This is a genomic window from Spirosoma pollinicola, from assembly GCF_002831565.1.
Classification (GTDB): Bacteria; Bacteroidota; Bacteroidia; order Cytophagales; family Spirosomataceae; genus Spirosoma; species Spirosoma pollinicola.
On record NZ_CP025096.1, the window covers coordinates 4,353,873 to 4,411,543 of the forward strand.

General features: G+C 50.4%; 36 protein-coding genes (2 of these 36 cut by a window edge). 20 read left to right on the forward strand and 16 right to left on the reverse strand.

Going from position 1 to position 57,671, the window contains the following annotated elements; genetic code table 11:
• Positions 1-809, forward strand: partial view of an AraC family transcriptional regulator gene (locus CWM47_RS18335; RefSeq protein ID WP_100989679.1) — the 3' portion only. It extends 88 nt beyond the left edge of the window; 809 of the gene's 897 nt are visible here — the last part of the coding sequence; the start codon falls outside the window, past its left edge; the stop codon is at positions 807-809.
• Between the two features lie 15 nt (positions 810-824).
• Here CWM47_RS18335 and CWM47_RS18340 read toward each other — a convergent pair whose 3' ends face one another.
• The gene (locus CWM47_RS18340) at positions 825-3,185 is read right to left on the reverse strand and encodes a tetratricopeptide repeat-containing sensor histidine kinase (RefSeq protein WP_100989680.1); all 2,361 of its coding nucleotides are present in this window, start codon (positions 3,183-3,185) and stop codon (positions 825-827) included.
• Complete coding sequence (locus CWM47_RS18345) at positions 3,178-5,244, reverse strand: sigma 54-interacting transcriptional regulator (RefSeq protein ID WP_206170664.1); 2,067 nt, start codon at positions 5,242-5,244, stop codon at positions 3,178-3,180. The genes CWM47_RS18340 and CWM47_RS18345 overlap by 8 nt, the downstream gene beginning before the upstream one ends.
• 440 nt (positions 5,245-5,684) lie before the next feature.
• Between CWM47_RS18345 and CWM47_RS18350 the strand changes: the two genes are divergently transcribed.
• From CWM47_RS18350 to CWM47_RS18365, 4 genes are all read left to right on the forward strand, one after another.
• Positions 5,685-6,158 (forward strand): nuclear transport factor 2 family protein, encoded by a 474-nt coding sequence (locus tag CWM47_RS18350; RefSeq protein WP_100989681.1) that lies wholly within the window; start codon positions 5,685-5,687, stop codon positions 6,156-6,158.
• Positions 6,159-6,182: 24 nt separating this feature from the next.
• Entirely contained in the window at positions 6,183-7,763 is a 1,581-nt protein-coding gene (locus CWM47_RS18355) for a Na+/H+ antiporter (protein WP_100989682.1), read from the forward strand.
• 210 nt (positions 7,764-7,973) lie between these two features.
• The gene (locus CWM47_RS18360) at positions 7,974-8,795 is read left to right on the forward strand and encodes an alpha/beta fold hydrolase (RefSeq protein WP_100989683.1); all 822 of its coding nucleotides are present in this window, start codon (positions 7,974-7,976) and stop codon (positions 8,793-8,795) included.
• Between the two features lie 308 nt (positions 8,796-9,103).
• Positions 9,104-10,090, forward strand: a complete 987-nt coding sequence (locus tag CWM47_RS18365; RefSeq protein WP_100989684.1) for an FAD:protein FMN transferase — start codon at positions 9,104-9,106, stop codon at positions 10,088-10,090.
• Between the two features lie 72 nt (positions 10,091-10,162).
• Here CWM47_RS18365 and CWM47_RS18370 read toward each other — a convergent pair whose 3' ends face one another.
• The 4 genes from CWM47_RS18370 to CWM47_RS18385 all read right to left on the reverse strand — a co-directional run bounded on the left by CWM47_RS18370 (position 10,163) and on the right by CWM47_RS18385 (position 17,121).
• Positions 10,163-12,355, reverse strand: a complete 2,193-nt coding sequence (locus tag CWM47_RS18370; RefSeq protein WP_100989685.1) for a PepSY domain-containing protein — start codon at positions 12,353-12,355, stop codon at positions 10,163-10,165.
• A gap of 63 nt (positions 12,356-12,418) precedes the next feature.
• The gene (locus CWM47_RS18375; protein ID WP_100989686.1) at positions 12,419-12,919 is read right to left on the reverse strand and encodes a DUF2271 domain-containing protein; all 501 of its coding nucleotides are present in this window, start codon (positions 12,917-12,919) and stop codon (positions 12,419-12,421) included.
• A gap of 1 nt (position 12,920) precedes the next feature.
• Positions 12,921-14,456: an ankyrin repeat domain-containing protein gene (locus CWM47_RS18380; protein ID WP_100993936.1), complete on the reverse strand. Its 1,536-nt coding sequence runs from the start codon at positions 14,454-14,456 to the stop codon at positions 12,921-12,923.
• Positions 14,457-14,691: 235 nt separating this feature from the next.
• A complete protein-coding gene (locus CWM47_RS18385) occupies positions 14,692-17,121 on the reverse strand; it encodes a TonB-dependent receptor (protein WP_100989687.1) in 2,430 nt (809 codons plus the stop codon).
• 96 nt (positions 17,122-17,217) lie between these two features.
• Here CWM47_RS18385 and CWM47_RS18390 point away from each other — a divergent pair, with 96 nt between their 5' ends.
• Positions 17,218-18,216, forward strand: a complete 999-nt coding sequence (locus tag CWM47_RS18390) for a helix-turn-helix transcriptional regulator (RefSeq protein WP_100989688.1) — start codon at positions 17,218-17,220, stop codon at positions 18,214-18,216.
• A 54-nt stretch (positions 18,217-18,270) separates the two neighbouring features.
• Here the strand turns inward: CWM47_RS18390 and CWM47_RS18395 are convergent, their stop codons facing one another.
• The 9 genes from CWM47_RS18395 to CWM47_RS18435 all read right to left on the reverse strand — a co-directional run bounded on the left by CWM47_RS18395 (position 18,271) and on the right by CWM47_RS18435 (position 32,959).
• Positions 18,271-19,212, reverse strand: a complete 942-nt coding sequence (locus CWM47_RS18395) for a helix-turn-helix domain-containing protein (protein WP_100989689.1) — start codon at positions 19,210-19,212, stop codon at positions 18,271-18,273.
• Between the two features lie 99 nt (positions 19,213-19,311).
• The gene (locus CWM47_RS18400; protein WP_100989690.1) at positions 19,312-20,304 is read right to left on the reverse strand and encodes an aldo/keto reductase; all 993 of its coding nucleotides are present in this window, start codon (positions 20,302-20,304) and stop codon (positions 19,312-19,314) included.
• Positions 20,305-20,524: 220 nt separating this feature from the next.
• A complete protein-coding gene (locus CWM47_RS18405; RefSeq protein ID WP_100989691.1) occupies positions 20,525-23,779 on the reverse strand; it encodes a WD40/YVTN/BNR-like repeat-containing protein in 3,255 nt (1,084 codons plus the stop codon).
• A gap of 44 nt (positions 23,780-23,823) precedes the next feature.
• Positions 23,824-24,603, reverse strand: a complete 780-nt coding sequence (locus CWM47_RS18410; RefSeq protein ID WP_100989692.1) for a heme ABC transporter ATP-binding protein — start codon at positions 24,601-24,603, stop codon at positions 23,824-23,826.
• The gene (locus tag CWM47_RS18415) at positions 24,596-25,663 is read right to left on the reverse strand and encodes a FecCD family ABC transporter permease (RefSeq protein ID WP_100989693.1); all 1,068 of its coding nucleotides are present in this window, start codon (positions 25,661-25,663) and stop codon (positions 24,596-24,598) included. The genes CWM47_RS18410 and CWM47_RS18415 overlap by 8 nt, the downstream gene beginning before the upstream one ends.
• 58 nt (positions 25,664-25,721) lie before the next feature.
• Positions 25,722-26,591: a heme/hemin ABC transporter substrate-binding protein gene (locus CWM47_RS18420; RefSeq protein ID WP_100989694.1), complete on the reverse strand. Its 870-nt coding sequence runs from the start codon at positions 26,589-26,591 to the stop codon at positions 25,722-25,724.
• Between the two features lie 70 nt (positions 26,592-26,661).
• Positions 26,662-29,004: a TonB-dependent receptor gene (locus tag CWM47_RS18425; RefSeq protein ID WP_100989695.1), complete on the reverse strand. Its 2,343-nt coding sequence runs from the start codon at positions 29,002-29,004 to the stop codon at positions 26,662-26,664.
• A gap of 126 nt (positions 29,005-29,130) precedes the next feature.
• A complete protein-coding gene (locus CWM47_RS18430) occupies positions 29,131-29,670 on the reverse strand; it encodes a hypothetical protein (RefSeq protein ID WP_100989696.1) in 540 nt (179 codons plus the stop codon).
• Between the two features lie 235 nt (positions 29,671-29,905).
• Positions 29,906-32,959 carry a VPS10 domain-containing protein gene (locus tag CWM47_RS18435; RefSeq protein ID WP_100989697.1) on the reverse strand — a complete coding sequence of 1,018 codons (3,054 nt, stop codon included), beginning with the start codon at positions 32,957-32,959 and terminating at the stop codon, positions 29,906-29,908.
• Between the two features lie 434 nt (positions 32,960-33,393).
• On the opposite strand from CWM47_RS18435, the gene CWM47_RS18440 reads away from it, so the two are divergent.
• The 4 genes from CWM47_RS18440 (at position 33,394) to CWM47_RS18455 (ending at position 43,265) form a co-directional block, all read left to right on the forward strand.
• A complete protein-coding gene (locus CWM47_RS18440) occupies positions 33,394-35,805 on the forward strand; it encodes a TonB-dependent receptor (protein ID WP_240625948.1) in 2,412 nt (803 codons plus the stop codon).
• Positions 35,806-35,888: 83 nt separating this feature from the next.
• Positions 35,889-39,125 carry a WD40/YVTN/BNR-like repeat-containing protein gene (locus tag CWM47_RS18445; RefSeq protein ID WP_100989698.1) on the forward strand — a complete coding sequence of 1,079 codons (3,237 nt, stop codon included), beginning with the start codon at positions 35,889-35,891 and terminating at the stop codon, positions 39,123-39,125.
• 50 nt (positions 39,126-39,175) lie between these two features.
• The gene (locus tag CWM47_RS18450; protein ID WP_100989699.1) at positions 39,176-40,234 is read left to right on the forward strand and encodes a PepSY-associated TM helix domain-containing protein; all 1,059 of its coding nucleotides are present in this window, start codon (positions 39,176-39,178) and stop codon (positions 40,232-40,234) included.
• Positions 40,235-40,268: 34 nt separating this feature from the next.
• A complete protein-coding gene (locus CWM47_RS18455) occupies positions 40,269-43,265 on the forward strand; it encodes a WD40/YVTN/BNR-like repeat-containing protein (protein ID WP_100989700.1) in 2,997 nt (998 codons plus the stop codon).
• 58 nt (positions 43,266-43,323) lie between these two features.
• On the opposite strand, the gene CWM47_RS18460 is transcribed toward CWM47_RS18455, so the two are convergent.
• Positions 43,324-43,749: a response regulator gene (locus CWM47_RS18460; RefSeq protein WP_100989701.1), complete on the reverse strand. Its 426-nt coding sequence runs from the start codon at positions 43,747-43,749 to the stop codon at positions 43,324-43,326.
• A gap of 256 nt (positions 43,750-44,005) precedes the next feature.
• Here CWM47_RS18460 and CWM47_RS18465 point away from each other — a divergent pair, with 256 nt between their 5' ends.
• The 10 genes from CWM47_RS18465 to CWM47_RS18510 all read left to right on the forward strand — a co-directional run.
• Positions 44,006-44,707, forward strand: a complete 702-nt coding sequence (locus CWM47_RS18465) for an NUDIX hydrolase (RefSeq protein ID WP_100989702.1) — start codon at positions 44,006-44,008, stop codon at positions 44,705-44,707.
• 277 nt (positions 44,708-44,984) lie between these two features.
• Positions 44,985-46,316 (forward strand): xylose isomerase, encoded by a 1,332-nt coding sequence (gene xylA, locus CWM47_RS18470; RefSeq protein ID WP_100989703.1) that lies wholly within the window; start codon positions 44,985-44,987, stop codon positions 46,314-46,316.
• A 274-nt stretch (positions 46,317-46,590) separates the two neighbouring features.
• A complete protein-coding gene (locus tag CWM47_RS18475; protein ID WP_100989704.1) occupies positions 46,591-49,065 on the forward strand; it encodes a glycoside hydrolase family 95 protein in 2,475 nt (824 codons plus the stop codon).
• 154 nt (positions 49,066-49,219) lie between these two features.
• Positions 49,220-49,522: a GIY-YIG nuclease family protein gene (locus CWM47_RS18480; protein ID WP_100989705.1), complete on the forward strand. Its 303-nt coding sequence runs from the start codon at positions 49,220-49,222 to the stop codon at positions 49,520-49,522.
• A gap of 190 nt (positions 49,523-49,712) precedes the next feature.
• Positions 49,713-51,389 (forward strand): glycoside hydrolase family 43 protein, encoded by a 1,677-nt coding sequence (locus CWM47_RS18485; RefSeq protein ID WP_240625333.1) that lies wholly within the window; start codon positions 49,713-49,715, stop codon positions 51,387-51,389.
• Positions 51,390-51,559: 170 nt separating this feature from the next.
• Positions 51,560-53,842: a glycoside hydrolase family 127 protein gene (locus tag CWM47_RS18490; protein ID WP_100989706.1), complete on the forward strand. Its 2,283-nt coding sequence runs from the start codon at positions 51,560-51,562 to the stop codon at positions 53,840-53,842.
• A gap of 30 nt (positions 53,843-53,872) precedes the next feature.
• Positions 53,873-54,394, forward strand: coding sequence for a VOC family protein (locus CWM47_RS18495; protein WP_100989707.1), 522 nt, complete (start codon positions 53,873-53,875; stop codon positions 54,392-54,394).
• 211 nt (positions 54,395-54,605) lie between these two features.
• A complete protein-coding gene (locus tag CWM47_RS18500) occupies positions 54,606-56,210 on the forward strand; it encodes a glycoside hydrolase family 43 protein (protein WP_100989708.1) in 1,605 nt (534 codons plus the stop codon).
• A gap of 39 nt (positions 56,211-56,249) precedes the next feature.
• A complete protein-coding gene (locus tag CWM47_RS18505) occupies positions 56,250-57,101 on the forward strand; it encodes a sialate O-acetylesterase (RefSeq protein WP_100989709.1) in 852 nt (283 codons plus the stop codon).
• Between the two features lie 263 nt (positions 57,102-57,364).
• Positions 57,365-57,671, forward strand: the 5' end (the start) of a protein-coding gene (locus tag CWM47_RS18510) for an alpha/beta hydrolase (protein ID WP_100993939.1). It continues 596 nt past the right edge of the window; 307 of the gene's 903 nt are visible here — the first part of the coding sequence; its start codon is at positions 57,365-57,367; its stop codon lies off the right edge, out of view.

A 57,671-nucleotide genomic window follows, 5' to 3' on the forward strand; every position in this document is an offset into this window, starting at 1 on the left:
TTGAATTAATCCTGATTCGTACCGGAAGCGGGCAGCATGTAATCAACGGCAACCGGTTTGCCTATCAGGCCGGTGATGTGTTTTTTCTGGGGCCGTTGGACAGTCATTCGTTTGTGATCGAAAAAATGACCTGCTTTTGCTGTCTCTCTTTCACCGAGCTTTATATGGCCGGGTTAGCCATGTCTGGCGCAACTTCCTGGTTACAGATTAAAGAGCACGGACTTATGGTCAACCACCAGCTCGTGGGGAGTATCGTGACCGATTCCATTGAGCAGCAAAATCTGAACGCACTTGTCGACATAATTTTAACGGAACAGCACAATCATCGGCAACTGATGGCGAATCAAGTCGTTGAGGCTTTGATGAAAACGATTTTGAGTCTGGTGGATCGTCAACTCATGCAGCGAGCGGTAGGAGCCAACCCGTCGACTGGTTGTTCGTCCTCGCTGATGCAGCGTATTGGTATGTACGTTAGTCATCATATAACCCGGCCGGATCATCTGCGCATGGAAAAAATGGCCGATGTATTCAACTATTCGCAAAGTCATCTGGGCGCTTTGTTTAAGCAACAGGCTGGCGAAACCATCAGTCAGTACATAATCCGCTATAAGCTGCAACTGGTAGAAACAAGGCTACGGCTGAGTACCATGACCATTTCGCAGATAGCTGACGAATTCGGGTTCACGGATATTTGCCACCTCAACAAGCTTTTCAAGCGCTATTACCAATCGACGCCCACCGATTACCGACGAAGTCTGCTTCGTCCTGCACGCCTGAATACGGCCTGTCTGCAACCATCATTCAGTTAGCCTGAATAATGAGGCTTATGCATTGGCGAGGTCTGCCTGACCTACTTTTTCCTCGGTGAATGTCAGGCTGATCTGCACGCCATCGGTCTGATGGATTTGCAGCTTTCCACCTATCTGCTTGCTGAGTCCCCGAATCAGACTCATGCCCAGCGTCCGGCTTCGGTTGGGGTTCAGATCGGGCGGAAAGCCAACGCCATTATCACTGATCGTGAGTCGATACGTCTTATCGGCAACGACAGAAAGGTCAATTTGGATGCACCCGTTCCGGTTGTCCGGGAAAGCATACTTCAGGGAATTGGTAACCACTTCGTTGAGAATAAGGCCCAGCGGTACCGCCAGAAGAACATCCAGATTGATTGGCGCAATGGTTATTTTTTTGGTGACAGAACGCTGTCGGGCAAACGTAACGAGTAGATAGTCAACGATTTCGTCAATATACTCGGTTATCGGAATTGTCGATAACTGGTCAGACTGGTAAAGTTTCTGGTGAATCAGTGCCATGATATGCACCCGGTTCTGGCTTTCCCGAATGGCAGAAAGAGCCGCTTTATCTTTCAGGTAAACACCCTGCGAGTGGAGCAGGCTGGTGATGATCTGCAAATTATTTTTTACCCGGTGGTGAATCTCTTTAAGCATCCACTCTTTTTCTTCCAGCAAGCCTTCTTTTTCATCGAGCAGGTTGTCTTTATCGAGAATGAGGAGTTCTTTCTCATCGACAATATGCTGTAGTGATTTATTCTGGCGATTGATTTCCAGTTGTTTAGCCTCCAGAAGTTTATTGCTTCGTTGTTTCAATCGGTATTGATTATAGCTCACACCCAGTAAACCCAGCAGGAGCGCACTCCCCGCCAGAATACCATTGCGCGTTGTTTTTTCTCTGGCGAGTTCACGCTGCTGACTCTGGATCTGCTGGACCCGTTTGGCGGTTGCATACCGGACCTCCAGCACGGCCAGTTGTCGACTTTTAACGACACTGAATATGCTGTCATTCAGTGCTTTATGCTGTCTGAAATGGTCAATAGCCGACAGGTAATTGCCTTCGGTAGAGTCTACTTTAAAGAGCATGAAATGAATATCTTTTATCGTGGAGAGGGCGTTCTTCTGAGGGTTATAGGCCAGCGCTTTTCGCAGGTAAAAACTGGCTTTTTTTAAGTCGTTTCGTTTCAGATAAAATCGTCCGGCATCCACCTTTACTTTCTGCGACATTTCAAAATCATTGCCGGAGCGATCATACCAGCTAATGGATTCCAGATAATACGTTTCTGCCTGTGAGTAATTCTTCAGATCGTCGTAACAATAGGCCAGCGTCTGGAAAATACACCCCTTCTGAATGTTCGTGACGGGTGAAATTTCCCGGACAAGGTTCGTAATCAGCCGCAGGCCCTCTTTCGTTTTGTGGTGCCCGATTAAATCCTGCACGATAAGACTTGCGGCATAATACAATGAATAATTAGGCAGCTTTTCCTGTCGCCATTGCTGAAGCGTTTTTTTGAACCAGTAAATGCTTTGATCCTGTTTGCCCAGCTCCATGTAGATCTCGGCAATAGTGCCGTAAAAACTAGCCGCCGACAAGGTGTCCTGGGTCCTGTTCATACTTTCCAGGCTTTTCAGTGCATATAAAAGACCCTTGTCAAAATTCCCTTTTAACCGACTTACACCCGCCAGCCAGGCATAGGTGTAATGAAGCCTGGTATACTTGATCGCTTTGTAGCGTTTCAGTACATCCAGCAGCTCGCTTTCGGCCAATTCCAGCTCGCCCAGGTCGGCATGAAGGCCGGCGATCTCTTCGTATAACTTGATTTCTCTTTCCGGCTTGTCAAGCGCCTTGTAAAGCGCGGCTGCCTGGCGATACCCGGATACGGCTTCGGGATAATTTCGGGTGATATACCGCTGAGCGACGGCGAATCGGTACCGGGCGTCGGCTTCTGTTTCTGCATCACCCGTCCGCTTGCAATCATCAACCAGTTTGACGAAAAGATACTGCGCAAGCTGGCGATCTCCCCGCTCCATATAAGCGATCACCAGCAAACTTTCAGCCCGGTGTTTTTCGGTCGACACATGCAGCTTGGTACTTAACGCTTCTGCCTGTTTCAAATAACCGATTGCGCTGTCCAGATCAACGGTAACCTCGCCCGCTTTATAGACATGAAACTTGCCTAATTCGATCAGGGCACCAAGCTGGGCGGTATCTGCCTGACCAGGCTGTACCTTGATCAACAACTGGTTGACCATTTTTCGGGTAATATTCTGACCCGCAGCAGGTAAGCTAATTAAAAACTGACAGGTAATTCCGAGTAGACATAGACAGATTACGCTTGATAGACGCCTGTCAGCCAGTGTATGCGTTCGCCGGAAAAGGGATACCCAATTAGTCATTTGACGAAGTTGGTGACTGCATGGAAAGTACCTTTCTGATACCCAGTTTTTCCATGCGATATTCGAGTGTTGTTGGTTTCAGGTTCAATAATTCAGCCGCCCCGCCAGTCCCCCGGATACGGCCATTTGTCTGTTTAAGGACCGCCAGGATATATTCCCGTTCGGTTTCCTGCTGAATCTGTTTAACATCCCCCATATCTCTGGGCTTTGCCGAAGCCGGTTGCCCGTACCGGTTAAAACCAGCATCTGGTTGACTCATGGGGCCGGGCGTTGTCATGGCAAAAAAGTTGTTCTCCAAGGGTCGACCCAGCCTGAGTGGCGATTGACCGTCGTTGATGATGACGGCCTGCTCAATGACGTTTTCCAGTTCCCGAATGTTACCCGGCCAGGTGTAATTGATCAGTTCACTGAGTACCGTTTCACTGATTCCCCGAAACGGTTTACCAAGTTTCCGGGCCGCTTTCCGGGCGAAAAACTGGGCCAGCAGCGGTATGTCGCCCGGTCGTTCCCGTAGGGAGGGTAGGAGGATGGGAAACGTAGCCAGTCGATAATACAGGTCCATCCGGAAGCGTCCCTCGGCGACTTCTTTTTCCAGATGCCGGTTGGTGGCAGCCATGATGCGCACGTCGGTTTTGATGGGCGTTTTGCCCCCAATTCGTTCGATCTCTTTCTCCTGTAGTACGCGCAGTAATTTAGCCTGTAATTCGAGCGGCATTTCCCCGATCTCATCCAAAAAAATGGTACCCCCATGTGCTAACTCAAACTTGCCGATCCGCTTTTCGAAGGCACCCGTGAACGACCCTTTTTCGTGTCCAAACAGTTCCGATTCAATGAGTGCAGCCGGTAGCGTGGCACAGTTGATCTTTACCAGAATTTTGCCTTTGCGTGCTGACAGGTTATGGACCGCCCGCGCGATGAGTTCTTTTCCGGTCCCGCTTTCGCCAAGTATAAGTACCGTCGTGTCGGTTGTAGCTACCTGAGTAACCTGCTCAAAAACCCGTAACAGGCGCGGACTTCGGCCAATGATTTCTTCGAAATTCGCTAATGTTTTTACCTCTTCCTGAAGGTAGTTATTCTCCCGTTTCAGCTGTTCGCTGAGCCGGGCAACCTCATCGAAGGCAAGTGCCCGCTCCAGCATCAATACAATGGGCTGTTCCAATCGCTCCAGTAAACTCAGGTGCCGGGAAAGGTACGAATCGCCTTTACGACTCAGGAAGGTAATGCAGAACGTATCAACGGGTCCTACGCCAAGAGGCATGACCAATGCCGACTCAAGCCGGAATGTTGTCGCGAGCATCTGAACAAACCGATTCTGTTTGCAGAACGTAGCAAAGGTATCTCCATCGTAGCGTTCAAGACCGGTTGGTATCGGACCGGGCTCCAGCTGAAGCAGTTGATCGACGGTTGTGCTGGTCATCTGCTGGATATCCACCAGACTAATGGTTTGATACTCCTCAAAGCCAACCCGATAGTAATTAAACCGATGAACGTCGTTGCCTTTTCGATGTTGAATCGACAGGAAATCGAAGGGCACATGCGCCTGAAGAACCATCGCTGCTTTCAGCAGTTTTTGTTCCCAGCTTCCCGAAGCCGACAGCGCATCCGTTAAGGCAATTTGAAGTGCCTTTTCTTCACGGAGCTTCATTTCAACACTGTGCGCATAGCGGTACCGGCTGATTTCCAGCACCGTAAGGAGATCTTGTTCCCGGAAAGGTTTGACAATGTACCCAATGGGCTGAGTCGCCTTTACGGCTTCCAATACGCTTCTGTTGTCGTTGGCAGATATATAAATAAAGGGAATACCCATACCTTCCAGCTGCTTGGCCAGATCAATGCCGGTTTCTTTGCCCTTCAGGTAAATATCGAGTAAAACGATATCCGGTTTTTGTTGATCCATAAGCATGAGCGCTTCGGTCATGGAGTCGGCAATACCAATAACCGGGTAGCCTGCTTCCTGCAGGATGAGTTCCAGGTCATTGGCGATAATGTATTCATCTTCAACAATTAAAATCTTACAGGATGATGTTGAGGAAAGAGGAGGATTGACTGGTGGTTGCATTGCCCGAACGAGTTAAAGGATGTCATGCATAAACCGCGTTTTTAGCTGTCCACAAGAATTGTTCCCATTAAGGCTCCTGTTGGTATAGAGATGTTAAAACCTCGGTGAATCAGCTTTTTAGGTGCGTATTGGAAGTGGATAAGTAATTAGTTACGCAAGAATCGAGTAAAATTTAGCAATAACTCCCCATTTCATCGATACGATTCCTGTATTTAACTACACGTTCCCTACAGAAAATACAGAGAGCTCCAGTTTTTTTGGAGAAGTCCAATTATATATAATCCACTGGTTGACTACTATAAATTTGATAGGGTTTACTAGCGCTTGAAAATGAGGAATTTGCCCGTAAAAATAAGTCCAGATGCTTATTTTATACCTACCCTGAAGGCTGGCATCCACATTGATATAGCGTATGGTCAGGTAGCTTATCTTTCACTAGTATGTCCACTTCCAGAAGTATCATCGATGTCGTTTATGGGGTATTTGCTGACAACAATATAAGCCGGATATTGCCCGTACTGGATGAGAAAATTGTATTTCGTATTTCTGCATACGGGCCTGCCGATGGAGAATATCATGGTAGAAGCGGCTTTCTGACGATGATGTCGAGTATATACAAACGCTGTGAGAACCTCAGCGTGAACTCCCTGGTCTATTTTATGCCGGATAGCGATCAGCCACAGGACGTCCTTATCACAACCGGAGTTTTTGCCGGTAAACTTCTTATCGACAACGAACCCGCCGTTTTTCCCTTCCTCCACTATTGGCAGGTGAAAAATGATAAAGTAGTTGAACTAAGAGCGTTCAACTGGGATTCTGCCAGCCTCTTCGACCGGTTGCAACAGAACAATAAAGAGCCTGATCACCTCGCTAACAGGCATCATTCCGGTAATGGAAACAGCCCTCAATCGTGAACCTAGCGTATACTGAAAACAAGCATGCATCCACTTGAAACGGTTCTTCTACTGCTGATATTCGTAATTGGGCTGGCGCTGCTGGCCCGACGGCTTAACCTGGTTTTCCCCATTTTACTAACGGTTGGGGGTTTGATTATTGGCTTTATTCCCGGCTTGCCAAACGTAACCCTGGATTCGTCGGTTGTGCTGCTGGTTTTTTTGCCACCTATCCTTTACAGCGCGGCCTGGTATACAAATTGGGGCAATTTTCTCCGAAATCTGGAGCCGATTCTTGTGCTCGCTCTTGGATTGGTGCTGGCCACCAGCCTTGGTATAGCCTATGTCGCTCACACATTTATTCCAGGTTTTACGCTGGCTACAGGCTTACTGCTGGGGGCTATCGTTTCGCCATCCGATGCCGTAGCCGCTACGGCGATCATGAAAACCTTGGCGGTACCCCGAAGACTTGTGGCTATTCTGGAAGGCGAAAGTCTGGTTAACGATGCCACTGCCCTGGTGATCTTTCAGCTTGCCCTGGCCACGATGAGTACGGGGAGCTTTTCCCTGACCGACTCCTTGTTGGATTTCATTCGGTTAGCCGGGGGCGGGATTGGGGTAGGGCTAGCCATTGGCTACAGTTCATTCTGGATGCATAAATATGGTAATCTGGAACCCGCTCTGGAAACGGTATTGACATTTGTGACGGCTTATTCGGCTTACATAGCGGCCGAACATCTTCATTTTAGCGGGGTACTCAGTGTAGTTGCGGCCGGATTATTATTAGGCCACAAGCAATCGAGGGTACACAGCCCGACCACCCGGATGCAGGCAATCGCTGTCTGGGATTTTGTGATTGTGCTGCTGAATGGGCTGATCTTTATTTTGATTGGGTTGCAGTTGCCGCATGTTGCGGCCTCGATCAACGGGCAGTCGCTGGAGCAGCTCGTTTGGTTTGGCCTACTCATTAGTTTGACGGCTGTGGCGATTCGCTTTCTGGGTATCTTTTTGGCCGACACGGTTTCTACGCAGGTGCGAAAGATGTTTCACCGTCCGCCCGTGTTTCCGTCCTACAAACACACAACGTTGTTAGCCTATATCAGCATGCGGGGCATTGTATCGCTGGCGGCTGCCTTATCGATTCCTGAACGGCTACCGAATGGCCTGCCATGTCCGGGCCGAAACCTGATCCTGTTCATTACGTTTTGTGTGATACTGTTTACGCTGGTAGGCCAGGGGAGTCTGCTTCCTGTTGTTATCAGGGCTTTACAGTTTGGGCAGCAACCCACCGATTTCCTGTCCCGTCGGGAAGTCTGGCAACGGCTTTCGCGTCGGGCCCTGGCGGGTGTCCACCGCGTGGTCGATAAGGAAGGTCTTACCGGCGACACGGTCCAGGGAATCATTGATCGGCATCAGGAACGTGTTGACGAGCTTGACCGGGGAAATCCGGAAAAAACGGAATGTCAACACCAACTCAGTCGCAAACTAACCCTATCCTCTATTCAGGCGCAACGGGCTGAATTGTTAACCTTACGCGACAGTCAATTAGTCGACGTCGAGTTGTTCCATGAATTGGAAAATGAGCTGGATCGAGAAGAAATCCAGCTGCAAAATGTTGATGTATAGAGGATTACAAGAACGGGTTCATCAATAGGCAATGCCGTCGATCTCGGCTTAGCGCTAGTGGAAATCCGCTCTTTTTACCGGAATCCCCGCTGTTTGTACCGCTCCGCTCAGCCCCGCAGCCTGTAAGTTTGTCTCCTTATTCAACTCAATATAGCGGTCGGTGAGGATCGCAAAATCAGTACTTTTTTATTAACCATAAATTCCAAAAACATGAGTCAGATCACAGTGAAAGACGGAACCCAGATTTACTATAAAGATTGGGGAACAGGCCAACCTATTGTGTTTCATCACGGCTGGCCCTTGTCAGGCGACGATTGGGATGGTCAAATGATGTTCTTCGTACAAAAGGGATTTCGGGTGATTGCCCATGATCGCCGGGGGCATGGCCGCTCGTCTCAAACGTCAGAAGGGCACGATATGGATACCTACGTTGCCGATGTGGCGGAGTTAACGGCTTTCCTTGATTTAAAAAATGCCATTCACATTGGCCATTCTACGGGCGGGGGTGAAGTAATACACTATGTCGCGAAACATGGTCAGGGGCGGGTTGCCAAAGGGGTGCTCATCAGTGCGGTTACACCACTCATGGTCCAGACAGAAACCAATCCGGATGGCGTGCCTATGTCGGTATTCGACGAAATACGGGAGGGTACAGCTACTCACCGCCCTCAGTATTTTCAGGATTTTACGATTCCTTTTTACGGCTACAATCGCGAAGGAGCAGCGGTGTCGCAGGGCATCCGGGATAACTGGTGGCGGCAGGCTATGATGGGTAGTATCAAAGCTCACCATGATGGTATCAAAGCGTTTTCAGAAACCGATTTTACGGAAGATCTGAAAGCGGTGGATATACCAGTTCTGGTGCTGCACGGCGAAGATGACCAGATCGTTCCCTTTCCTATTTCAGGAGCCAAAGCGGTGAAACTGTTGAAAAATGGGAAACTAATTTCGTATCCGGGCTTTCCCCACGGCATGCCCACCACCGAAGCGGCTACCATTAATGCAGACCTGCTGGCCTTTATAAATTCCTGATTTGTTAATAATCGAGGGTAAACGCACCGTATCAAAAAAAGCTGTCACTAGAACTAGTGACAGCTTTTTTTTTATCGAACCTGTTTAAACTTTTATTTCTCAGGTAGAATTAGGTGGATTTTGTCATGGCTCCGGCCACCCGGCCCGAGGAACGACAAAATCCACTTATTATCAACTCATTTATGAAAGTTTAAACAGCTTCATCGTTAACCTGATAAGCAACCACCAAGGTAGATAACCGCGAAATTCAGGCCGTAAATGTGCTCAGTTTGTGAAGAGCCTGACCTGTTTGGGCCTATTTTTACGGTATGAAACAAGTCTTATTTCTGATTCTACTTTTATCGGGATTCAGTGCGACGTCTCAGGTGCTGCGAAAGAGAGCTATCAAATTAATGGGGAGCCGGTTTGATATTACCATTGTAGCTACTGACTCCCTGTCAGCCGAACATAGTATTGATCTGGTCATTGCTGAAGTGGCAAGAATAGAGAATTTGATCTCCGACTGGAAAGCTGATTCACAAATATCCCAGGTTAACAAAAATGCCGGGATTGCACCGGTCCGGGTCGACCCCGAAGTAGTTGCCCTAACGGAACGGGCGCTCCATTTGTCCAGAATTACGAACGGCGCTTTCGACATCAGTTTTGCCGCAATGGACCGAATCTGGAAATTCGACGGCTCGATGACCGAAATGCCCAGCCCGGAAATGGTGAAGAAGTCGGTTGAGAAAGTAGGCTATCAACATATCGTTCTTGATCGGGCGAAATCCACTATTTTCCTGACGCGCAAAGGCATGAAAATTGGCTTTGGGGCGCTGGGGGAGGGGTATGCCACCGACCGCTGCCGCGATATGATGCTGGCCAGGGGAATTAAAGCGGGGATTGTCAATGGGTCCGGCGATATGAGCACGTGGGGCAAACAACCCGATGGGAGCAACTGGGCAATTGGCATTACCAACCCGCTGCAAAATGATACGGTTTTTGCGGTTTTGCCCATCCGACAGAGCGCCGTCGTGACCTCGGGGAGTTACGAAAAGTTTGTCGTGTTCAACGGTAAACGATATGCGCATATCATCAATCCCGGCACGGGTTATCCGGCAACGGGCGTGAGCAGCGTAACCGTCTTTGGTCCGAGTGCCGAGACCGCTAATGGATTCAGTACCTCGCTGATGGTATTGGGCAAAGAGGCCGGGTTGAAACTAATCAGGAAATATCCCAACTACAGCTATATCCTGATTACCGACGAGGGACAGATTTTTTCTTCCCGCAGTCTGGGGCTGAACAAGGATCACCTGTAACACTACTCGTTCATGATCACGGCAACAGGTGTTGTAGCCGGTGATAGTAGATTACGAGAAAAGCTAATGATCTCAATAACAATCCATTAGTATCTGGCCGTGCGATTGATAAACGCTTACGGGCTTGTTCAGTTTTGACTGGCAGATTGTTTCGAGCAGCTCAATAACATCCTTTTGCATAGCCAGCGAGCCACAAATCATGAGTACACCCTTCATCAGCAACGTATTCGCAATGAAGTCGGCGTGGCGGGCGAGCAGGTCGCTAACATAGTGTTTTTCACCCTCCCTCGAATAAGCTATATGCAGCTTCGTAAGCTTTTGAGCCGACTGGCTCTCGTCCAGAAAGTCTCTGTAGACTTCGAGCGATGCGCTTTGCCGAAAACCGCAGTATAAATGGCAAGGGACCTGCTGCTTATTCTGGCTGATCATGCCCAGAAATGGAGCGATACCGGTGCCATTGGCGATCATCACAACAACGGGCGCTTTGTCCGGAAAATGAAAATGATCGTTGTTGACAATCCGGGCGCGAATTGTTTCGCCGGGAGTCAGTTCATGTAAAAAGCCGGACCCAATTCCGCCCGGATGCAGCCGGACACTTAGCTGAATCTCTTTTTCCATGACGCCAATGGAATACAGCCGTTCGCGGTGGTCATTGGCAGGGTAAATGGCCAGCAAATCGCCCGACTTAACGCGTCGATGTCGGGCCCGCATCCGAATCAGGAACGTCCCGTCAGGCTGCGCGGTGCGCGTGTTATTGATCACGGTTAGCTTGTCCAGTCGGGTTTCCGGTACTACTAAAAGTTCAGATGAGACGGGCATTGGCCGGTTGGCCTGCTGTGCCCAGGCTTCGGCCCATAAGCCAAAGTCGGCTGGCGAGCGGTCATTGACCGTATGGATGTCGATCAGCGGAATGGCCCATGATTGCTGCGCCAGTACCTGATTGGTCTCAAACGCAAACTGGCAGAAATCGGGGTAGGCATGCGAACCAAAGCCAAGTACAGAATAGCGGACAGCCTGCGTTTGTGGGTATGTTTCTAGCAGTTTTACAAACCTGGTCGCATTGGTAGGAGCCTCACCAAGCCCATACGTAGCGGTCAGCACAATCAGGTGTTCGGCTTGGGGGAAAACGGTATAGTTATTACACTCGGTCAAAAAGGATTTCTCTCCCTGTTTGAGCAACTGTTGATGAATGATCTGCGCAAACCGAAACGTGCTGCCGTTCTCCGACCCAACCAGGATAATGAACCGGCTCTCGCTGGCTTTGTACTTGTTTTTTACACGGTTAGCCCGTCGTTTCCACGTAATGGCAAAACCGGAATAGATAAAAAAGAGGATGTTTCCTGAAGCTACCGCCAGGATGAGTGCCCAAAGAACGCTTGCCCGTCCGGTATGCAGATCAAGGCTTAAATTGGTGAGTAAGACAGCGGTTGGGTATTTGGTTTCGCTGAGAATGTCGCCCGTTAGCTGATTGACCGTCAATTCGCGGTCTTTGAGTTTCAGAATGTAGTACTCCTCGGGGTCTTCAGAAAAGGGGAATTCAATGCTTTGTACCGCTGCGAGCCGTGTATTTTGGAACACGGCAAAGTCGGCCAACGTCCGCTGTGGTTTTGACCGAATGGCGTCGAGGTCGATTTTTGGCGCAACATTCTCCTGACCAACCAGACCGAATCTGGCCAACGAAAGGTAGGTTCCCGACAATGCAATGACGAAGATAGGAATCAGCGACAGCCGCCCCAGCACGACATGGTAATACTGGGCAAAGTTGTCCCGAACGATCCGGGTAAAGAACCGCTTCACTCCCCGCTGACGCTGGATAATCAGCATGGTTCCGGAAACGGTGATCAGCAACAGCAAAAAGGCGGTCAGGCCAATGAAAAACCGGCCAGCTTCGTGCAGAAACAGCGAGCGATGCAACGCGGTGACCCACTGGAAAAATTCACTTTGCGGGCTGGGAATACCCAAAATCCTGCCTGTCTGCGGATCGACATAGGCGGTCAGATTTTTTCCGTCCGCATCACTCGCCTTGATTTGTACGAACTGGTTGGCGTCAACACTCAGCTCGCTGATTTCCGAGTAGCTTTTCTTGAGAACGGGCAGTGCCTGCGCCAGCGTAACCTGAGCAACGGCATCGGCTCGATAGGGCTTGATTTGCTGCAAAACGGGTTCGAAGGCCAGAATGATACCCGTAATCGAAGCCAGAGTTAATAAAAGAAAAGAAGATACAGCCAGGGCTAAGTGGCTGTATCTCCAGACAGAAATGGTCATAAATCCGGCCGCTGTTTATTGGAGCAACGTGGTTGGCTCAACGTGGTTGGCACAACGCTGTTGCTAGAGTTGGTTGGGGCTGAAACGTACGTAGCGAATGAAGCCCGTGCCCTCGTTTTTGGCAGAAAGTGCTTCTGTCGTCAGCGGAATTTCGATATCTTTTGTGTGATCTTCTTTATCCTCCACGGCACTCTCGAACCGAATTTTGTAGTCCTTGTTGAGTTTCGAATTATCGATTTCCAGCATGATAACGCTACGATCTCCGCCAGCCACCGATGCCCCGGAGATGGCGCTGATGTTGGCAGTTTTTTTGCCCAGTGCCTTGTACCATCCCTTCACATCCGGGTACCATTTTTTATCGGAGCCGAGCACATACAGCGTTTTTTCGTAAGCCCCTTTCCCGTTCATAAGCGAAACGGCGATATACGCTTTTTCGCCCATGTAGTTGGTCATCTGGATCATGCACTTGTATTGGGAAGTGCCGGCTTGTTGAGCAAACAACGCCGATGATCCGGCAAGCGTCAGGGCCAGGGCCAACACGCCAATTTTATGCAAACGAGACATACTATTTCAGAAAATTAACGGATATATTGTTTTTAGACAGCGATTCATTTTCACTGGCCAGATCAAAAGCGGTTTCTTTAAAATTGGTGGAAATGTCCTTCTTGGCACCAATCGACAACAGGTATTTCAGCAGCGTATCATCCTTCGATATCATGGCCGCTTTGTGCAAAGCCGTAATACCGTCCTTGTTGCGGGCGTTCACGTCGATCTGGAGCGGTTCCAGCCGTTTCAACAGCGACAGGTCGTTTTTGGCAACGGCCAGATGATAGAGCGTGTTGCCGTTCTTTTGTGGGGCTTTCATATCAATTCCTTTGCCCTGAAGCAGAGCCAGTTTCGCGGTAAAGTCGTCGGTTTTAGGGCCACTTTCAGGCCGTTGTCCACCTTCCGGACGAGGGCCGCCTTCCTGCTGAGGTCCGTTGCCTGATTTGACAGATTGGATCAGGTAAGCGGCCAGGTTGTCGCCGTCTTTATCTGTCACAGTAACGTCGGCTCCTTTGGCTATCAGAAAGTTCACTACGTCGGCCGAATTACCCCGGATGGCCATGGCCAGCGCTGTCGTGCCTTTCTGGTTGGCCTGATTGATATTTTTTACCTTCGGCATCAGCATTTCCAGCACCGCGACATCCCGGTTGGCTGCGGCTGCATTCATGAACACCGTATTGCCTTCTTCGTCGGCCTGATTGACATCAACACCTTTATCCAGAAAATGCTGGATAAGTTCAGCCTGTTTGGGTCTGCGGACGATGGCGTGCAGCACATTTTCACCAGCCTTGTTCGTTGCGGTGGGTTTGATATTGAGGCTTTCCAGATACTGGAACACCTCTATTGGGGCAGCACCCCGGCGGCCTCCCTGACTGGCCATGATCAGCGCATTGTCGTTGGCTGGAACTCCTCGTTGTTGCACTGCTTTCAGAATGTCGATATTACCCCCTCTGGCTGCATAACTGAATGCATTGTTACCGGCGGCATCCGTACTTTTCAGACTTAACCCTTTCGAGACAAAATAATCGGTCAGTTTGAGATCCTTATCGTTGGCAATGGCCACTAGCAGGGCATTTGCGCCGTCGTGATTCAGGTCTTTTTTCAGATCGGCACCGTGCGCCAGGCAGTGGTCATAAACGTTTGTGTTTGCCTGTCCGCCAGCTGCCGCAAAATTTAACGGCGTCATGCCGTGGCTGTCTTCAACACTGGCTTTCGCGCCTTTGGCAAACAGGGCTTTCATAATTTCCACATTGCCCCGGTTGGCCGCCCAGTGCAGATACGTGCGGCTATCGTGGGTCACCTTGTTCACATCATTGCCCGGCTGCGACAGCAGGTAGCTGATCGTTTCATTAGGTGCCTGCGCATTAATGGCCATAACGACGGGATCAAAACTCATCGGATTGAGCTGTGATGGGTTGTTCCCTTTCTCGACCTCTGCCTTAACCTGGCCTACATCTGGCTTGCTTTGCCAGAAAGACTGTTCCAGCAATACGTTTTTCTGGGCCTGGGCAGAGATCGAAATACCGACCAGGAGGGCAATGAGTAATGGTTTCATTCGGAGAATACTGAAGTTGAAAGGCTGAAACAAGGCGTTCAATCACGAAGGAGATTTAAACGGGCCGCAAGTTAATAAGATTCAGTCTAAATAATAATTGTGCATAGCCATTAAATTTGACAGCGCTTTATGTAAAAAGGGATAGACCGCAGATCCATATGATTCTTATGATTTCAACAATACGAATCATCGTTAATCATAGAAATCATACGGATCTGCGGTCTATCCCTTTTTATTAAAACCGATAGGATAAGGTCGTGACAAACTGCCGGGGTGGAATTGGCATGATGCTATACCGGTCGTGAATCAGGTAATTCAACGTGTTGGTGATATTCGATAATTTGGCCAAGATCGAAATCTTCCGGTACGTGTAGCCAGCCGACAAGTCGAAGGTTGTGAAGCCCGTCAACGGAATCAGGCGGCTAAAGGCTGGCGTTTGCGCATAGGTATTGTTGTTTCCACCGTAGCGGGCACCTGTGTAAAAGGCCGATGCCCCAAGTTTCAACCCGCGCAGTTGAGGCAGATCAAACGTATAGAAAATAGTCGCATTGGCCGTGTGAGCCGGATTGTTGGTCAATCGTTCGCCTTCAATGGGCGATCCTTTGACCAGCGATGTTTTCGTGTACCGCATGTAATTGTAGCCATAGCCGGTGATGAAGAAGAAATTCCTGGACAGATTTCCTGTCAAATCGACTTCCAGACCGTCACTGGTCGTCTGCCCCGTGAACTCCTTCACGTTGGCATCGGCGTTGGCTGTGCCATCGGCCTTAAGCGGTGCCATCTGGGCAAAATTGCTGTTCACAATGTGATATACACCAACGTTGGCCATAATTCGACCGTTAAACAATTCGTTTTTTACGCCCACTTCAAACTGATCGACAATGGATGGCTTTAAAATTTGCCCGTAAATATCGACACCTGTGTTGATGGTGAAGTTGTTCGAGTAACTACCGAAAAACGACGTGTTTTTCGTTGGTTGATACATCAACGCCACTTTAGGCGATAAAGCCGCGTCTGTTTTGGTCTCGGCCGCGCCCCGTGTTTCGACCTGGGTCCGCAAATTCAGAATGGTTGTCTGCACTGTTTTCTGCTGCGACCACCGGACACCCGCCAGAATTTTAATTTTATTCGAAAGGCTGATCAAATCCTGTGCGTAGAAACCCAGCCGTTTGGAAGGCGACATAGTCCGGGTGATTGCGTTGGCATCGGGAATGTCGGTACGGGCTTCGTAGAGGCTTGGGTTCAAGATGTTGATGATATCGTAGTTCGTTTTACCGGCTCCGTAATTGACTGTGAACGCTGTACTCTTGCTTACGATACCAACCAAATCACTGCCTACCAGAAGCTGATGCCCGATAGCGCCGGTGGTGAAGCGCCCATTAAGATTTACCTGTCCTGTGTAATCGGCCTCGCTGGTCATGGTCCGGCTAAGCGTCCGGGTCCAGTCGCCTGTGGCCGACACGGTATTATTGGGAACTCCGGAACCATAGGCACTTACGTCGGTTCCCTGCACTGAGGCAATGGCGGTTAGTTTCCAGTTGTTGTTAAACGCATGGTCAATGTTTGTCGATAATGACGTCTGTTTTACGTTATTATAAGCCCAGGGCGTGTTGATAAACCGCGACCGGGGAACATCGGGAATAATGGCATCCTGGTTTAGATTCAGCGAACCAATGCCGTTATCGGGGGTGAAATTTGATTTCAAATAATCGCCCTGAAGCAGAATGGTGGTTTTCTGACCCAATTTATAGAGCAGGGACGGATTGACGTAAACCCGGTTTGTTTTGACAACATCGCGGTAGCTATTCGCCTTCTCATAGGTACCGACAACCCGAAACGCCAGATTTTTTGCCAGTGGACCATATAAGTCAACAATGGGTTTAATGAGGCCGTAGCTGCCAACCCGCATCGACACTTCGCCCCCGCGTTCAAACTTTGGTTTCTTCGTAACCATGTTGATAATCAGACCACCCGACACGTTGCCATACAACAGGGCCGAACTGCCTTTCAGCACTTCAACCGACTCCAGCGTACTGGCTTCGGGAAAGCCCATTGTGTTGGAAACAACCCCGTTTTTGAAGATACTACCGCCTGCACCCGCAATGCCGATGCTGTAACCCCGCGCCGAAAACGTTTCGGCAACACCACCCCGTTGCTGGGTGAGTGACACACCACTTACGTTTTTGAGAACATCGCCCAGGCGGGAAGCCTGCTGATTTGTAATGATCACGCTGCTCACCACACCCGTCATTTGGGGGAGGTCTAGCGGAGCAATCGAAGCCTTGCCCAGAGTAACGGCTTTATTATTTCCGATTACCTCCACTTCATTGATCTGGGCCGTGCTTTCTGCAAGGGCAAAATCAGTTTGGGTCGTCTGACCGGCTTGCACCGTAATGGTCTTCTCCTGAGTCTGGAGACCCACAAACGTAACCTGGAGCGTGTAGGTGCCGGGGTTAATTCCTTTCAACAGGTAGGTCCCGTCTTCGGCTGTAACAGTTCCTTTCCGGACTTCCTTCAAATTGACATTAACGAATGAAGCGGAATTACCATCGCTGGTTTTTACAGTACCGCTAATCACACCCTGTGTTTGAGCCAGCGTCTTTCCACTGGTGAGCAACATAAAAAGGCTTAACCACCAGATAGAGATAAAATATATATCCTTCATTTTATTTAGATTAATTCTAATTTGATGCAAATTTGTGGCTTGAATGGCTAGGGTAGGTAGCGTAATCGGGAGCATTCCTATTGAAATCGGGCTTATATGGAAATATTTATAAAATTTAAAGATTCTGATATATTGTTGCGCCGGGAAGAATTGACTGGGAATGACAGGCAAACGGAATCCTTTCTGGAGCGGCAAGTCAGGATTCAGCATGACCTCATGGGTTGTATCACCGACACCCAGATTTCAACGGGTAATTTTCTTATATCCCACTGTAGTTTTCAGCTCACCCAACCCGTGCAGTTGATCAAGAAAGTAGAAGAAGACAGTATTCAGCTTGACTTTGCCTTGAAGGGTGATAGTCAGGTTCAGTTGGCCGGGAGGTTGACCCGCCAGCATTTTTCTACTGGTCAGCATAATATCAGTTACCTGCCCCCGTCGAAAAGCGTGTATGAGTATGGTATGTCTACGCAGCCATTGGATTATACTAAAATCCTGATTCCCAAATCCGTTTACTTTCGTTTGGTACCCATTGACAGTGACCTGCATTGTGGGCTTGTTACCAGGTTTGCCCAGCATAAAGCCGCCTACCTTAACGTCGAAAACCTCTGCATTACACCAGCTATGGACTGGCTGATACGGGATATGCGTGCCAGCCAGCGAACGGGCACGTTGAAACGTTTATTCCTCGAATCCAAACTGTTGGAACTCCTCATGCTCCAACTGGAGCAAATGCAGGGTACCAAACTCGTTGGCTTCTCGTCGAAAAAAGAGGATATCCGTAAAATACAGGAAGCGCGCGAAGTGCTGGACAGTAGCTATCCCGGCTCTCCAACGATTGTTGAGTTAGCCAAACTTGTTGGCCTGAATGAATTTAATTTAAAAAGAGGGTTCAAACAGCAGTTTGGAACGACCATTCTGGGCTATATAACTCAACGGCGGATGGAGGAAGCAAAGCGTTTTTTGCTGGAGGGGGAGAAAACCATCAGTGAGATTTCATATTGGGTAGGCTATAAAAATCCAGCTCACTTTACCGTGGCGTTCAAGCATTACTTCGGCATGCTTCCAAGTGCCATTCGTGCAGACCAATCTGGCTAGTGTATGGATTGGGTTGAAAGCTGCTCGGTCACCGAAGATGGCAATCTGCCTGATTCATGAATGTGCCGAAGAGCGAAACGCCACCGGTGTCTGGCCAGTCTTCTGTTTGAAGAGTCGGCTAAAGTATTGCGGGTACTCGAAGCCAAGCTGAAAAGCCGTTTCATTGATCGACAGGGAGGTTGTAAGCAGGAGCCGTTTCGCCTTTTCAATTAAGGCCTGGTGGATATGCTGCTGGGTGTTTTGACCCGTTAGTATCCGTAGCATATCGCTCAGGTAGGCCGGTGACACGTTAAGCGCATCGGCGAAAAATTGTACCGATGGTAAAGGGAGTTCCGCATCCTGTGCGAAGTAGCCCGTTAATTCAGTCTCGAACCGGCTCAACAACGAACTGTCGTCGCGGTCGTGTTCAACGGCACTCCGGGTAACAAACTGCCGGTTATAAAAGCGGTCGGCGTAGGTTAACAGCAGATCGATCTGCCCGGCAAATACGTCCTGGCTGAAGGCATCTATAGGCCGTTCACATTCTGCCCGCAGGTTATCGAGTAACCGGTCGAGTACCGTTTCCTCCATGTCCGACAGGTGGAGGGCTTCATGGACAGCATAGGCGAAAAAGCCGTAGTTGCCGATTTTTTTGCCCAACGGGTGTTTCCTCAGCAAGTCCGGGTGAAAGACCAGCATCCACCCTGTTACCTGGCTTGTATCCAGCGATTCATCGACGAAGAATACCTGGCCGGGGGTCGAAAATCCCATGACACCCTCACTGAAGTCGTAGGGCCGATGGCCGTAATAAAGCAATCCTTTCAGATTTCGCTTCAAAAAAACGGTATATAGCTGGGGCACAATCGGCTTGTTCACGAAATGCCCGGTATTCGCCAGGGCCTGGCGATTGGCCGCTCCCAGGTCAATAAGGGTAAGCAATGGGTGCGCTGGTGCGGGGAGACCGTAAAATCGGGTGTACTCCGTAACGGTGTGCAGCGTCTGAATGTCTTTCGGCATGCTTTTTTGACTACAGTAAACCGATGTATTAACACACAGGCCGGATTGTTGATTAACTCGTTCGAATTAAACTGACAGGCTGGCCCGTGTGTTACTTGGTTAGCTAAAAACCGGATAGGCATCTCCTGCTACGCTGCCCACGGGCAGAATCGAATCGAGAGCAGCAAGCTCCGAGGGGCTTAGCAGGATATTGGCGGCTGCCACGTTCGCGTCTAAATAGGTCCGGCGTTTTGTGCCGGGTATGGCAACTACGCCCTGCGCAAGTACCCAGGCCAAAGCCAGTTGCGAGGCCGTAACCCCTTTGGCTTCAGCCATCGTTTTGAGTTTTTGTACTAACTCCAGATTCTTGTAAAAATTGTCGCCCTGATAGCGGGGAAACATACGGCGCGAATCGGTAGGCTCAAAATCGTCTGGCGATTTGATGGCCCCCGACAGAAAGCCCCGACCTAAAGGCGAGTAGCCTACAAAGCCGATGCCCAGCTCCCGTGTCGTTTCCAGTACGCCCGTTATTTCCACCCCCCGATCGAAGAGCGAATACTCACTCTCGATGGCCGTAATGGGATGCACAGCGTGCGCCCGCCGAATGATATCGGGAGACACTTCCGACAAGCCCAGATACCGAACCTTGCCTTCTTTGACCAGGTCGGCCATAGCCCCAACCGTATCTTCGATGGGCGTATTCGGGTCTAACCGGTGTAGATAATAGAGATCGATGTAATCCGTTTTGAGGTTCGTCAACGATCGCTCAATTGATTTACGAACGTAAGCGGGCTGTCCGTTGTAGGCGAAGGTAATCGTGCCCGCATCGTTAATCTCGAACCCGAACTTGGACGCAATCGTAACCTGATCACGCATACCAGCAATCGCTTTGCCAACCATTTGCTCGTTGGTAAATGGCCCGTAAAGGTCGGCCGTATCGAGCATCGTCACACCGAGTTCGAGCGCCCGGTGAATGGTGGCAATGCTTTCTGTTTCGTCGGGTGTTCCGTAAACGGTGCCGCCGGGAAAATCGGTCATTCCCATACATCCCAATCCCTCAACCGATACATTCAACCCCTGGCTACCCAGTTCTACTTTTTTTAACCTGTCCATATTGTGCTGTTAGTTAGCCTGTTTTGCAAGACAAAGGTCAGGCTAAGGGGCTCCCCGGCCGCTAAACGAATCGGAGTTTCTGCAACACAAAACGAAGCGGCAGCCTGTCGATTAGTAACAGGCTGCGTTTGCTGCCCTTGAACAGAATCCTGCCTCGCTCAACGGATTTTGGTTATCTTCTAGTAACAGACTTTCGGCTGGTGCAATGGTTAATGAACCATCACTGCTTCGGCGTTGAAAGTCCGACATCGGGAAGCGTAATTTTATCGAGCTGTGCCTGACGACACTGGGTATTGAACCGGCTAATATCCGTTTGAATCAGCATGTTCATGTCTGTTTTCAGGGGTTGCCAGATCGCGTTCAATTCGGATAGACGCTCTTGCTGGCCATCTGTAACAGTTGGCGTGTTTACATCAAGTTCACCTTTCAGGAAGATGTAGTCGGCACTTAATTTGTTCTCGAAATTAATAACATCGTCGTTTGATTTAGACTTCGGCTGTATAACTTTTTCTTCCCAAAGCTTGATCTTTTTTGCCAGGGCGCGGCCCGAATCGGCTACGGCTTTGAGGTTGGGTTTGTCGTCGATAAGATCGACCAGATCGTTGATTTGTTTCTGCGCTTTACGCATCCGATTAACGCCCAGATGAATTTCCTTCACGCCCTCTTCAATACCCATGAGCGTTTTCTGCTGCTGCTCATATTCGGTCGCTGGCGTGTTGATTCGCGGATCGGGCAGAATATTGAATGCTACCTGTTTCTCCTGTTTTCCTGATTTTACCCTGGCCTGATATCGTCCGGGAGCGAGCTTGCGGCCACTGTAATTGCCCTCAATGAATACGTTTTCGATAGCAGGTAATGTCTCGGCCCGCATGTCCCACACAAACCGATTCAGGCCCGGTCGTACGGTTAGCGTTGGCTCTGGCGATGGCCCACCGGGAAACTGAACAAATTTCTTGTCTTTCTTGCTGCTGAATGTGCGAACGGTGGCTCCCTGATCCGTTTTGATTTCCATTGTCAGGGTAGCACTGGTATCAACTTTGGCCGGTAATTGATAGTACATGACGACGCCCGTAGACGGGTTGGTGCCCGCAAAGCCAGTGCGGCCGGGGCTGCTTCCTGCGTCTTCATCATCTTCTTCTTCAACAACTTTATCCAGCGCACTTCCCCCCGACACGCGGTAGGCATCTTCGGGTTTATAGACAAACAGGCTGTCTTTACTCAGTTTCTCGTTGTATTGCCGAACCGGGCCCAGATCGTCCAGAATCCAGAATGACCGACCCGCCGTTGCCGCAATTAAATCGCCCTGATGAACTTTCAGGTCGGTAACGGGACTGACGGGCAGGTTGAGTTGCCAGGGACGCCACGTTGCTCCGTCATTGTAGGATATATACATCCCGGTTTCTGTACCGGCATACAGCAATCCTTTGCGTTCGGGGTCTTCCCGAACTGTTCGCGTAAAGGCCCCGTAAGGAATGCCCTTGATTATTTTCGTCCAGGTTTTGCCATAGTCAGTCGTTTTGTAGATGGCAGGGGCGAAGTCGTTGACTTTATAACGGGTTGTAGCAATGTAGGCGGTTGCTTTATCATGGGGCGATACCTCGATGCAATTGATCAGAGTCTCTTCCAGACCAGCGGGCGTTACGTTAGTCCAGGTCTTGCCGCCATCGCGGGTGAGCTGAACCAGCCCGTCGTCGCTGCCGGTCCAGAGAGTGCCTTTTTCGGATGGTGATTCCAGCACGTAGGTAATGGTTGCGTAGTTTTCACCACCGGCACCTTCGTTGGTGTAGGGCGCACCACCCCACCCAAGTTTGGTGGAGTCGTGGCGTGTCAGATCGGGCGAAACCGTTGTCCAGCTTTTACCCAGATCGGTCGTCTTAAAGAGCTTATTCCCCGCATGGTAAAAGGCATTGGGTTCGTGTTTCGACCAGATAATAGGCGCATTCCAGTTAAAGCGGTATTTCATTGTTTTGGCCTGCAATGCCTGGTACTGAATGGGCGATACCATGATGGGTTTGCCTTCGTGGGTTTGCTGGTCGAGTACTTCGATAGTGCCCTGATAACTGCCGCCCAGTACGTAGCGTGGGTCGTCGGGATTGAACGCCAGAAACGCACTTTCGCCACCCGCCGATGCGAACCAGTCTTTGTCGGTTATGCCGCTACCAGCCGTGGTTCGACTGGCAATCATTACAGATGTGTTGTCCTGCTGGCCACCATAGACATTGTACGGGAATCGATTGTCGGCATTGACCCGGTAAAATTGTGCCGTGGGCTGGTTGTTCTCCGACGACCACGATTTGCCGCCATTGAACGAAACCGCACTTCCTCCGTCGTTACTGAGAAACAGGTTCTTGTTGTTTTTAGGATTGATCCACAGGTGGTGGTTGTCGCCATGAGAACCCGGTATTGTGCTGAAGGTCTTGCCCCCATCAATGGATTTAAGCACCGATGTGTTGAGAACATATACCGTATTTTCGTCGACCGGATCGGCAAAAATTTCGATGTAATACCATGCCCGTTGTATGGTGCGGTGATCTTTACTGACCCGATTCCAGCTTTTGCCCGCATCCTCGGATAAGAAAACGCCCCCTTTTTCAGCTTTTGTGTCCGACTCGATAACGGCATAGACCCGGTTCGGATTTGCTTTGGATACCGAAATGCCCATTTTACCCAGCTCTTTCGGTAATCCCTTTTCCAGCTTCGTCCAGGTTTCACCCGCGTCCGTCGATTTATAAAGGCCGCTGCCTTTACCGCCACTTTGCACCTGCCAGGGCAGCCGTCGGTAATCCCACATCGACGCATAGAGAATACGTGGATTGGTCATGTCCATACTCAGGTCATTGCAGCCCGTAGTTGAATCGACGAACAGCACCTTTTTCCAGGTTTTACCCCCGTCTAAAGTTTTGTAAATACCCCGTTCCGCCGATGATCCGTGCAAAGCCCCCTGCGCAGCCACGAATGCCACATCGGGATTTTGCGGATGGACCCGAACGGCAGCAATATGACGGGTGAGGTCGAGGCCAAGGTGCTGCCAGGTTTTACCCGCGTCGGTCGATTTATACACCCCATTTCCATAGGAGGTCATGACCCCACGGGGAGCGTGCTCGCCCATGCCGACATAAACAACAGCCGGATCAGACTCGCAAATGCCGATTGCCCCTACCGACGAGGTTTTCATCTGCCCATCAGAAACATTCTTCCAGGTCATGCCTGCATCCTCCGTTTTCCAGACGCCCCCACCAACAGTACCCATATAATAGAGTTGCGGATCGCTGGTCACGCCCGACCCGGCCACCGAACGGCCACCCCGGAAGGGCCCGATATTCCGCCACTTGACGGGCTTGAAATACGGGTCATTTGTGAGGCCGGAATCTGCTACAGCTACAGCAGTTGTGGCTTTCTTTGCTGCTTTCGGCTTTTGAGCCAGCAACGGGCTTGTGAATGTGATGGAAAGGAGGAAAAATAGAATCTTTTGCATGGCGGCTGATTGGCAGAATTATCGTCAACCAAGATAGGGCGAAATCAGCAGATCATCACCCGCCTACCCGTTTCAGGATGCGTTATGAACCAGGGCTTCATCTTGAACACCGCTTCGATGGCGGCTTCGGTAAGTACCTCCTCGGCAGTTCCGATACCGTAGATGCGTGCCCGGTCGATCAGGATTACTTTATCGGCGTATTGTAAGGCCAGATTGATGTCGTGTACAATAACGAACACGATCATATTCTGCGAAGCCAGCTTGCGCACCAGGCTCAGAATCTGGTGCTGGTAGTGAATGTCCAGCGCTGAAATGGGCTCATCAAGGAAAAGATATTTTAAGGAGGTATCGTCTGGCTGGCGATGAAGCTGAGCCAGTACCCGCGCCAGATGCACTTTCTGTTTTTCGCCACCCGAGAGCGACGCAAAGCCACGTGTTTTGAACGAGAACATACCCACCGCATCAAGACATTCGTCAGCAATCTGTTTATCTTGGCTAGTCGGGTTCAGGTCGAAATACGGGTAACGGCCCATCATGACCACCTCTTCAACACGCAGATCGAACGGCAACGACAGTAATTGGGAGAGGACTGCTTTCTGCCGGGCCTGCGTCGCTAATGGAATGGATGTCAGTAGGTTATTGCCATACCAGACCTGCCCCTGCTGGGGTGTTTCGGTGCCGGTCAGTAGTTTGAGCAGCGTACTTTTCCCGGCTCCATTCGGCCCTAACATCATCGTGAATTCGCCCGGAAGCAAAGTCAGCGACACATCATCGATCAGACGGTTACCTCCAATTTGAAACGACAGGTTTTCGGCTCTAAGCATAGAAACCTCCTTTCTGAAATGACCGGGCATTCCGAACCAGCAACCAGATGAATACGGGAGCACCAACAAATGCCGTAATTACACCAATAGGGAACTCGGCGGGCGCCACCAGCCGGCGGGCAATCGTGTCGGCCAACGTTAGTAACGAGCTGCCCAGTAGGGCCGAGGCAATAACCAGGAAGCGATTGTCCGAGGTTTTCAGTAGTCGAAGCAGGTGCGGCACCACCAGCCCAACGAATGAAATCACGCCCACCATCGCCGTGCCGACGGCTACCAGCAGCGTATTTAACAGGAGTACCTGGATCTTGAGTCGGTCGATGTTGTAGCCCAGATGCCGCACTTCATCTTCGCCTAAAATCAGGATATTCAGCGCTTTGGTAAAACGAAGGGCCAGCAGAATGCCGATCATCGTAACGGGAAAGACAATAGCGAACTGCGTCCAGTCGGCACCGGAAAACGTTCCCAGGTTCCAGAATGTGATGGAACGGGCCTGCGGGTCGCGGGCAATGTACGAGAGAAAGCCCGTTCCACCAGCCGCCAGCGCATTGATGGCGATACCCGCCAGAATCATCGTGGCTACGTTCACTTTACCACTTATAGACGCAATCCGGTAGACGAGCAAGGTAGCGGCAAAGGCAAAAATGAAGGCCACGCAGGGGAGCAGAAACAGGCCAAGTGCATCGGTAAATGCCCAGTTGATATTCTTGCCGAGGACAAAGACAAGTGCCGCGCCCAATGCCGCGCCGGAACTGGTACCTACCAGCCCCGGCTCAACAATGGGATTACGAAACAGCGCCTGCATCAACACCCCCGACACCGACAACCCAGCCCCGACCGTAGCACAAAGTAAGACGCGCGGCAACCTGATTTGCAGAAAAAGCCCCTGCGAAACCGGATCGACATTCGTATTGGACAGCCCTACGCCATTCATCAGAATGTGGGTGATGTCAGCGAATGTCAAGTCGACGGCACCAATCCGCAGGGCGGCAATGATGGTAACCAGCAGGAGCACGGCTAAAAGGCTATACCATTGGCCTGGGGATAGTGAAGGTGGCTTCATAGGGTCGGTGTATGGGTGTAGTGAGTGTAGTGAGTGTAGTGAGTGGATAGGGCGTGGTTTACTGATGAATCAGCTTCATGAGCAATTGCACGTTCTCGCCGGTTCGGGGGCCGAGGTAGATCAGGTCGTGCTCTTCAATGCGGTAAATTTTCTTGTTCTTGCCCGCAGGGGTCAGGGCGATGCCGGGGAGCGTGGCTAATTTCTCGGCACTACCCAGCCGGTCGTAGCCAAAATCGGTTACCAGAATAATATCCGGCTGGGCTTTGCTGATGATTTCCGGGCTGAGAGGTTTCATGCCTTTCAGCGTGTCCATTACGTTCCTGCCACCCGCCATTTCGAGCATGTAGGAGGCCGTTCCCGCTTTGCCGATCACCAGGTAATTATTGATGACCCGACCGAAATGGATGATGGCTACTTTAGGCGTGGTTTTGTATTGCTTCACACTTTCGGCCGCTTTTGCCAGATCGGCATCCAGCTTCGTTTTCAGACTATCGGCCTGTTTTTGAGCGCTAAACTGAGCGGCTACTGTATCAAACAGCGCCTTGACTTCGGGAAGGGTATGGGCGTCTTTGAATACTTTCATGGGAACGCCGACTTTTTCCAGTTGCTGCATAACCGCTTCCGGGGCCACATTGCCATCGTGAAATACAACGGTAGGCTTTAGCGCAATAATACCCTCCGCATTTAACAGCCGGTGATAACCGACTTTGGTGATTTTCTGGGCGGCTGGCGGATAGGTACTCGACAGATCAACGCCGACCAGCTGATCGCCTGCACCCAGCGCAAAAATCAGCTCGGTGAGTTGTTTGGCAACGCAGACGATTCGCTGTTTACCCGTGGCTTCCGTTTGGTCTTTTTGGGTAGACGTGCAGGCTAGCAGCCCTGCACTGAACAGCGTAATCAGTAAAAGAAATCGGAAAATTTTCATGAATGAAGTTGACTGCAACCCTGTAAGGTTTTCTGAAAACCTCACAGGGTCAGATTAGATGAATAGTAGCTTAAAAAATATACTTCAGCATAGCCCCCGAATAGACCGTAATCTTCGGCGAGGGATTGTAGGCCAGTGGGCGGTTGTTGGCCGGGTTAGCAAGGTTAAGGAAAACCAGCGATGAATACGTACTGCTCAACATATTGTCTGAACCCACATACACGTCCAGATTAACGTGATTCCCCAGCGCACTGCGATACCCCAGCTTTCCATTCACGAGCGTGTAGGCTGGCGCAAAGTGGTTGTTCGGTAGGTTGATGGGCATCTTGTCGACATACATCAGGGTGCTGTTCAGGTAAAAACCGGCCCGGACTTCAACATCCACACCGGCATTCAGCATGTTTGGTGCAATACCGGATTCTTTCCTGCCTGTGTAATCGACTGTTTTGCCATCACTGTTATTATCGCTTTTGTAATCCTTGTAATAGAAGTCGCTGTATGTGTAGGACGCAAACGGACGAATCAATGACACGACTCCGGCACCTGGGCGATAGGCGTATTGAAGGGCCAGTTCCAATCCGTTATGCTGAACTTTCCCGGCGTTGGTCGTTATCGAATAGGCGGGTATTGTCGGGGTGGCGGCAAAACCCTGCGGAACGAGCTTGTCCGTCACGGTCATGTTGAAATAGGCGATTTCGTAGGTGAGCGTTTTATTCAGGAAACTCCCTTTGCTGCCAACCTCATAACTCGTTCCTGACTCCGGTCGAAGGTTGTAGTTTACGACGCCCGTTTGCGCGACAACGACCTGGTTGGTCCCCGGTGTCGAATACCCCTCACTGACACTGGCGTAGAGCGAAACGTTGTCGGTAACCTGATAGGCCAGTGCTGCCCGTGGAGCTAGTATGGGCTTGAACCGTTTATAGCCAGTCAGGTTGACGTACAGGGGCGTTGTTGTAGCCGCCCGCATATCGGTAATGCCATATTCGACATAATTGAGTCCTGCCCCTGCCGACAGGGTCAGTTTTGGCGCCAGTTGCAAAGCGGCCTGGGCAAACACGCTGTATTGCATCGCCTGTACCTCCAGATCGGAGCGAAGTGCGCCAAGAACCCCACCCGAAAGGCCATAGCTTTTTGTGTAGTTAAAGTTCTTTAAAAACTCGCCCCCAAGGCTGAATGTTGGTCGGAGAGGACTGGCATCATTGCTATAGGTAAATACGGATCGCCCGCCAAATTTTAACTTGTTGGCCTTATTTACCCCGGCCGCAAAGGGCTGATCAATGACCTGTCCACCCACGAAAATAGTGGTTTTATTGGCGAACCGGTCTGTGAACTGATAACTGTGGCTGATTCCCGCCCGGGCGCTTTCTGTCTTGATGCTGGCATTGTTGCTAACGTAGGCAGGGTCAGAACTTTCGGGTTGTTCCCGTATCGCTACGCTGTCTATTTCCCCCGCCAGCAGATCATACGAATTCGTGTAGCCAACAAAGATCGACATCGACCGTTTCGCACTCATATAGGTATCGCTGGTGATACTCAGGAAATCTTTTGTTGACCCGCCATGCACCCGGAAACCATCGTATTTCTGGTGGCCATAGTTGATGTTCAGGCTGGTGTTGTCTGAACCGGTCTTGATCGATGTATTCGTTCGGAACAGGCCATACGATCCGGCCAAAACCTGCTGGCTGATGCTCGTTTTACCAATAGGAGCCCGTTCGGTATACAGATTAACCACGCCACCAATGGCGTTGCCGTAGGCGCTGGATGCTGGCCCTTTTAGCACCTCAACCCGGCTGAGGGTTGTAAAATCAATATCATCCAGAAAGGTAGTTCCGTCGCCATCCGTAAGGGGAATATCATTCAGGTAAGCCTTGTAGCCGACGCCATTGAAGTTCGTCTGATTGCCATATCCGCGAATAACGATCCGGTTTCCGGCGGCTATCGTTCGCATTTCGACCTTCACACCGGGAATCAGGTTAACGTAATTCTGAAGGTGAAGCCCGTTGGTTCGCTGAATATCGCGACTGGTAATCAGGCCAACGGCTCCCGCTGTCCGCTGAATCGTCTGGGGCGTTGAATAGCCCGATACGATCACTTCGTTCAGGTCCGTATTGGAGGGGTCCAGTTCAACCGTCAGGCTGCGCGTCGTTGCTTTAACGCCAACAGTCAGGGTTTGATAGCCAATTGCCGAAAATAGAAGTTGATCGCCTTCATTGGCCGGTAGACTGAATTCACCTTTATCATTGGCTGTTGTACCCCGCTGCGTGCCATTGATTAGTACCGAAGCTCCGGCAATGGGTTGAGCATTCGTTGGATCGACAACGCGGCCGGTTATCGCCAGTTGTGCATATAGGCTGATACTCAAAAAACTAAGCATCAGCAGGAGGCTGATCGTTCGTATATAAGTTGCTTTCATGAAGCAGGTTGTTGATTTGTAAAATGAAGGACATACCACCTGAGGAGACGCATATTTGCGTCTCCTCAGATAAATGGTTTTGCTACTGAAACTTGCTGATGTGATAGCAGACGCAGCCAGGCGTCTCTACAGATTGGGCGGTGGCGACGGAATGTCCAGTTGCGGGAGCTGGATTCGGGGCGACGTATACGAAAAGAAAGGCACCGCTGCGGGCAAAACAGGTCGAACCAACGGGTCCATACCTGCCGAACCGGGAAGAATAAACGGGCAAAACCATTTTACCCGTTTTGCTGCGGTATCAGAAAAGGGGTCATTCCGGGCCGGGCGTTTATAGAGCCATGCGGCTTCATGCCTTAGCGTTGTTTCGGCTTCGTCGCGGAAGCCATACACGTAGACCGAATCAGATCGAATTTCACGGTGCAGCACATCGACCATGTCTCCCTGCCACTCATATTCGCCCTCGTTGAGCAGGTAAGCGTTTTCGGTAGTCAGGTCAGCTTTGGCAACGGTGATCAAAACGAGTTCATCGGCAGAAAAATAGGACTGGTGCGCAAATGCCCATTTGGCCATCCATTCACGGGCGTAGTAATAGCCATACAGGCTAAACAACGCCAGAGTTACTGTCGCCAGAAGGATACGGGCACTATAAATACGACTAAAGCGCATGGAACTGATGGGGCAATTTAAAACCTGTTCAAACTTTTATTTCTTAGATAGCATTAGGTGATTTTTGTCATCCCGAGGAACGAGGGATCTTCGGTAGCATCAAAAAAGCCTACTACCGAAGATCCCTCGTTCCTCGGGATGACAAAAATCACTTATTACCAAATCACTTATGAAAGTTTAAACAGCTTCTTAGAGTAACGGGCCAACCTCAACCGTTTGGCCGTTGACGATAAAATCACATTCCAACGGCCTTGTTTGATTTGATGACTTTGTCCAACGCTGTGAGTTGTTTGGTTAGCTCGCCCGATAACTCTTCATATACCTTGTAAGAGCCGCTTGTTGGTTTATTATCACCGCTTTCTATACTGCGCCACAGGGCGGCCAGCCGGTTGTTCAGCTTGATCGGGAAGTTAAGCGGGTCCTGTCCACTCTGGTTGCGGATCTGGTACAGATTCTCCTCGATAATGCTCAACTGCTCTTTCAGTTTCTGATTGGCCGAACTGTCGGGTTGTTTCGTTAGTTTTTCCTTCAGTGTCCGAATCTGAACGACGGCGTCGTTGGCTTTGCTGGTCTCGTCCCGCAGTTTCATCGCCATGTTGAACTGCTCCTGCACATCGGCAGCAGTTACGCCTTTCAGGCGTGGGTCAAGTCTGATCTCAAAGGGTTGGGTAAACGATTCAGCACCAACCGTAAGCCGTACCTGATACTGGCCGGGCAAGGCCAGCGGTCCCGATGTTGGCCGCGCTCCCCACATAATCATGCCTTTGAAATAGGTCGCCCCCGGGTAGCGAAGATCCCATTCATACCGATTCAGCCCGGCCGCTGTTGTGGGTAGCTTTACCTTAGGCTTGCCTGGTTCATCATCGTCGTCATCCTCACCCATTTTGGGATTTGTTGGCTTGTTGCCGGTGAACGACTGGATAACCGTTCCGGCCGCGTCCAGAATTTCGACCTTGACACTATCGGCCTTTTTCGCCAGATAGTATTGAAAAACAGCGGGCTGCACCCGCCGAACGGCATAGTACGGCTTGAATAAATGCACCGGTTTTTTTGCCAGATCGGGCGTGAACTCCCGAATGGGCGCAATATCGTCCAGCACGTAAATCGACCGGCCGTGTGTGCCAATCACAACATCTTTCTCCGTAACCTGGATGTCCGAAATTTGCGTATTAGGCAGTTTTAATTGCAGCGGCTGCCAGGTTCCACCATCATTGAACGATACCCAGACACCGTGCTCCATACCGGCGTAGAGCAGGCCGGGCCGCGTAATGTCTTCCCGAATCGAGTGGGCAAAATCATCGGCGTGCAAGCCGGTAATGATCTTTTTCCAGGTTTTTCCGTAGTCATCTGTTTTCCAGAGATAAGGTGTTCTGTCGTCCATCTGATACCGTTTCGCGGCTACATAGGCGGTACCTGGCTTGTGCCGTGAGGCCTCGATGAGACTCACCCGCGTGTTCTTTGGCATATCGGGCGGAGTAATTTTCTGCCAGCTTTTGCCGTGATCGCGGGTGATGTGGATCAAGCCATCGTCAGAACCCGCCCAGATTGTGTTAACGTCATGGAAGGAGGGGGCCAGGGCAAACACGGTCGCGTAGATTTCGGGGCCGTTCATGTCCATCGTGATGACCCCGCCACTTTTTCCAAGCGTTGCTGTGTCGGCATAAGTCAGGTCCGGGCTAATTTTTTCCCAGCTCTGGCCTTCATTACTGGATACCCAGACGTGTTGCGAACAGGCATACAGCCGGTTTGGGTCTTTTGGCGAGAATACGATCGGATAGGTCCACTGCCAGCGTTCCGGAAGGGCACTGGCGGGTTCGCCGGAGAAGAAACGCGGGTATATCTGTACATCGCGGGTTTGGCCTGTCGACCGGTCGTAGCGTGTTAACAGGGCACCCTGACTACCGGCGTAAAAGATGTCGGGATTCTTTGGGTCCTGAGCAATGTAGCCACTTTCGCCACCACCCACATCGTAGCCCCATTCACCTTTTTTGATACTATTACCTTTCACTAACTTATTTGTCCATCCTTCACTGGCCACGGCCACGGTCGAATTGTCCTGCTGGGCACCGGCAATGTGATAGGGAAAATCATTCGTTGCCGTAATATGATAGAGCTGCGCGGTCGGGAAGTTTTCATCCGTCCAGGTTTTGCCACTGTTGACCGATACCGCACCACCACCATCGTTGGCCGTGATCATGCGGGTCGAGTCGGCCGGGTCAATCCACAGGTCGTGATTATCACCGTGAGGAACGGTGATCGTTTTATCGAATTTTACTCCGCCATCCGACGATTTGTAAAAGCCGACGTTCAGGCAATAGACCCCATTTTTGTCGAGCGGATCAGCGTAAATACGGGAGTAGTAAAAAGCCCGCTGCCGTAGCTTCCGTTCATCATTAACCTGTTTCCAGGTCATACCGGCATCATCGGAGCGATAAACGCCCCCATCTTCCGCTTCGACAATGGCCCATACCCGATTGTTGTCTACGGGCGAAACCGTTACACCAATTTTACCAACAGTGCCCTTGGGCATTCCCGGCTTACGGGTCAGCTCGGTCCAGGTATCGCCCCCGTCGGTCGATTTAAACAAGCCGGAAGCACCTCCACCACCCCACATTTTCCAGGGCGTCCGGTATACCTGCCAGATGGATGCATACAGTACGTTTGGGTTCTTACGGTCTATGATAATGTCGACCCCACCGGCTTTATCCCCTTTATACAGTACTTTTTTCCAACTCTTCCCCCCATCCGTCGTTCGGAAAATACCGCGTTCCTCATTTGGACCATAAGGGTGACCAAGGGCGGCCACATAGACAATATCCGGGTTTGTGGGGTGGACACGAACCCGGGCAATAGCCTGCGTATTTTTCAGGCCAATGTTTGTCCAGGTTTTTCCGGCATTGGTCGTTTTGTAGACGCCATCACCCTGCATAATATTACCTCGAAGCTGCGTTTCTCCGGTTCCAATGTACACGATATCGGGGTTGGTTTCCGCAACCGCAACGGCGCCAACAGACGAACTGTTCAACTGCCCGTCTGTAACCGGCGACCAGCTTTGACCCCCATCCGTCGTTTTCCAGAGCCCTCCGCCTACAGCCCCAAAGTAATACTCCAGTTTACGGCTAGGCGATCCGGCGGCTCCCAGTGACCGACCTCCCCGAGTTGGGCCGATATTTCGCCAGGCCATCCCTTTAAAAACGGGATTGATCGCTGTATCGGCTTGCGCCAAAAGTTGATTGTTGACGATTGTACTGCAAACGACTGCAAAGCATATAAAGACAAAACACTTCATCAGGAGAGAGTTTTTATGAAAATCCGTTGATTTGCTGGTATGTTAAGGAGAACCAAACCATACACATCGGGCGGGTTTGGGGCAACCGATTGTGAATCAGACAAACTTAGGAAAGTCCTATTCTAATTCACAATAAAGACGCTAAGAATATATTCTGCATTTCGAAATCAGGGCAAATTTTAAGGTAAACGAATTTCTGGTTATTGCCTGTTTATTTTCTTTTGAGACTTCGCGGCAAAATAAATACTAAATCAGCACAAGTTTTTGGAGCGATTGTGAAACGCGTTTTTAGCTTTGTGATATTAAAAAATTATTAAAATTCTACTTGTTAATAAGTAAATTCTTTCACGCAGATAGGTTGCAAAAATTGTCTGTTAGCGCTGGAAGTGCCTACAGACTGTACAAATTGGCCGCCTTTTTTCTATTCAGTTCGCATGAAACAACTTCTCTGCTCGCTTCTTTGTCTAACCTCTTTTCTTGCTTCGGCTCAATCCATCACTGTTCGGGATAAAGGATCCTTGCAACCGATTGAAAATGTAGAAATCAGGTCATCTTCCGATGCCGCTTCGACTCATTTTACAGATCGTGCGGGCAAGTCGAATTCGTCAACGTCGTCTGATACTGACCGGCTGGTGTTCCGGCGAGTCGGTTACCAAACGGTTGAGTACACTGTGGCCCAATTGCGTTCGCTGAACTTCATGGTACTGCTGGCGGAGAAACAACTGGAACTGAATGAGGTGGTGGTAGCTGCCAACCGTACAGCCGAACCCGTATCGCGTCTGGCTCAATCCATCCGGGTGATTACGCGAAATGAACTGCGGTTTCTCAATCAGCCGACTATGGCCGAGGTATTACAGCAAAGTGGTCAGGTACTGGTTCAGAAAAGCCAGCTCGGTGGTGGAAGCCCCATTCTTCGGGGGTTTGAAGCCAATAAAGTGCTGATCGTGGTCGATGGTGTCCGGATGAACAATGCCATATTTCGAGGGGGACATTTGCAGAATATCCTGACCGTCGACAATGCTGCTTTAGAACGGGTTGAAGTAGCCCTGGGGCCGGGTTCTGTAGTCTATGGCAGCGATGCGTTGGGTGGTGTCATCTATGTTCAGACACTGGCACCCAGGCTGAGTGGGTCGGCCAAAACGGCGGTGAATGCAAATGGATTTGTTCGCTACAGCAGTGCGATGCAGGAAAAAACGGCTCATGCCGACTGGAATGTTGGTTTCCAAAAATGGGCCTTTACGACCAGCCTGACCGCATCTGACTTCGGCGATTTGCGGCAGGGCAAACAGCGGAGCGTCGACATGGGGCAGTTGGGACTACGCCCTTTTTATGCTGGACATGAGAACAACGTCGACGTCAAACTCGTCAATACCGACCCTTCGATTCAAGTATCCTCTGGCTATAAGCAAATCGACTTGTTGCAAAAGGTATTGTTTCAGCCAACCGACCGCACCCGGCATCTGCTGAATGTTCAGTTTTCAACCAGCAGCGATATTCCCCGGTATGACCGGCTCACCGAAGTTGACGCCAAAGGGAATCTCAGCCATGCTCAATGGTATTACGGCCCTCAGCAACGGTTGCTGGCTTCCTATGGTCTGACAAAGCAGTTTACGTCGGGCATAGCGGATGAATTGACATTCATTGCCGCTTACCAATCCATTGAAGAAAGTCGCCATAATCGTCGGTTTAGTAATTATGGGTTGCAACATCGTACCGAACAGGTAGGCGTCTGGACAATGAATGCTGATTTAAAAAAGAAACTGGCTGATACCCACACGCTGCGTTACGGACTGGAAGCGACCTATAATACCGTTCGGTCGACGGCCTATCGAGAAAATATCTTCACCGGTAAAGTTGATCCGCTGGATACCCGCTACCCCGATGGCGGAGCCAATACCCAGTCGCTGGCGGGCTATATGTCGGGAACGGTGAATGTCAGTGATCGCTCAACGCTAACCTACGGTGGCCGTTATGCGTACAACCGGTTGTATGCTAAATTCAATGATAAAACATTTTTTCCGTTCCCCTTCGACGATATTACCCAACAGGCCGGTGCATTGACGGGTAGTCTCGGTTGGGTAACTCGTTTGCCGGGTGCGTGGCGTCTGGCCTCTTCGCTTTCGTCGGGCTATCGGGTGCCAAATGTGGATGATCTGGCCAAAGTGTTCGAATCGGTGGTGGGCACGCTCATTGTTCCAAACCCCAATCTCAAACCCGAACGGACGTACACTCTCGACGCCAGCAGTCAAAAGCGGCTGGCCGAACGGGTATCGCTGGAGGTAGATGCTTTTTATACCGTATATAACAACGCGATCACTACCCGGCCGGGCACCTTGAATGGACAAAGCCAACTCGTTTATAATGGTCAGACGAGCCGGATTGTTACGCAGCGTAATGCGCAGCAGGCAAGGCTTTACGGGGCCAGTGCGCAGATAACCGCAGACCTTACCCAAACGCTGACCCTATTTGGCACTGTTACGTACACAAAAGGGCGCATTTTGACGGATACAACCGCTTACCCCCTCGACCATATTCCACCCGTTTACGGAAAGGGTGGCCTTCGGTTAACGATCAGGCAGTTCAGGGCCGAAGCCAATGTATTGTTTAACGGATGGAAACGGCTGAAAGACTATAATCTGTCCGGGGAGGATAATATCGTTTACGCCACACCACAGGGTATGCCTGCCTGGCAAACGATAAATGTTCGAGCCAGCTACCAGGTGAATCGCTATGTACAGGTGCAGGCATCGCTGGAAAATATACTGGATCGCAACTACCGGGTTTTTGCGTCGGGAATCAGTGCGCCGGGTCAAAATCTGGTACTCAGCCTGCGAGGGACGCTATGAAATGTTGCTAATCGAACTATTTAATGTCTTTTTATGCATTGCGATGCATTATTTTGTATTATCGCAAACTAACAGAATAGTTCATGGTGAATAGACGATTTGGTAATTGTATAGTTGCTTTGCTGGTTTTATGCCTGCTGCCTGCACACGTATATGCGCAACGGAAAGTAAAGTCAACCGCGAAGTCCACGCCTGCGGTGGCTTCTGACAGTTTGTTCAATGCATTGCGGTGGCGAAACATTGGGCCATTTCGGGCCGGTCGGGCGCTGGGTGTTTCCGGTCATCCCAGTCAGCCGCTGACCTACTACTTTGGGACTACCGGCGGAGGTGTCTGGAAAACGACCGATGGGGGAGGGAATTGGGTAATGGTATCGGATACCACCTTTAAATCAAGCTCCGTTGGCGCTGTTGCGGTTGCTCCGTCTGACCCGAATATTGTTTATGTGGGCATGGGCGAAGCCGATATCCGAAGCAACATCGCTAATGGCGATGGCGTCTATAAATCGACTGATGCGGGGAAAACCTGGAAACACATGGGCCTCAAGATGGCCGATGCCATTGGGAATGTTGAGATTCACCCAACGAACCCGGATATCGTTTATGTGGCCGCGCTTGGAAATCCGTTTGCGCCAAATAAAGAGCGGGGGGTGTTTCGGACCACCGACGGCGGTAAGAACTGGAAAGCCATTTTGATAAAAAATGACAGCACGGGTGCCGCCACGGTAAAAATTGACCCAAACAATCCATCGGTCATTTACGCGTCGATGTGGCAGGCTTACCGCAATAGCTACAAGATGAGCAGTGGCGGTTCTGGCAGCGGTTTATTTAAGTCGACCGATGGGGGCGACACCTGGACGAGCCTGAGCAACAAACCCGGTATGCCAAAAGGTCTTTTGGGGAAAATAGGCATTGTTGTATCGCCCGCTAACTCGAACCGACTGTATGCTATGGTCGAAAATGCCAAAGGAGGCCTGTACCGCTCCGACGACGCCGGCGACTCCTGGCAACTTATCAATGAAGATAAAAATCTATGGCAGCGGCCGTGGTATTACATGATGATGGGGGCTGATCCGCAGGACGAAAATGGACTGATCGTGCTGAACGTCAACCCCATGAAATCATACGATGGCGGCAAAACATTCCAGAACATTGGCGTCCATCACGGCGATACCCACGATATCTGGTGGAATCCTAAAAACCCCATGAACTACATCATTGCTGATGATGGCGGGGCTGAGGTAACCTACAACGGTGGAGCTACCTTCTCGGATGTCGACATGCCAACCAGTCAGTTTTACCATGTGGCGGTCGATAATGATTTTCCATACAACCTGTATGGTGCTCAGCAGGATAACTCTTCCATTCGGATCGCCAGCCGCACCACGGAGTACTCCATCGGCAAATCGGCATGGTACCCGGTTTCGGGGGGAGAATCGGGGTACATCACACCCGAACCAAACAATCCGGACGTAACCTATGGCGGTAGTTACGACGGGCTGATCACGCGCTATGACAAAAAGACGGACCAGAATCAGGTAATCAATGTTTATCCCGAATATTTCATGGGCTCACCTTCATCGGCCCGGAAATACCGCTTTCAGTGGACCTATCCAATCGTTTTCTCGCCACACGACCCCAAAACGCTGTACATCACCTCGCAGTACCTGCATCGGAGCACAGACTACGGTCATTCGTGGCAGGATATCAGTCCCGATTTGACCCGAAACGATCCTAAAACGCAGGGCGATACCGGCGGTCCGATTACGAAAGACAACACCGGGGCTGAAACCTTCCCGACGATCTTCACCTTTGCCGAATCACCGCTCGAAAAGAACGTATTCTGGGCTGGCTCCGACGATGGCCTGATGCACATCAGCCGCGATGGAGCTAAAACCTGGCAGAATATTACCCCGCCAGCGTCGATGTTACCCGAACTGGCCATTATGAGCATGGTGCATCCGTCCGATCATACGACGGGGAAAGCTTATCTGGCTGCCAAACGGTATATGTCGGGCGACCGGAAGCCGTATCTCTTTAAAACAACCGATTATGGCAAAACATGGATCAGCATCACGACGGGGATTCCGGCTGATGAACACTGCCATGTTGTACGTGAAGACCCCAACAAGCCAGGGTTATTGTATGCAGGTACAGAGCGCGGTGTTTATGTTTCCTTTACCGATGGCAACTCCTGGGAAAAACTGAGCCTGAATCTTCCGGTTACCCCCGTTCGGGATTTGCAGATTCATAAGCGCGAAAAGGATCTGGTGATCGCTACGCATGGTCTTTCATTCTGGATCATGGACGACATCACGCCACTCCACGAACTCATGGATACGAAACAAGGGGGCAAGGCAGTTGCGGCCATGCATCTCTTCAAACCCCGCCATGCCTATCGAATGGAGGGCGGAGCCGGGAATCCACGTCGGGGTCGCGCTGCACAAACAGACGAAGGCGAAAACGCCCCGAACGGCGTTATCACCCGCTACTATCTGAAAAGCAAACCGACGAAAGAGTTGAAACTGGTGTACATGACGACCGCAGGGGATACGATCATTACCTACTCGAACATCAAAGACAAAAAGGGACAGCCGTTTAAGGTATTGCCCGAGTTTTATCAGGACGATATGGCTTTTCAACCCGGTAAAATGACGGCACAGCCCGGTATGAATGTCTTTCTGTGGGATATGCGTTACCCCGATGCAACAGCCGTTGAGGGAACAAACGTTATGTGGACAGGGCGTGGAACCGGCGCTAAAGTTATACCCGGAAATTATAAAGTACGTTTACTCGTGGGCGATTCATTGATTGCCGAGCAGCCCATAGAAATCAGGAAAGATCCTCGACTTTCTATAACGGTGGCCGAATACCAGGAGCAATTTGACCTGATGCAAAAGATCAATAATAAGCTCTCGGAAACACATAAAGCAATTAACCAGCTTCGCCAGATCCGAACCCAGATCAATGGCTATACCAACAATGTAAAAGAGCCAAAAGCTGCCGAGAAATTCAAAAATGCGGCCAAACCCATTCTGGAAGAACTGGACAAGATTGAATCCACGTTGATGCAGCCGAAATCGAAAGCCCCTCAGGATGCGCTGGCCTATCCGATTCGCCTGAACGACAAGATAGCCGGCGTTGCTTCGGCCGTTTCATCTGCCGACGCTAAGCCAACGAAATCGTCCTATGCGGCTTATGACGACCTGTCGAAGCAAATCGACAGTGCAATTTCGAAATTGAAGGAGGTTGTCAATACCCAAATCCCGACATTTAACCGGGTGGTGACGGAACAGCAGATTCCGGCAATCATTATAAATTAAGTCTAAACCTATAAGGTCTTGAAGACCTTATAGGTTTTTAATCATACGTTATGTTCTCCGATAAAACCGTTTATAGCCTGCACCGAATTTCGGGTCTGGTAGGTGGCCTGTTTATCCTGATTATTACCATTACCGGCTCGATCCTGGTCGTTGATCGGCAGGTCGACAACTTGCTCAACCCGAATCAAACGCATATTGAATCCGCTGGTCAACTCCAGTCCGTCGGCCAGCTCCTGGCGTCGATAAATCGTCAGTATCCGGAGGCTCAGGTCAGAAGCCTTGCCGTATGGGATGAGGCTAAAAAAGAAGCTGTCCGGGTTGATCTGATAAATAAGGGTGTGTGGACATGGGTTTCCATGAATCCTTATACCGGGGCCGTTCTTGGTGCCCGGCAGGCAGATGCGACGCTGGTTCGGCGGGCGCGTGAACTGCATGAAAACTTGTTGCTGGAGCCCGTTGGCGGGTTTGTCATGGGTCTGGCGGGTATCTGTTTATTCATTTCGGTACTAACCGGCACATGGTATTACCGGCGGTCGTTGCTGAGTGTATTTAAAATTGGGGTGCGGTGGAATAAATCCCCCCGCCTTGTGTATGCCGACATTCATAAGTGGCTGGGGGTAGTTGCTCTGCTCTTCATGCTGATGATGAGTGCCACGGGTATTTTCTTCCACTGGGAACAGATCGAGCGCAAGTTTGGGGATGGGCCGAAGCCTGAACAAACCCTGACCGCTCCAATTCCAGTTTCCAGTATTCCGGTTGATGCTGCCATTGCTGCTGCTAGGGCATCCATTGCCAATTTTCAACCCCAGCTTATCGACTTCCCGAAGCCTGGTGATAGTACACTGGTTATTCGCGGCAATATGCCGGGCAGCATTCGAATGCTTGGTAAATACAATGTAGCAGCAACGGTCGATGCCCGAAACGGCCACTACATAAGTGGGTTCGATGCGCGCGATGCGGATCTGGAATACATTGCCGAACACATTTTTGAGGAACTTCATTTTGGGCATTACGGTGGCTGGATCTCTCAGGTACTCTACATTCTCCTGGCCTTATCGACAGCCGTTGTGACCCTTACAGGTCTGTTTCTCTGGTATTTAAAGAGGTAAAAAATTTAATAATTCGTCCACTCCCCTGATTCTTATGACCTTCCAGTCCTCCGTAAATCGGCTCTTGCTGCCTTGTTTTCTTCTGTTTTCGCTCACCATTCAGGCGCAACCGTTCGCTCCCAGGCTGTTCGATGCCATGAAGTGGCGGATGATTGGCCCGCATCGGGGTGGTCGGACGGTGGGGGCTGTGGGCGTACCGCAACAGCCAAACGTCTTTTACATGGGTGTTAATAATGGAGGGGTCTGGAAAACGACAGATTACGGCCGTAGCTGGAAGCCTATTTTCGACGATCAGCCAACGGGTTCCATTGGTGATGTGGCGGTGGCTCCTTCAAATCCCAACGTCATCTATGTGGCCAGTGGTGAAGGGTTACAGCGCCCCGATTTATCGGTGGGAAACGGGATGTATAAATCGACCGATGCCGGGAAGACCTGGTCTTTTCTTGGGCTGAAGGATGGGCAGCAAATTGGCGGTATTTGTATTGACCCAACGAACGAAAATCGGGTTTTTGCGGCTGTGCTGGGCCATCCATATGGCCCAAATCCGGAGCGAGGTGTGTATCGGACAACAGACAGCGGCAAAACCTGGGATCGGGTGCTGTACAAAGATGAGAACACCGGGGCGGTGCAGGTGACCATTGACCCGCAAAATCCGAGTGTCGTGTATGCCGATCTCTGGGCCGCCCGGCAGGGACCCTGGGAAAACGGGCAATGGCAGGGACCCGAAAGTGGGTTGTATAAATCGACGGATGGCGGTGCAAGCTGGCAAAAACTAACGAACGGCCTCCCTGCAATTGAGCAGGGCCTGGGTCGAATCGGTTTCTGCATCGCACCCAGTAATCCGAATCGACTTTACGCTACGGTCGATGCCACCGAAATGGGCGGGGTCTATCGCTCCGACAATGCCGGCTTGTCATGGACACGTATCAACAGCGACGGACGGTTATGGGGCCGGGGCAGCGACTTCGCGGAAGTGAAAGCACACCCAACAAATCCCGATATCGTTTTCATTGCCGATGTATCGGCCTGGAAGTCAACAGATGGCGGTAAAACCTGGAACGACTTCAGGGGAGCGCCGGGTGGCGACGATTACCACCGGCTCTGGATCAACCCTACAAATCCTGATGTGCTGCTGTTAGCGGGCGATCAGGGTGCTATTGTCACGGTTAATGGTGGGCAAACATTCAGCTCCTGGTACAATCAGCCGACGGCCCAGTTTTACCACGTTAGCACGGATACCAGTTTTCCCTATAACGTATTGGGCGGCCAGCAGGAGAGTGGTTCAGTGGGGATTACCAGCCGCGGAAACGACGGAGAAATTACTTTCCGTGAGTGGCATCCGGTTGGGGTCGAAGAGTATGGTTATGTAGCCGCTGATCCACTCGACCCGGCTATAATTTATGGCGGCAAAATTACCCGATACGACAAACGCACCGGCCAGGTACAAAACATTGCCCCCGAAGCCGTTCGGTCTGGGAAGTATCGATTTATACGAACTGCCCCGGTATTATTCTCCCCGGTTGATCCGAAAACACTTTATTTCGCTGGAAATGTTCTTTTTAAAACCCGGAATGGGGGCTACTCCTGGCAGGTGATCAGCCCTGATCTAACGCGCACTTCCTATCCCGACATTCCCGAAAGTGTGGGCGTTTACCGTACCGACGACATGAAAACCATGCCTGCTCGTGGCGTTATTTACACCATTGCACCTGCGTATAAGGACATAAACACGATTTGGGCCGGTACTGACGATGGTCTGATCCAGGTGACCCGTGATGGGGGTAAAACCTGGAAAAATGTGACCCCGCCAGGGGTGGGTTCCTGGAGCAAAATCTCCCTGATGGATGCCGGTCATTTTGATGCGAATACCGCATACGCAGCCGTGAACCGCATCCGATGTGATGATATGCATCCGCATATTTACCGCACGCACGACGGTGGTAAAAGCTGGCAGGAAATTGTAACGGGATTGCCCAACGACCCAATCAATGTGGTGCGTGAAGACCCGCTAAGGAAAGGGCTGCTATTTGCCGGATCTGAAACAGCCGTCTATGTCTCTTTCGATGATGGTGCGCACTGGCAATCGCTGCGGCTGAATATGCCCGCCACCTCCATCCGCGATCTGGTCATTAAAGACGACGATCTGGTGGTTGGCACACATGGCCGGTCGTTCTGGATTCTGGATGATATAACCGCCCTTCGTCAGCTGACGCCCGAACTGGCAAAAACGGAGACGATCTTGTATAAACCGCAACGGGCGTATCGTGTTCGTTGGAACATGAACCCCGACACGCCCTTGCCGCAGGAAGAGCCCGCCGGACAAAATCCACCCGAAGGGGCTATCATTGATTATTACCTCCACGAAACGGCTAATTCCGTCGTTACCCTGACCATCATCGATGCAACCGGCAAACAAGTGCAGCAGTACCGTAGCGACGATAAACCTTATACGGTTCCGGATGTGAATTTGCCTGCCTACTGGATTCGGCCTCAGCAGATTTTGTCGGCCAGCGCCGGGGCGCATCGGTTCATGTGGAATCTTCATTACACGCCGTTACCCATTCCACCCTCGTATCCAATTGCGGCTACCTTCGGGCAAACCGCACCCGAGCCCACCGCGCCCTGGGTCATGCCGGGGACGTATACGGTTAACTTGTCTGTTAATGGAAAGACCTATACACAGCCGCTTACAGTTACGATGGACCCACGTGTAAAAACACCTGTGCCAATTTTGACGCAACAACACGACCTGTCGGTAACCGCTTATGAGAATCGTAGACAAGTTCTCGCCTGGTTGGCTGAAGCGCAACCATTGAAAAGCCGCATGACAACCGACGAACAGAAGAAGTTATTCGCTGACCTTCAAACTAATCTTAATTCGTTGAACAGAGCCTTTAGTTCGATCTTCTCCATTCTACAGGATGCCGACAGTACCCCTACAACCCAGGTAGTAGCTGCTGCCAGCGAAGCACAGGCAACGTTCAGGAAAACAGCACAGCAGTGGGCCTACTGGAAAACCAGTATTCGATAAGTAAGTGGCGTAATGCGAGTTGACTAAGGCTAAATCAGGTAACGTCTGCGTGTAGAAATCAGAGTAGGCTATTCGGGTGCAAACAACTTTGCCAGTAATCAATAATCAATTTGAGCTGCTGCTGAAGTCCGGCCTGGCTATTTTCCTTCTGGTAAAAACCCTGTACCGATTCGTCATAAGCCATTCGGATCGCTTCGGCACTCGCTGTAGTAGTCAGAAATACAAAGGGAATGGATTTTTCCCGCAAGATCTTGTGCTGATTAATTACGGCTCGTAACTCCAACCCATTTAGTAACGGCATATTGATATCACACAAAATTAGAAATGGTTGTTCTACAGACCTTTCCAGATATTCTAAAGCCTCCTGACCATTATGGAAAACCCAAATAGGATTGACAACATTTAAATTCTTAATGGCCATCTTGATCAACAGCTGGTCATCTTCATCATCTTCAATCAGGATGATAGGTCCTTTTTTTGACATAGTTGATTTAGTAGTAATGGCAACAAAAATACCGAATCAGTTGATAGATATTACCTATGATAAACAATTAGCTTAAAACTGACGGCCTTCTCTTTTTAATAGATCTATCTGTTTAACAGACGGGTGTTTACCAGCGTTTGGGGGATGTTTGACGGCTTATTCTTCCATTTGTTTACCTGATAGGTACATTTGCCTTATCTTCGGTTCAAAATAAAATTTTGTCCCTTCCCTGGAGATCGTCCTGGCGTTACAGTACATGTTAGATCAATATAAGCAGCAGCAACCCTATTTACTGGCTTTAGATTCAATCATATTCGGCTTTGATGGAGAGAGCTTAAAAGTATTACTCGTCAAGCGGGGGGTGGAAGAAAAAACCTGGTCACTAATGGGCGGCTGGCTCCAACCCGCTGAAAGCCTGGAACAGGCTGCAGCACGGATTTTATTTGAGCTGACGGGCTTTACCAATGTCTATCTGGAGCAATTGTACGCCTTTGGGGACCCGCACCGCGACCCAATTGTCAGAACGGTATCGGTAGCCTATTTCTCTCTGGTAAAAATAGAGGATTACGAGAAGAAGATTTCCGACCTGTTCCAGGCTAGCTGGTTTTCTATTTATGACCTTCCCCCTTTGCTGTTCGACCATGCCGATATGGTCGAATTAGCTATTAAGCGACTGCGGTATAAAGCGGCCCAGCATCCTATTGGCTTTGAACTGCTGCCAGAGAAGTTCACAATTCCCCAACTTAAGAAATTGTACGATGCCGTATACAATACGGAGTTTGACAAACGGAATTTTAGCCGAAAGATTCTGTCGACAAATCTGCTGATCAAGCTGGAGGAAAAGCAAAAAGGCTTTTCAAAACGGGGGGCCTATTTTTATCAGGTTGACACCAGCAAATATCACTCGATCACGAACTCCTTCCTGAATTTTATCCCTAACTCGGAGTTAGGCCTCTAACGGCGATCTCTTCTTTTTTTTTAGATTCGGGCGAAGGTGAATTGCACCCTGGGATTAAAATCTTGTAAATTTTTTTAGGTGTCATATTGACATTAAAAAAATAAGTGTCATTTTTACATTAAAAAATAAGTGTCAAAATAACAATAATAAAAAATGCGATGTTAGGCTGGTCCTTTCTGCCGACTCAACCGGATAAATCGTCGGTATGGGCACCAGGATCGCTGACATTTGCCGCTACAACTAACTAATTAACTAACGAATATTAATACGTCAACTCATGTCAACAATCACCCTGGGCGATCAGGAATACTTTAAAGGTATTGGCGCCATTGCCTACGAAGGCCCAAAATCTAAAAATCCGTTAGCGTTTAAATGGTACAATCCTGAGTTGATCGTAGGCGGGAAGACCCTTCGTGAACAGCTCCGTTTTGCTATCAGCTACTGGCACAGCTTCTGCGGCACAGGAGGTGATCCCTTTGGTCCCGGAACACACGTTTTTCCCTGGGATCAGGACAAGGATGCCAATGTTCGGGCGAAGATGAAAATGGACGCGGCCTTTGAGTTTATCACTAAAATGGGGGCACCATACTACTGTTTCCACGATATTGATCTGGTCGATGAAGGTTCTTCCGCAAGCGAGTACGAAAAACGGCTGCAAACTATCGTTGAGTATGGACAGCAGAAACAGAAAGAAAGTGGTGTAAAACTGCTTTGGGGTACGGCCAATGCGTTCTCAAATCCACGTTATATGAATGGAGCATCGACCAATCCGGATTTCTCGGTTCTGGCCTATGCTGGCACGCAGGTCAAAAATGCCATTGACGCTACGATTGCTTTGGGTGGTGAAAATTACGTATTCTGGGGTGGTCGGGAAGGTTATATGTCGCTGCTTAACACCAACATGAAGCGGGAAGTCGAGCACCTGGCGCAGTTTCTGACCATGGCCCGGGATTATGCCCGGAAGCAAGGGTTTACTGGCACGTTCTTCATCGAGCCGAAACCGATGGAGCCCACCAAGCACCAGTATGATTATGATGCGGCTACAGTGATCGGATTCCTTCGGCAGTATGGTTTGGATAAAGATTTCCAATTGAATATCGAGGTCAATCACGCGACACTGGCGGGGCATACCTTCGACCATGAATTGCAGGTAGCGGCCAACGCGGGAATGCTGGGCAGCATCGATGCGAACCGGGGCGATTACCAGAACGGATGGGATACAGATCAGTTTCCAATTAATTTGTATGAACTAATTGAAGCGGCTCTGGTAATTCATCAGGCTGGGGGAATAAAACCCGGCGGCATCAACTTCGACGCAAAAATCCGCCGGAACTCGACCGATGCCGATGATCTGTTCATAGCCCATATTAGTGGGATGGATGCCTTTGCCCGCGCATTTATTGTGGCCGACACTATTTTGCAGGAGTCTGACTATCTTAAGTTCCGTGCCGAGCGCTATTCATCGTTTGATAATGGTCGTGGAAAAGCATTTGAAGAAGGCAAACTGACGCTGGAAGATCTACGGGCCTATACGCTTGAATTTGGCGAACCTCAGATGCGCAGTGGCAAGCAGGAATGGCTCGAAAGCATTATCAATCAGTATATATAACGCGTCATTTTCCATGTGCTCCCTGCCCATGTTCCAGATACAATTCGTTTGCCGAGCATGATACGTCCAGACAACGGATGGAACACAGGACTTGACGGCTGCTTCTATCGTTGTCAAAGCGTTAGCCATCAGTCAACGTTGATGATAAAACACAGCCGATTCTGGATCAATTTCCTGATGACAACATGCCGGTAATCAATGAAACGTAAGTAGAGTAAATCAGTACTCTACTTACGTTTCATTGATTATGAAGTATGTGTTTTTAAGTAGGATAATGAAACGACTCCTCTTCTTTTTTTTAATAACTGGTTCAACCGCTGGCTTCGCGCAAACGAAGTCACCGCTGACACTTTGGTACAATACGCCTTCGGGCCAGACCTGGGAGAATGCATTGCCCGTCGGTAATGGCCAGTTGGGTGCTATGGTGTATGGCAACGTACCCAGAGAGATCATCCAACTCAACGAAAGCACCGTCTGGAGTGGCGGGCCAAACCGGAATGACAATCCGGACGCGCTGGCGGCTTTGCCGGAAGTTAGGAAGCTGATTTTCGACGGTAAACAAAAAGAAGCGGAGAATCTGGCCAACAAAGCGATGATCAGCAAAAAGTCGCAGGGGCAGATGTACCAGCCGGTTGGCAACCTGAACCTCACGTTCGACGGGCACGAAAACTATACCAACTACTACCGGGAGCTAGATATTGAGCGGGCCGTGGCCAAAACATCGTATACCGTTGATGGCGTGACCTACACCCGCGAAGTGCTGGCATCGTTTCCCGATCAGGTGATTGTGATTCAATTAACAGCCAGTAAACCAGGTCGGTTAGCGTTTTCCGCTTTCTATTCCACGCAACACCTCAAGCCCGTTATCAAAACGGCGTCGACCAATGAACTGACCATTGCTGCCTCAACCTCAGACCACGAGGGCGTAAAAAGTCAGGTCAGGTTTAAAGGCATCACCCGGATCAAAACGCAGGGCGGAACGGTATCGGCCAGCGATACTGCGCTGACCGTACGCGGAGCCAATTCGGCAACGATCTACCTGTCTATTGCCACCAACTTTGTCAACTACAACGATGTCAGCGCCGACGAAAATGCGCTGGCGGCAACGTACCTGACTAAGGCCTACCCGAAAGCGTACGCGGCCATGTTACCCACACATAGTGCCGCCTACCAGAAATACTTTAACCGGGTAAAGCTCGATCTGGGTTCTAGCGAGGCTGCAAACCTGCCGATCAACGAACGGCTGAAAAATTTCCGGTCCGTCAATGATCCGCAGTTAGTAACGCTGTACTATCAATACGGTCGCTACCTGCTCATTTCATCCTCTCAAGCGGGCCGCGCCGGCGTACCGGGGCAACCTGCCAATTTACAGGGGATATGGAACAACAAAATGCGACCACCCTGGGATAGCAAATATACGATCAACATCAACGCTCAGATGAATTACTGGCCGGCCGAAAAAACTAATCTGGCCGAGTTGCACGAACCCTTTCTGCGCATGGTGCGCGACATGTCGGAAACCGGAAAGGAAACGGCGCGGGTGATGTACGGAGCGCGTGGCTGGATGGCCCACCACAACACCGATATCTGGCGGGCCACCGGTGCCGTCGATGGTGCCTTGTGGGGTATGTGGGTAGCTGGTGGCGGCTGGACCAGTCAGCACCTGTGGGAGCATTACCAATATAGTGGCGACAAAACGTACCTGGCGTCAGTGTACCCGATTTTGAAAGGAGCTGCCCTATTTTACACGGATTACCTGGTTGAACACCCTAAATATCACTGGCTGGTTGTCACGCCGGGTACGTCGCCCGAGAACGCGCCCGCTGCCCACGGCGGTTCGTCGCTGGATGCGGGTACTACGATGGATAATCAAATTGCGTTCGACGTATTTACGACCACGATTCGAGCGGCCGAAGTACTGAAAAAGGATGCTGCCTTTGTCGATACGCTGAAGCAGATGCGCAGCAAACTACCGCCTATGCACATTGGTCAGCACGGTCAGTTGCAGGAATGGCTGGAAGATATTGACGATCCGAACGATAAACACCGGCACATTTCGCATTTGTACGGCCTGTTTCCATCGAATCAGCTTTCACCTTACCGCACGCCCGGCCTGTACAATGCGGCCAAAACCTCTCTTGTTCACCGGGGCGATGTATCGACCGGCTGGAGTATGGGCTGGAAAGTGAACTGGTGGGCGCGTTTGCAGGACGGTAACCACGCCTACACGTTGATCCAGAATCAACTAACCCCGCTTGGCGTCACGAAAGAAGGGGGCGGTACATACAATAACCTGTTCGACGCACACCCACCGTTTCAGATCGACGGCAACTTCGGCTGTACGTCGGGCATCACCGAAATGCTTATGCAAAGTGCCGATGGTGCCATTCACTTACTACCCGCCCTGCCCGACGTTTGGCCAACCGGCAGCATTCGCGGTCTGCGGGCCATCGGTGGATTCGAGGTTGTGAGCATGGAATGGAAAGGAGGGAAACTGTCGACCGTTGTTATCAAGTCGAATTTGGGCGGAAACTTACGTGTGCGGACGCCAAACGCGCTAACCATCAGCAAAGGGACTGCGCCGAAAATGGCCTCAGGTCAAAACCCGAACCCGTTCTACCAGATCGAACCAACGCCAGCACCCATCGTGTCGGAAAAAGCAACGTCGACAGCGCCCGTATTAAAAGAAACAATGCTCTATGACCTGCCGACGCAAGCCGGTAAACTGTATACGCTGGTCGCTCAGTAAGCTTTTTGTCATCCCGACGTCAGGAGGGATCTTCGCTAACAGACATTTTTAGCCTCACCCGAAGATCCCTCCTGTCGTCGGGATGACAAAAACACCGGGATGACACTAAAACAACAGGGAAACAGAAATCGAGAAAATCTAAAAATGTAGTGTGATGCGTGAGTATGCCTTTTACGTCTATATCGTAACCAACCCCGAAAAAACGGTGCTGTACACGGGTATGACAAACGATTTAATCAGAAGGCTACAAGAGCACTACGAGTCGAGAGGGCAGCCGGAGAAATTTGCGGGTAAGTATTACTGTCATCAGCTGATTTATTGGGAGCAGCATCAGTACGTGCTCAACGCGATCGCTCGAGAAAAGGAGATCAAGGGTTGGCGGAGGGAGAAAAAAGTGGAATTGATCAATTCAATTAATCCCGAATGGTGCTTTTTGAATGATGAAATTCAGGGATGAAAAGAGGTATTACCATCCCGAGGATGTTTTGTCATTCTGCGGCTTTTCTGTCATCCCGACGATAGGAGGGATCTTCGCTAGTAGGCATTTTTCAGCCTCACCCGAAGATCCCTCCTATCGTCGGGATGACAAAAAAACGCGGAATGAAAGAAACAATAAAAATAAGCTTACGTATTTAACACACGTTCACATGAAAAATCGCCTTTTTACGGCTCTTTTTGTACTATTCAGTCTGGTTTTACACCAAGCCAGTGTTGCCCAAACCACACTGACAAACCCAGTCCTGACGGGTTTTTATCCTGACCCGAGCATTGTGCGGGTGGGACCCGATTATTATTCCGTTCATTCTACGTTTTCCTATTTCCCCGGTTTGCCGATTATGCACAGCCGGGACCTGAAAAACTGGAAGCAGATTGGCAATGTGATCAACCGACCTTCGCAAATGGAGTTTATGGGCGAGCGGATGACGCGTGGTCTGTTTGCTCCAGCCATCACGTATTACAAAGGGACGTACTACGTAACGTGTACGGATATTGATCATGATGGAAATTTTGTTGTAACGTCAAAAAATCCGGGGGGACCTTACAGCGATCCGGTGAAAATTCCGCAGGTAAAAGGAATTGACCCCTCCATTTATTTCGACGAAGAAACCGACAAAGCTTACATCATTTACAACAGCGATGCACCCGATCGTAAACCGCTCTATTCGGGCCACCGCACCATCCGAATGTATGCGTTCGACTATAAGAATCTGACCGTGCTGGGCGAAGAAAAACAGTTGGTCAATGGGGGTGTAGACCTCTCAAAAAAGCCGGTTTGGATCGAAGGACCCCATATTTTGAAGCATAACGGCTGGTATATCCTTTATGCGGCCGAAGGCGGAACCTCTGTCAATCACTCGCAGGTGGCATTGCGCAGCAAAGATATTTGGGGGCCTTATGTCCCGTTTGACGGCAATCCGGTGCTGACGCAACGGGAATTACCAGCCGACCGACCCAACCCGATCACATCGGCCGGTCACGCTCAGTTTATCGAAGGGCCCGATGGTAACTGGTATTCAATTTTTCTGGCTGTACGTCCTTACGAAGGCGATTATTATAATACAGGCCGCGAAATGTTCATTGCTCCGCTGACGTGGGTAAACGATTGGCCGATGATCGAACACGGCGAGAAAGCCATTCAATACCAATACAAAACCAACATCAAAGAGGTAAAGCAGAAAGGAGCTTTACCGCAAAACGGCAACTTCGCGTATACGATGACGTTCGACAAAGGGCTTGATCTGTCGATGCTTTTTTTGAGAACGGTGGATAGCAGTTCGTTTAAAACCTCAAAAGCAAATGGGCTTACGCTTACACTCAAACCGGAAACAATTTCAGAAGCAGGAAATCCTTCGTTTGTGGGTAAGCGTCAACAACATTTAACGAGCACCGCCGAAACCGAAGTGAACTTTTCGCCAAAAACGGATAATGAAAAAGCGGGTTTGGTGATTTTTCAGGACGAACGCCATTTCTACTTCGCGGCAAAATCAAAAAGCGGAGGCAAAGACGTTATTCAGTTGTTCAAGAGCAAAGACAAAGCCCTGGAATTAGTAACTGAAGTTCCGTTAACGTCATCTGCTGCTAGAGTGGATTTTAAAATACAGTCAGACGGTGCCTTGTACAGCTTCTACTACTCGACCGATGGCAAAAAATGGAACTTGCTGAAAGACCAGGTGGACGGCAAGTTTTTGAGCACCAAAGCGGCCAATAGCTTCATTGGCTGTGTGTATGGCCTATATGCTACGTCGTCAGGCGAAAAATCCGAGAATTCGGCTTCGTTTAAGTACCTGACATACAAAGGCGACGACCCGATGTATAAGAAGTAAGCGTTGCCTTCTTTCTGCTGTGTCGAAGGGGGGTCGTCATCCCGCGTCTTTTTTGTCATCCCGACGTTAGGAGGGATCTTCGCTAATAGCCAAAAACGCCTGCTACCGAAGATCCCTCCTGCGTCGGGATGACAAAAGCCGCGGGATGACAAAAAAAAACAACGTTACCCATGAAAACGAACCTATTCCATATCGCCTTTCTGCTCCTGACCAGCCTTTCCGCGTTGGCTCAGATGCAACCGTTTGCCTTGCAGGAGGTGAAGCTGACGGGTGGGCCGTTTAAAAATGCGCAGGATGTTGACCTGAAATACATTCTGGCGCTGAACCCGGATAAACTGCTGGCCCCGTATCTGATTGATGCCGGACTGCCCCTGAAAGCGCAACGCTATGGCAACTGGGAAAGCTCGGGTCTGGATGGTCATATCGGCGGGCATTACCTGTCGGCGCTGGCCATGATGTATTCCTCGACCGGTGAGCCCGAACTGAAAAAACGTCTGGACTACATGATCGATCAACTGGCGAAATGTCAGGCGAAGAATGGCAATGGGTACGTTGGCGGCATTCCGCAGGGACAAGTGTTTTGGGAACGGATTCACAAAGGCGATATCGACGGTAGCAGCTTTGGCCTGAACAACACATGGGTACCGCTCTACAACATTCACAAACTGTTTGCGGGCTTGCGCGATGCCTATGAGTACGCTGGCAATAAACAGGCAAAGCAGGTATTGATTGGCCTGGGCGACTGGTTCGTTGACCTGATCAAACCGCTGTCCGACGAGCAGATTCAGCAGGTGTTACGTACTGAACATGGCGGCATCAACGAAACCTTCGCCGATCTGTACATCCTGACGAACGATAAAAAGTACCTCGAAACGGCGCAGCGGATTTCGCACCGGGCTATCCTGAATCCACTGCTGGCGAAGCAGGACAAGCTGACGGGACTCCATGCCAATACGCAGATTCCGAAGGTGATCGGGTTTGAGAAAATCGCCACTTTAACGGGCAAAACTGACTGGTCAGATGCCGCGCTGTACTTCTGGCAAAACGTGTCGCAAACCCGCAGTGTGGCTTTTGGCGGCAACAGCGTCCGTGAGCATTTCAACCCCACAACCGATTTCAGCCAGGTATTATCATCGAATCAGGGGCCGGAAACCTGCAACTCGTTCAACATGCTTCGGCTGAGCAAAGCGCTCTTTCTGGATAAGAACGACGTCAGTTTTCTGGATTTCTACGAGCGGACGTTATACAACCACATCCTGTCGAGTCAGCATCCCGAGAAGGGCGGATTTGTGTATTTCACGCCCATTCGGCCCAACCATTACCGGGTCTATTCGCAACCCGAAACCAGCATGTGGTGCTGCGTGGGATCAGGTCTGGAAAACCACACCAAATACGGCGAGCTAATCTACAGCCATTCGACCAATGACCTCTATGTCAATCTGTTCATTCCATCGACGGTGAACTGGACAGACAGAAAGATCAAGCTTACCCAACGAACCGAATTTCCGTATCAGAACCAGTCTGAACTACTCGTGGAAATACCAAAACCACAGGCGTTTTCTATAAACATTCGTTACCCGAAATGGGCCGAAAATCTGGACGTGCTGGTGAACGGAAAAGCACAACCCGTTAGCGGCAAACCATCGGGTTACGTAGCCATTTCACGAAAGTGGAAATCGGGCGATAAAGTGACGGTTCGCTTTACGACCGTTACCCGCCTGGAACAGCTACCCGATGGGTCCAACTGGTCGGCGTTCGTCAATGGCCCGATTGTACTGGCCGCCAAAACATCGACGAAAGATCTGACCGGGCTTTTCGCCGATGACAGCCGCATGGGTCACGAAACGAAAGGCAAGCTCTACCCGCTCACCAATGCCTATGCGCTCGTGGGCGACCCGGCAACGTACCTGACAAAACTCAAACCCGAATCCCGGCTTCGTTTCGCGCTGGACACGCTGACGTTACAACCGTTTTACGAGGTACACGATGCTCGCTACCAGATGTACTTCCCGACGTTTACCAAAGCCGCTTTCGCCGAGCAACAGACCCGATTGAAACAGCAGGAAGCCGAAGTTCTGGCTCTGGAAGCCAACACCGTCGACAAGGTGAATTGTGGCGAGCAGCAGCCCGAAGTCGATCATCAGTACAAAGGCGAAAAAAGCGATTCGGGCTACGACGACGAGCGCTTCTGGCGACGTACCCGGTCGTATATCGCCTACCAATTGCAGAACAAAGGGCTGGCAGGTAGATACGTTGATATCACTGCTTTAGACGATATCAAGCCAGAGAATGTAAGCTTTTTAATTAATGAAAAGCCCGCCGAATTTCTTGTCAATCAGGGCAAAACGATTCGTTTAAAAGCGGACAGTAACGAGGTGATCACGTTGAAAATCGTGGCTCAAAATGGGAAGGCTACGCCCCGAATCAATCAGGTTAGACTTTTAATGAAGTAACAAATGGCTCAGTTAAAGAGGACTAGAAGAATGAATACTGCATATAAATGTGTCAAAATAACACTATTGGTGTTTTGGTGCGTACTAACCGCCCAGGCACAGTCTAATTTTAGCAGTAAAGTGATCGGCGTAGGCGTTGTGGTTGCCGACCTCGAACGCTCGCTTGATTTTTACGTGAAGGGCATCGGGATGGTCAAAACTGGCAACTTCACCATCAACGAAGATTTTGGGAAACGCTCCGGTCTGACCGATGGCGTAGCCACAAACGTAACCATACTAAAGCTCGAAAATAGCCCCGAAGCCACCGACTGGAAACTGATGAGCTTTGGCAGTAAAGCAGCGCACCCGAAGCCCAAAAAGATTCAGGACGATACGGGCATGCAGTACATCACCATCCAAGTAAAAGCCCTGCAACCCATCATCGACCGGCTGACGCAAATGAAAGTGCCGTTTCTGGGCAGCACGCCCACACCCCTGAATGATAAAGCGCACTTCGTGTTTGTGCAGGACCCCGACGGAAATTTTATAGAACTGATCGGCCCACTTAACTGATAGGGAAAATCTTGGGTCTGTTTATTTTTTGTCTTCCGGTTTTTGTCATCCCGACCGGTCCGCCGGTGCGGTCAGGAGGGATCTTCGGTAGCCGGCGTTTTTGGCTACTAGCGAAGATCCCTCCTGACCGCACCGGCGGACCGGTCGGGATGACAAAAACCAGGATGACAAAACGCAGAATACCAAAACCTCTTTACAATCAACTTCTTACATGAAAATTGCGCTTACTCGATCTGGTTTGGTGCTTGTGCTACTGCTATTTATCAGTAGCCTGCCTCGCTTTGGTGGGGTTACTGCCCAGGCACAGACTGCCCATAACCCAGTCATTTTTGCCGACGTACCCGATATGGCTATGATTCGAGTGGGCAACACCTACTATATGAGCAGCACCACCATGCACCTGAGTCCGGGGCTGCCCATCATGAAATCGAACGACCTGATCAACTGGAAGATGGCCGGCTACGCGTATGATACGCTGACGAGTGTAGATGCCATGAGCCTGAATAACGGCAAAAGCACCTACGGACGGGGTTCGTGGGCGAGTAGCCTCCGCTACCATAACGGCCTGTATTACGTGAGCACCTTCGCCCAGACCAGTGGCCGGACGCACATTTACACCACGAAAAACATCGAGAAAGGTCCGTGGAAAGAAGTCTCGTTCAAGCCATCGTACCACGATCACAGCCTGTTTTTCGATGATGATGGCCGAACGTACCTGATCTACGGCGCGGGCAAACTTCGGATTGTTGAACTGACAGCTGATGCTACAGGGGTGAAGCCCGGTACGGCTGAACAGGTGCTGATCGAAAACGCCAGTACACCATCGGGCACGGGTGGCGGTCTGCCTGCCGAGGGGTCGCAGTTGTTTAAGGTGAAAGGCAAGTATTACCTCTTCAACATTAGCTGGCCGCGTGGCGGTATGCGAACGGTGATCATTCACCGCGCCGACAAGATCACCGGTCCGTGGGAGGGGCGCGTGGCGTTGCAGGATATGGGAGTGGCGCAGGGCGGCCTGATCGACACACCAGATGGAAAATGGTATTCGTACCTATTCCGTGATTTTGGCGGGGTGGGCCGCATTCCGTACCTGGTGCCGGTACGCTGGGAAGACGGATGGCCGATACTGGGCGAAAATGGCAAAGTGCCCGAAACGCTCGACCTCCCCGCCAGCAAAGGCCTGATTCCGGGCATCGTACACTCTGACGAATTTATCCGCAGAAAAGGGGAGCCTGCCTTGCCGCTGGTCTGGCAGTGGAACCACAATCCCGATAACAGCCTCTGGTCGGTTTCGGAGCGGAAAGGCTACCTGCGCCTGAAAACCGGCCGTACCGACACCTCGTTTGTGATGGCCCGCAACACACTCACCCAGCGCACCATCGGGCCTGAATCGTCGGGTACAACATTGCTCGATGCGTCGAACCTGAAAGACGGTGATTTTGCGGGCTTGAGTCTGTTGCAGAAAAACTACGGGTTGGTAGGCGTGAAGGTCGAAAATGGGAACCGGTCTATTGTCATGGTTAATGCCAGTTCGGGGAAGGCGGTGGACGTGCAGCGGGTTCCGTTGACCCAGAAAACGGTCTACCTCAAAGCCGAATGCGATTTCAAGAACCGCAAAGACACCGCCCATTTCTACTACAGCCTCGACGGCAAAACGTGGACCACCATTGGTGACGCCCTGAAAATGCCGTACACCATTCCGCACTTTATGGGCTACCGTTTTGGCCTGTTCAATTATGCCAGTAGCCAGACAGGTGGTTTTGCCGACTTCGATTACTTCCGGATTGTAAACACAATTTCGGATTCAACTGAAAAGTAAAGGCCTGATTTATTCGCTCATTAACCTATTTTCAACACTATGAAAAAGAAAAAGTTAGCTGTTGTTGCGATGCTGTGCTTCTTTGCCCTGAATGCTTTTTCGCAGGACAAAAACTTTTACATTTTCCTTTGCTTCGGGCAGTCCAACATGGAGGGTAACGCCAAAATCGAGCCGCAGGACACCGTCAATGTGAATCCCCGTTTTCAGGTAATGGAGGCTCTTGATTGCCCAACTCTCAACCGAACGAAAGGGAATTGGTACACGGCCACTCCACCCTTATGCCGCTGCAAAACCGGGCTTACCCCCGCCGATTATTTTGGCCGGGAGCTGGTGGCCAACTTACCCGAAAAGGTACGGGTGGGCGTGATCAATGTGGCTGTTGGTGGCTGCAAGGTCGAGCTGTTCGATAAAGATCATTACGAGTCATACGTCACGACGGTGCCGGGCTGGATGAAAAATTTCATCAAGGAATACGATGGTAATCCATACGCCCGACTGGTCGAGATGGCGAAACTGGCGCAGAAAGACGGGGTTATCAAAGGCATTCTGCTGCATCAGGGCGAGTCGAACACCAATGACACGCTCTGGACGAAAAAGGTAAAGGTCGTGTACGATAACCTGATGAACGACCTGGATCTGAAACCCAAAAAGGTACCGTTATTAGCTGGTGAAACGGTCAATGCTGATCAGGGGGGCATCTGTGCGAGCATGAACAATATCATTGCCACCCTCCCGCAAACGATCAAAAACGCGCACGTAATTTCATCTGCTGGCTGTACCGATTCGGCTGATAATCTGCATTTCAACGCGGCAGGCTATCGGGAACTGGGCAAACGCTACGCCACGCAAATGCTGTCGCTGCTGGGTTATAAATCGAGTGCGACGAATTAGGCGGGGTGTAAGATAAGGCGATGCTTTTGTCTTCCGGTTTTTGTCATCCCGACCGGTCCGCCGGTGCGGTCAGGAGGGATCTCCGGTAAATGCAAAAAAAGTCTCCTACCGAAGATCCCTCCTACCGTCGGGATGACAAAAAAAGCGGAATGACAAAAAACACAAAAAAACGGCGTGACAAAAGCCTCGGAATTATCTTAAACCACAATAAAATGAACTGTTCTAATTCGCCAAAACTGGCCGATACAAAGCGATACGCACCCATGAAAGCACTAGCTCTGGCTGCCTTAGCCGGTTGGCTATTCGCTGTTCCATTAGTGTCCAACGCGCAGGAAATCATTTCATTATATACGGGTCCAGTGCCAAACTCCAAACCATCGGACGTGCAGGAGTCGGGGGTAGATCCGGGTATTTTGAAAGGAATTACCAAGCCCACACTGGAGTATTTTAAACCCGCGCCCGACAAGGCATCCGGGGCAGCTGTTATCATCATTCCTGGTGGCGGCTATGGTGTGGTCGTGTATCAGGGCGAGGGGATCAATATCGCAAAAGCTCTGGCCGAAAAAGGAG

What these genes read in the sequence shown, in the direction of transcription:
- CWM47_RS18400 (WP_100989690.1), bottom strand. Translation starts at nt 20,304, where the DNA reads ATGGACAGGTTAAAAAAAGTAGAACTGGGTAGCCAGGGGTTGAATGTA.
- CWM47_RS18485 (WP_240625333.1), top strand. Translation starts at nt 49,713, where the DNA reads ATGAAAAATCGCCTTTTTACGGCTCTTTTTGTACTATTCAGTCTGGTT.
- CWM47_RS18350 (WP_100989681.1), top strand. Translation starts at nt 5,685, where the DNA reads ATGTCCACTTCCAGAAGTATCATCGATGTCGTTTATGGGGTATTTGCT.
- CWM47_RS18405 (WP_100989691.1), bottom strand. Translation starts at nt 23,779, where the DNA reads ATGCAAAAGATTCTATTTTTCCTCCTTTCCATCACATTCACAAGCCCG.
- CWM47_RS18460 (WP_100989701.1), bottom strand. Translation starts at nt 43,749, where the DNA reads ATGTCAAAAAAAGGACCTATCATCCTGATTGAAGATGATGAAGATGAC.
- CWM47_RS18355 (WP_100989682.1), top strand. Translation starts at nt 6,183, where the DNA reads ATGCATCCACTTGAAACGGTTCTTCTACTGCTGATATTCGTAATTGGG.
- xylA (WP_100989703.1), top strand. Translation starts at nt 44,985, where the DNA reads ATGTCAACAATCACCCTGGGCGATCAGGAATACTTTAAAGGTATTGGC.
- CWM47_RS18440 (WP_240625948.1), top strand. Translation starts at nt 33,394, where the DNA reads ATGAAACAACTTCTCTGCTCGCTTCTTTGTCTAACCTCTTTTCTTGCT.
- CWM47_RS18395 (WP_100989689.1), bottom strand. Translation starts at nt 19,212, where the DNA reads ATGCCGAAAGACATTCAGACGCTGCACACCGTTACGGAGTACACCCGA.
- CWM47_RS18455 (WP_100989700.1), top strand. Translation starts at nt 40,269, where the DNA reads ATGACCTTCCAGTCCTCCGTAAATCGGCTCTTGCTGCCTTGTTTTCTT.
- CWM47_RS18430 (WP_100989696.1), bottom strand. Translation starts at nt 29,670, where the DNA reads ATGCGCTTTAGTCGTATTTATAGTGCCCGTATCCTTCTGGCGACAGTA.
- CWM47_RS18495 (WP_100989707.1), top strand. Translation starts at nt 53,873, where the DNA reads ATGAATACTGCATATAAATGTGTCAAAATAACACTATTGGTGTTTTGG.
- CWM47_RS18360 (WP_100989683.1), top strand. Translation starts at nt 7,974, where the DNA reads ATGAGTCAGATCACAGTGAAAGACGGAACCCAGATTTACTATAAAGAT.
- CWM47_RS18380 (WP_100993936.1), bottom strand. Translation starts at nt 14,456, where the DNA reads ATGAAACCATTACTCATTGCCCTCCTGGTCGGTATTTCGATCTCTGCC.
- CWM47_RS18475 (WP_100989704.1), top strand. Translation starts at nt 46,591, where the DNA reads ATGAAACGACTCCTCTTCTTTTTTTTAATAACTGGTTCAACCGCTGGC.
- CWM47_RS18500 (WP_100989708.1), top strand. Translation starts at nt 54,606, where the DNA reads ATGAAAATTGCGCTTACTCGATCTGGTTTGGTGCTTGTGCTACTGCTA.
- CWM47_RS18340 (WP_100989680.1), bottom strand. Translation starts at nt 3,185, where the DNA reads ATGACTAATTGGGTATCCCTTTTCCGGCGAACGCATACACTGGCTGAC.
- CWM47_RS18410 (WP_100989692.1), bottom strand. Translation starts at nt 24,603, where the DNA reads ATGCTTAGAGCCGAAAACCTGTCGTTTCAAATTGGAGGTAACCGTCTG.
- CWM47_RS18375 (WP_100989686.1), bottom strand. Translation starts at nt 12,919, where the DNA reads ATGTCTCGTTTGCATAAAATTGGCGTGTTGGCCCTGGCCCTGACGCTT.
- CWM47_RS18480 (WP_100989705.1), top strand. Translation starts at nt 49,220, where the DNA reads ATGCGTGAGTATGCCTTTTACGTCTATATCGTAACCAACCCCGAAAAA.
- CWM47_RS18420 (WP_100989694.1), bottom strand. Translation starts at nt 26,591, where the DNA reads ATGAAAATTTTCCGATTTCTTTTACTGATTACGCTGTTCAGTGCAGGG.
- CWM47_RS18370 (WP_100989685.1), bottom strand. Translation starts at nt 12,355, where the DNA reads ATGACCATTTCTGTCTGGAGATACAGCCACTTAGCCCTGGCTGTATCT.
- CWM47_RS18450 (WP_100989699.1), top strand. Translation starts at nt 39,176, where the DNA reads ATGTTCTCCGATAAAACCGTTTATAGCCTGCACCGAATTTCGGGTCTG.
- CWM47_RS18415 (WP_100989693.1), bottom strand. Translation starts at nt 25,663, where the DNA reads ATGAAGCCACCTTCACTATCCCCAGGCCAATGGTATAGCCTTTTAGCC.
- CWM47_RS18390 (WP_100989688.1), top strand. Translation starts at nt 17,218, where the DNA reads ATGGAAATATTTATAAAATTTAAAGATTCTGATATATTGTTGCGCCGG.
- CWM47_RS18435 (WP_100989697.1), bottom strand. Translation starts at nt 32,959, where the DNA reads ATGAAGTGTTTTGTCTTTATATGCTTTGCAGTCGTTTGCAGTACAATC.
- CWM47_RS18385 (WP_100989687.1), bottom strand. Translation starts at nt 17,121, where the DNA reads ATGAAGGATATATATTTTATCTCTATCTGGTGGTTAAGCCTTTTTATG.
- CWM47_RS18345 (WP_206170664.1), bottom strand. Translation starts at nt 5,244, where the DNA reads ATGCAACCACCAGTCAATCCTCCTCTTTCCTCAACATCATCCTGTAAG.
- CWM47_RS18505 (WP_100989709.1), top strand. Translation starts at nt 56,250, where the DNA reads ATGAAAAAGAAAAAGTTAGCTGTTGTTGCGATGCTGTGCTTCTTTGCC.
- CWM47_RS18490 (WP_100989706.1), top strand. Translation starts at nt 51,560, where the DNA reads ATGAAAACGAACCTATTCCATATCGCCTTTCTGCTCCTGACCAGCCTT.
- CWM47_RS18445 (WP_100989698.1), top strand. Translation starts at nt 35,889, where the DNA reads ATGGTGAATAGACGATTTGGTAATTGTATAGTTGCTTTGCTGGTTTTA.
- CWM47_RS18465 (WP_100989702.1), top strand. Translation starts at nt 44,006, where the DNA reads ATGTTAGATCAATATAAGCAGCAGCAACCCTATTTACTGGCTTTAGAT.
- CWM47_RS18365 (WP_100989684.1), top strand. Translation starts at nt 9,104, where the DNA reads ATGAAACAAGTCTTATTTCTGATTCTACTTTTATCGGGATTCAGTGCG.
- CWM47_RS18425 (WP_100989695.1), bottom strand. Translation starts at nt 29,004, where the DNA reads ATGAAAGCAACTTATATACGAACGATCAGCCTCCTGCTGATGCTTAGT.